Here is a 54224-nt window from a genome sequence, read left to right on the forward strand (position 1 = left end):
GTGCCGGTGCACATCATCTACAGAACTGCCTTTACCGATGCGCGGGGCAATCTCAATTTCCGCCGTGATGTGTACGGCCGAGATGCGCTTATCTGGAACGCACTGCAGAAGGCAGGGGTGGAATTGGGCGGCGTTCAGGGCTAAATCAGCGCTCAACCATCAAGGATGAGCGTTCATGACCCACACAATCCAAGAAATCGCCGTCGCTTTGGGGGCAGACGCGGTTGGTGACACGGACCTCACAATCGCGCGGGCGGCCGAACCCGGCACTGCCGGCCCTGATGATTTGGCCCTTGCGATGAACCCCAAATACGCGGACGGGCTGGCCGAGGGCAAGGCACGCGCTGCGATGGTTTGGGAGGGCGCGGATTGGCAGGCGCTAGGCCTCAAGGCGGCAATCATTGCGCCGCGTCCGCGCTATGCGATGTCGGGCCTGACAAAGATGCTCGACACGGGGCAAGGCTACGACCGCGGCATTCACCCGACCGCCTTTGTGCATCCAGACGCGATTTTGGGCGATGGGGTAAGCGTCGGCCCGCTGGCCGTGATCTCGAAAGGGGCGCGGATCGGTGCTGGTAGTGTTATCGGGCCGCAGTGCTTTGTCGGCTGGGACGTGATCATCGGGGCTGGTGCCTATTTGCGCGAAGCGGTCAGCATCGGCGCGCGTGTTTCTATCGGGAAACGCTTTATCGGCCAGCCCGGCGCGCGGATTGGCGGCGATGGTTTCAGTTTTGTGACCGCGGAACCCAGCACTGCAGAGACTGCCCGCAAGTCCTTGGGCAAGGAGATTGATACCAAGGCGCAGGAGTGGACCCGTATTCATTCGCTGGGATCTGTCACGATCGGCGATGACGTGGAGATCGGGATGAACGCCACGGTAGACTGCGGCACGATCCGCAATACGCAAATCGGCAACGGCAGCAAGCTCGATAACCTCGTACATCTGGGGCACAACGTTGTCGTCGGACAGAACAGCCTGCTGTGTGGCCAGGTTGGTATCGCAGGCAGCGCTGTTATCGGCGACAACGTCGTGTTGGGCGGACAATGTGGCGTGAGCGACAACATTTTCATCGGCAACAATGTCGTCGCCGGTGGCGGGACCAAGATGCTGTCGAACGTTCCGGCGGGACGGATGGTCCTTGGGTATCCCGCGACGCAGATGGAAAAACAGGTAGAAACGTATAAGGCGTTGCGCCGCCTGCCGCGTCTTATTAGGGACATGGCGAAACTGCAAAAGGCGGTATTCAAGGATGAAGCCGGGTCCTGACACCCGGCGCTGCAAAAGAGGCGAAGGATGAATATCCAGCAACAAGTCATTGCAATCATTGCCGAACAGGCGGTTCTTGAGCCCGATGATGTGCAGATGGACAGCACGCTCGAAAGTCTGGGTATCGACAGTCTCGGTCTGGTCGAAAGCATTTTCGCGATCGAGGAGGCATTCGACATCTCGGTGCCCTTCAACGCCAATGCGCCGCAGGAATCCGATTTCGACATCTCCACAGTCGCCAGCATCGTGGATGGAATAAAGCGGTTGAAAGCCGAACAGGGGTAGCATCGGGTGAAACGGGTCGTCATCACCGGCGCAGGTACGATCAATGCGTTGGGCCACAGTGTGCCCGACACCTACGCGGCCATGCGCGAAGGTCGGTGCGGGATCGGGCCGCTGGATTTTCGCGATGTGGACAGATTGTCTATCCAGATCGGCGGGCAGGTCACCGGTTTCGAGGCGGAGGGCCGCTATAACCGTCAGCAGATGTCGCTCTACGACCGGTTTACGCAGTTCACACTCGCCGCGGCCAAAGAGGCCATCGAGCAATCGGGGATCGTCTTTTCCGGCGATACCTCGGCGCGCTCCGGTGTGGTTCTGGGCACGGCGGGGGGCGGGGTCAGCACTTGGGACGACAATTACCGCGCGGTGTACGAAGAAGGGAAAAACAGGGTCCATCCCTTCGTTGTCCCCAAACTGATGAACAACGCCGCGGCGAGCCACGTCAGCATGGAATGGAACCTTAAGGGGCCGTCCTTCACGGTCTCGACGGCCTGTGCGTCATCTAACCATGCCATGGCGCAGGCCTTTGCGATGGTGCGGTCGGGCATAGCGCCGGCCATGGTGACCGGCGGTTCTGAATCCATGCTGTGTTTCGGCGGGGTGAAGGCCTGGGAAGGGCTGCGCGTGATGTCCAAGGATGCGTGCCGCCCGTTTTCGGCCAACCGGAACGGCATGGTGCAAGGTGAGGGTGCCGGTGTCTTCGTATTCGAAGAGTATGAACACGCGCGGGCGCGGGGTGCCGAAATCCTGTGCGAAGTCGCGGGATTTGCGATGTCGTCGGATGCGGCGGATATCGTGATGCCCTCCAAGAACGGTGCGGCGCGCGCGATGGCGGGGGCACTGGCGGATGCGCGGATTGACGCGTCTGAGGTGGGCTACATCAACGCTCACGGTACCGGCACGGCAGCAAACGACAAAACCGAGTGCGCGGCAGTTGCGGATGTATTCGGTCCCCACGCGGACCAATTGATGATCAGTTCGACAAAATCTATGCACGGCCACTTGATCGGAGGCACGGGAGCGGTCGAGCTGCTTGCCTGTATCATGGCGCTGCGGGAAGGTGTGATCGCGCCGACAATCGGCTACGAAGAACCGGACCCAGAATGTGCGCTTGACGTTGTCCCCAATACCGCGCGGGAGGCCAAGGTGACCGTCGCGATCAGCAACGCGTTTGCCTTCGGTGGCATGAATGCGGTCCTTGCTCTGCGGGCGATGTGATGGGCCAGCGGATCGCGCATGTTGCCCTCATCGTGGCGGATTACGACGACGCGATAGCGTTTTACGTGGGCACCCTCGGCTTTGATCTGGTGGCGGATGAGTATCAGCCAGAGCAGGACAAGCGGTGGGTGGTCGTCCGGCCGAGCGCAAGTTCGGACAGCACGAGTATCCTGCTCGCTAAAGCCAGTTCTCCGAGACAGTCGGCGTATGTTGGTGATCAAACCGGTGGACGGGTGTTCCTGTTTCTTCAAACGGATACCTTCGAAACCGATCACGCCCGGTACCGCGCAGCGGGCGTGAGGTTTTTTGAAGCGCCGCGGCATGAGCCTTATGGAACGGTGGCCGTGTTCGAAGACCTTTACGGAAACAGGTGGGACCTGATCCAGTTCACCTGACCAAAGAAAAAGCCGCTCTCCGAGGAAAGCGGCTCTTGTCCGGTCGATGGTCTGTCCAGATCTACTGATCGACGACCGACACCTTGTCGAAAGAGGCTGTGAACCCGTCCAGCGACATGGTCACTTTTACCGTCTGATCGGGTGCCAAGGCGGGCGTGATCGATAGTTCGGCTTTCGCGCCGCGTTTGAACGCACTGATATCGGCTTCGGTCAGACCCATGCGGACGTAGCAACCGATCTGGTTACAGAATGCGAATGGATAGCGGCGGGCGTTGGCACCGTCGACCGTCACTGTAAGCTGCTTTTGCAGCGATGTCTCGAGTGGAACGATTACGGTCGCACCGGCGACAGCCTTGCCACCCGCAGGCAGCCGGAAAAGCGAGACTTCGGCAACCGGCACGTCTTGCTCGTCTTTCATCAACTGGTACATCTGGCAGGGCTCTTCAGCGTCAGAGCCTTCTTCGGCGCGGATGCACCGCATGTCCCAACCGCCGATAACTTCGCGGGTATAGGGCTGTCCGACCTGCGGCGTGGCGTTGGGATCTTCGCCAAGGCTCAACTGATCCTCGATCGTGATACCTTCATCTGCGCCCGCATCTTCGGACTGATCCGTTTCTGTCGCCGCCGCGGGTGCATCTGCGTCTGCGTCGGTCGACTGGGCAAAACCTGTCATCGGGGTCATAAAGGCCACTGCGGCACACAGGGGCAGGGCGGTCATGATCTTGAACATTGTGAAATCCACTCTTGTTTCTTTGGGCTCGTTTAACATCTGCCGCTGCGGATGTCAGTGTCAAAGCCGGTTCGCTTCGCGGCAATGTAGCGGGTTTGCGCTGATGGAAAACCCTGATTTTGAAGGCGACACGTGAATTGGCAAACTCCGCTGTCCTGCAGGCACTTGGCCATAAAAAAAGAGGGCGGAAAACGCCCTCTTTTACATTTTATTATAACTCCCCGTCGGACTGGGCCGACTTATTGCGCATACGTTAGTAAAGCGCCAACGGGGGGTCAACCGGAAAAATGGTGATTTTTATCAATAAAATCAGTGACGGACAAAAAAATGCCGTGCCCGAAGGCACGGCCAGTCTGACAGGGAGGAAGTGTCACCGGCCCAAGGACATATGAACCGGAGACAAATTCACTATGGCGCCTAAAGGTTAAGTTAGTATGCTCACGCTGAACTTAGCCGCTTGTTAAGGCCTGCGGCACCGAAGGCGTTTAAAGGGGCATGGTATGAGCAACGGTATTTTTATCGGGGGCGGTGGTCCAGATTATGGCACGCAGCAGCATCTGTCGCTCAAATACGCCAACCGGCACGGGCTAATCGCCGGTGCGACCGGTACGGGCAAGACGGTCACGCTGCAGATCCTCGCCGAAGGCTTTGCCAATGCCGGTGTTCCGGTCTTTCTGTCCGACGTAAAAGGCGATCTTTCGGGGCTCGCCATGGCTGGGGACCCGGGCCACAAACTGCATGCGCCCTTTACGGAGCGTGCCGAGCGGATCGGTTTTGACGATTACCGGTATCAGGCATTCCCGGTCACATTCTGGGATCTCTTCGGTGAAAAAGGGCATCCTGTCCGTACCACCGTGTCTGAAATGGGACCGCTGCTTCTGGGCCAGCTGCTTGATCTGACAGAGGCCCAGGAAGGCATTCTGAACATCGCTTTCCGCGTCGCTGACGAAGACGGGCTGCCCCTGCTTGACCTCAAAGACCTGCAGGCCCTGCTGGTCTGGATCGGTGAGCACGCCAAGGATCTTTCGCTTCGGTACGGCAATGTGTCATCCGCATCTGTGGGCGCAATTCAGCGGCGTCTTCTGGTTCTTGAAAATCAGGGCGGCACAAAGCTGTTCGGCGAACCGGCTCTGGCGTTGTCGGATCTGATGCGGCTGGATGCAGACGGGCGGGGCATGATCAACATCCTTGCCTCCGACCAGCTGATGGGCGCCCCAAAACTCTATGCCACATTCCTGTTGTGGCTCTTGTCGGAGCTCTTTGAAGAACTCCCCGAGGTCGGTGACCCCGACAAACCGAAACTGGTGTTCTTCTTTGACGAAGCGCATCTGTTGTTCGACGACGCCCCAAAGGCACTCGTCGATAAGGTAGAGCAGGTGGCGCGCTTGATCCGCTCCAAGGGCGTTGGCGTTTACTTTATCACCCAAAACCCCGCCGATGTGCCAGATGATATCCTGGGCCAGCTGGGCAACCGCATCCAGCACGCCCTGCGGGCTTTCACAGCCAAGGACCAGAAGGAATTGCGCATGGCCGCGCAGACCTACCGGCCGAACCCGGACTTCAGCACCGAAGAGGCCATACGCGAAGTCGGTGTCGGCGAAGCGGTCACATCGATGCTTCAGCCCAAGGGGGTGCCGGGCATTGTCGAACGTACGCTGATCCGTCCGCCGTCCTCGCAACTCGGCCCTATCGACAATGCGACGCGTGCCGCGTTGATGGCCCGGTCGGACATGGCCGGAAAATACGATGAGTCCCTTGACCGCGAGAGTGCGTTCGAGATGTTGCGCGCGCGGGCTGCGAAGGCTGCCGCCGAGGCGGAAGCAGCCGAAGCCGCCGTTGCCAAAGCCGAAGAAGATGCCAAGAAAGCCAAGCAACTGGAAGCGCAGACGCCCAGCTTGCGCGAGTTCAAGAAAGCCCGCCGCTATGCAGGCAAGGCATCCGGTACGTCGCGCAAAACATCGTCCACGCGCAGTATCGGTAGCGGTGTCGGCGGGGCCATCGCGGATGTTGTGATCAAAGAACTGAAAGGCACCACGGGGCGGCGCATCGTGCGCGGCATTCTGGGTGGACTTTTCAAAGGTCGCTGAGCCCCGGCGGGCGAGGCACCGAGCAGGTGTCTGGCCGCAGCTGGTTAAGCTGCGACCAGCGAGTGTTACTTCTCCGGGATCAGCCCACGCGGGCTGAAACGCAGGACGAGGATCATAATCAACCCCATTGTCATCAGGCGCATCTGGGCTGCACTCTCGATCAGATGCGCCTTCAGCGCGCTGTCCTCGGCCATGCCCGCGGTGATGATATCCATCAGGAACAGGCCCATCGGTTCGACCTGAACCCACAGGAACCAAATCAGGAAACCGCCCAAAATCGCGCCGAGATTGTTACCCGAACCGCCGACGATCACCATGACCCATATGAGGAAGGTAAAACGCAAAGGCTGATATGTGCCGGGCGTCAGCTGGCTGTCCAGCGTCGTCATCATGGCACCCGCGATGCCACAGATTGCCGACCCGATAATGAACACCTGCAAGTGACGTTTGGTGACGTCCTTGCCCATCGCTTCTGCGGCTACTTCGTTGTCACGGATCGCCCGCAACATCCGGCCCCACGGCGAATTGAGCGCACGCTGGCTCATCCAGAAGATGATGAGCAGAACGCTTGCAAACAGGAGCGCGTAAAGGATTTTCACCCACAGAGTGCTCGCCTCGACGGAATCGAGACCAAGACTTGCCGCGCGTTCAACAAAGGCGGGGCTGTCCTGCAGGTCGGTCTCATAGGGCACGGGACGGGGCAGGCCGATCACGTTTTTCACGCCACGGCTGAGCCAGTCTTCGTTCTTGAGCACCGAAATAATGATTTCAGCGATACCGAGTGTGGCAATCGCCAGATAATCGGAGCGCAGACCAAGTGCCGCTTTGCCGATGAGCCACGCAGCGCCAGCCGCAAACAAGCCGCCCACTGGCCAGGCAAACAGCATGATCCAGCCATTGTCGCGGTACGTTGCATCCGTGCCGGGGTTCAAACCGCCCAGATAGCCGGTGAGTGCCGGATTGACGCCTTCGATGCGGGCCACGTTGGGGTCAAGAAGCCCCCTGAAGACGAAGAACCCGACAATCAAGATTGCGGCAATTACGATCGTCCGCATACGTCCGGGCGCCATACGTCCGTAGGTCCAGACGGCGGCGGCGATCGTCGCCGCGCCGAGCGCCAGTGACATCAGCACGCCGGGGCCGCCTTGGGAAAACGCACCGGGCGTGGCGGGCATGCCGACCAACACGGCGGCCAGCCCGCCGAGCGCCACGAACCCCATAACGCCGACGTTGAACAAACCCGCAAATCCCCATTGCAGGTTCACGCCCAATGACATGATCGCCGAAATCAGGCCCATGTTGAGAATGAAAAGCGCGTTGTTCCACCCCTGAAGAAAGCCGGACCCGATGATCAGAGCGAAAAGCCCGACGAAAAGCAGTGTGTTTTTGCCGGTATCAGTCATGTTGTCGATTGCCCTTTGAAGAGGCCCGTAGGCTTGAACAGTAGCACAATCAGCAAGATCACGAAGCTGACGGCAAATTTGTAGTCTGTGGACATCAATTGCACGAGGCCCGATGGCTCCAACCCTTCGGGCATCAGATAGCCCAATACCTTCTTCCAGGCGTAGGTGATGATGACTTCGGAGAAGGCGATGACAAACCCCCCGGCGATCGCACCCAAGGGGTTCCCGATGCCTCCGACGACGGCAGAGGCGAAGATGGGCAACAAAAGCTGGAAGTAAGTGAACGGCTTGAACGACTTATCCAACCCGTAAAGGATGCCCGCAATGGTGGCGAGTGCGGCGACGATGATCCATGTGATCATAACAACCCGTTCTGGATCAATCCCCGAGAGCAGCGCCAGATCTTCGTTGTCCGAATACGCCCGCATCGATTTTCCGGCGCGCGTCTTGTTGAGGAACCAAAAGAGCAGCGCCACAACGATCACGGCCGTCACCACAGTCAGGGCCTGTGTAGTGCGGATGCCGAGCCCTTCTGCCAGACCTGTCATCGCCTTGAAATCGCGCGCCGAAATCAGAAAACGCTCACCATCGCGGAACGCCTGATCGTCCGGCCCGATGATAAAGCGGACGACACCGTTCATCACGAACATCACGCCCATCGACACGATAACGAGGATAACCGGCTTTGCCTTTTGTTCGCGGTAGAATTTATACACCATCCGGTCGGTTAGCAGCACCAGAAGGATGCATCCCAGAATGCCGAAAGGAAGCGCCAGCAAAGCGGTTGGCAGGGGGCCAAGATTGAGACCCATGCTCTGCATGCTCCATGTGATGAGGATCACCACCATGGTGCCGAAAGCCATTGTGTCGCCGTGGGCAAAATTGGAGAACCGCAAGATGCCGTAGACCAAGGTCACACCCAGCGCCCCGATGGCCAGTTGACTGCCGTAGGCAATGCCGGGGATCAGCACATAGTTCGCGAGTGCTACGATAGCGTTGAGAAAATCCATCAATCCGGTCCCGCGCAAAAGTTAATTTGGCTCAATTTCATCTGTTAGCCCCCCAGGAACGATTTGCGGACTTCAGGATCGGCCAGCAGTTCCTTGCCCGTGCCGGTATAGGCATTGCGCCCTTGCACCAGAACGTAACCTTTGTCGGCGATTTCCAGCGCTTGCCGTGCGTTCTGTTCGACCATCAGGATCGGAATGCCGGTGCGGGCAACTTCGATGATACGATCGAAAAGTTCATCCATCACGATGGGCGATACGCCCGCCGTCGGCTCATCGAGCATCAGCACTTTGGGCTGCGTCATCAACGCACGCCCCACGGCCACTTGTTGGCGTTGGCCGCCCGAAAGCTCCCCTGCCGCTTGCAGCCGCTTTTCCTTGAGGATGGGGAAAAGATCATAGACCTGTGCCATCGTATCCCTGAAATCGTCGCGCCGGATGAAGGCGCCCATTTCAAGATTTTCCTCGACGGTCATGGACGTAAAGATATTGGACGTTTGCGGCACGAAGCCCATGCCCTTGGCCACACGCGCCTGCGGGCTCAGTCCGGTGATATCCTCTCCGTCCAACTTCACGTGGCCCGAACGTACATCCAGCATCCCAAAGACCGCTTTCATCGCCGTCGATTTGCCCGCGCCGTTCGGCCCGACGATCACCGCGATTTCGCCTTGGTCGACCGCGATGGTGCAATCGTGCAGGATATCAGGGCCTTTGCCATAGCCACCTGTCATCTGATTGCCAATCAGGAAGGGGCCGCCGGGCGAAGGGTGGCTTTGGCCGCTGCTGCGCGGCAGCACGCTTCCTTGGCCTTTCGGGTTGGCGATTGAACGGTCTTTGTTACCGCGGTCGCCATAAGGGTCGCTCATTTAACTATCTCCAACGGGCCCGGATCAGGGCCGATCAATTTCGATGCTAGCGACCGAAGCCGCATGCATGTCGTCCAGTTGGGCATCGGTCGCCGCGTGTCCCATCCGGAAGGTGTAGACCAACAGAACGGCACCGCGCATCGGCAGCGCCTCCATCCGGTAATGGCCGAAATCCGTTCCGTCCGCGTGTAAACCGACTGCCGAAAGCCGAAGCGATTGCACGCCGTCGACGTTACCTTTGGTCGCTGCAATGTCCCGAAGTTTCGCCGCGGGGGCGGTGCCTTTGACCATGAGCTGGTTCAGCGCCAACTTGCCTACAGCAGTCCAGTTTTCGGGGGGTGTTTCCACCGGCATCAGTGCCACGGCAGAGGTCGTGAAGTTTCCGCTGTCCCGTGGGCTAACTGTATAAGATGCGATCAGGTCGGGAAAAATGGCCCGTGCCGTGCCGGAATTGCGCGGTGCAATATCGGAACAATAGCGCATTTTGGGCGTAATTTCCGTGCATACGGGCTCTTGCGCGCTGGCCGGCAGAGCCAGCGCCGCGACACACATCGCAAACAGGATACCGCGCGGGTTCATGCGCCCACCTGCGCCTTGTTCTTCAGGCCGGTGCCAAGATAAGCCTCGATGACTTGCTCGTTCGCCTTGATCTCGTCCAGCGTGCCGGTCGCCAGCACGGTGCCTTCCGCCATGCAGATGACCGGATCACACAGCCGGCCAATGAAATCCATGTCGTGTTCGATCACCACAAAAGTGTATCCGCGTTCGCGGTTCAAACGCTGGATCGCATCACCGATGGTGTTCAGCAGGGTGCGGTTTACACCCGCTCCCACCTCGTCGAGAAAGACGATCTTGGCATCGACCATCATCGTGCGGCCCAGTTCGAGCAATTTCTTTTGCCCGCCGGAAATCTGTCCCGCTTTTTGATCGGCGAGATGCTCGATAGTCAGAAATTCCAGCACTTCGTCGGCCTTGGCACGCAGGGCACGTTCTTCGTCGGCGATGCGTTTGCGTCCAAACCAGGTGTTCCACAGCGTTTCGCCCGATTGTCCGCCGGGTACCATCATCAGGTTCTCGCGACAGGTCATCGAATGGAATTCATGTGCGATCTGAAAGGTGCGCAGCAACCCTTTGTGAAACAACGTGTGTGGCGGCAGGCCGCTGATATCTTCGCCCGCCATTGTGACGCGCCCGGATGTTGGTTGAAGAACGCCTGCGATCACGTTGAAAAGAGTTGTTTTTCCAGCGCCATTCGGGCCGATCAAACCGGTGATCGAGCCTTGCTCGATCGTAAGGCTTGCGCCGTCGACAGCGTGAAAGCCGCCAAAATGCTTGTGTAGGTCGTCAACGACGATCATATCCCCGGTCCCCGTATGCCCCGCTTTTGCGGGTGCGATTTGTGAAAACAGCCCGGAGCGATCCGGGCTGCTTTACGTCTGTTGGTGGGCCTATAACCCAGCGGTCGACTTATTTGAAGCCAACAGTTTCGAACTTGCCGTCCTGTACTTCCACGATGCGGTATGTACCTGCGGATTCACCGGGGCCGATCAGTTCGACCGAAGATGCGCCGACATAGTCGATGTCTGTACCGGCCTTGAGAAGTTCGAGACCTTTAGCCAATTCGCCGGGATAGATTTTCTCGCCCGGTGCGTTGGCCACTTCGAGGATCTTGGAGCCGTAGTCCGCAGGATCGGAAGACCCGGCTGCCTGCATGGCCAACAAGAAAAGCGCCGCAGCGTCGTAGCTTTCTGGTGTGTAAGGCGATGTGCCGTCGAAGCCAGCTTCTTCGGACATCTTGGCAAAAGTGTCGATGCCTTCACCTTGGCTGCCTGCGATCTGGCCGTAGGATCCATTCAGGTCGGGACCGACGTTCTTGGGCAGGTTTTCACCGACCATACCGCCGGGCAGGCCGAAAGTATCCCACGCACCCGCGTCCAATGCGCCTTTGATGATGCCGGGACCGCCTTGATCAAGGTAGCCCGCAACGACCAGAAGGTCGCCACCAGCCGCGGCAAGCGCGCCGACTTCGGCGGAGTAGTCCGCTTTGCCGTCTTCGTGCGCAGCCACGATCGTCACTTCACCGCCCAATGCTTCGTAGGAAGACTGGATCGCGTCGGCGAGACCCTTGCCATAGTCGTTGTTGGTGTATGTCAGCGCGATGGATTTCACGCCACGCTCCATCAGCAACTCGGCCATGACTTCACCTTCGCGCGCGTCGGATGGGGACGTGCGGAAAAACAGGTCTTTGTCGTCCATCGTGGTCAGGCCGGGCGACGTGGCGGAGGGCGAAATCATCACCATCCCGTTCGGGATAGCCACGTTTTGCAGCACCGCACCCGTCACACCGGAACAGTCAGCGCCGATCAGGCCGTTGATGCCGTCCGCAATCAGACGTTCGGCGTTCGATACGGCCAGACCATTGTCGATGCAGCCACTGTCCGCGCGCAGGGGCGTGACAGTCGCACCATCCAGCAGCATGCCGCTGTCTGTGACTTCCTGCATTGCCATCTCTGCGCCAGCAGCCATTGGCCCCGTCAGCGATTCAATCGGGCCGGTGAAGCCGAATTCGATACCGATTTTCACTTCCTTCGCGTGGCCATCGGCCATCGCTCCGGTTGCGACAAGTGCTGCAGCCGTTGTGGCCATAAGCATCTTTTTCATGTGGTTCTCCCTTGTTGGAACATGATGTTCGCCCGAAAGCCTATGCGCGGCGTTCTGAAAAGAGAAGCAGATTCTTGCCGGTCGATTGGTGCGTTTCGTGGCCCGAATACCGCTAAAATGACGGTTTCCATTACCAATATCGGTCAAATAGTCCGCGAGGTGCCGTTTCTTTGACCCAAGGGCAACAAGGGGCGTGGGTCTGTACGCGATGCGGAGATTCGGTCAGATCGACAGCCGCGCCGCTTGGCTGCCCCGCTCGCGGTAGGGTGTGGTGTTATAATGGGCACGGTAGCATTTCGAGAAATGCGACGGCGAAGCAAAGCCACATGCCAGAGCGACGTTGATCACGCTCATATCGGTTTGCATCAGCAGGTTGCGCGCCTTTTGCAGCCGCAATTCCATGTAATATCGCTTCGGCGAGCGATTGAGATAGCGCCGGAACAGCCGTTCGAGCTGGCGCGTAGACATGCCCACATCCTGCGCGAGTATCGAGGGGCTTATCGGATCCTCGATGTTGGTCTCCATCATCTGGATCACAAGGCTGAGTTTGGGATGGCGCACACCGATACGCGTTGGCACTGACAGACGCTGCGTGTCCTGATCTGTGCGGATCGAGCTGTAGATAAGCTGGTCCGCCACGGCATTTGCCAGATCTTCGCCTTGCTGATCGGCGATGATTTTCAACATCAGATCGATAGAAGAGGTGCCGCCCGCGGTGGTCAACCGGTTGTTGTCGACGACAAATACCGATTTGGTGAGCTCGACATCCTCGAATTCCTCGGCAAAGCTGTCCTGATTTTCCCAGTGGATCGTGGCGCGTCGACCGTCCAGCAGACCTGCTTTTGCCAACGTGTAGGCACCGGTGCAAAGCCCCCCCACGACGAGCCCTTTGCGCGCCTCGCGGCGCAGCCAGTTCAACACCTTCTTCGTGGTGCTTTCCTGAACATCGATGCCCGCGCAGACCATCAGCATGTCATCACGGTTCAACTCGCCCAGATCACCGTCCAGATTGAATTCGGTACCCGCAGAGCAGACGGCGGTTTCTCCGCCTTCTCCGATCATCGTCCATTCAAATACGGTCCGCCCGGCCATACGGTTCGCGATCCGAAGGCTTTCGATCGCGGTGGCAAAGCACAGCAGACTGAAGTTTTCCAAAAGCACGAAGACAAACCGCTGCGGCTTGTCTGGGTCCTGCGGAATGCGGGTCGCGGGTTGGGGTGCTGCCATGGGAAGACTCGGTGCTGATGCGCATGTGTGCTGCGAAAAGTCTGACCACGACAAACGGCCATCGGTCAAGCGCACAAATTGAGTTGTGGTCTCCGCTTGCGAGGTTTTGTATAGGGGGCACCTGATACGTGGTTCAGTCTGGCAAGCGAGGCTGCACCACGCCACACCGGAGAGACGAAAATGACCGATTGGAACAAATCAAGCTGGCGCACGAAACCGCGGATCCAGATGCCCGACTATCCTGATCAGGCAGCCCTGAACGCTGTCGAGGCTCGGCTGGGTCGATATCCGGTTCTCGTCTTTGCCGGTGAAGCACGCCGTTTGCGTAAACATCTGGCGGCGGCAGGGCGTGGCGATGCGTTTTTGCTGCAGGGTGGCGATTGCGCAGAAAGCTTCGAGCAGTTTTCATCGGACATGATCCGCGACACGTTCAAGGTCATGTTGCAGATGGCGATCGTTTTGACCCATGGGGCGAAAGTGCCGGTGGTCAAGGTCGGTCGCATGGCGGGACAGTTCGCCAAACCGCGCTCCGCGCCGACCGAAACGGTTGATGGTGTGGAGCTGCCAAGCTACCGGGGCGATATCATCAACGATCTCGCGTTTACGCCTGAATCGCGCATCCCTAATCCGGAAAACATGATGCGGGCCTATACGCAGGCCGCTGCCACGTTGAATTTGCTGCGCGCATTCTCGACAGGGGGCTATGCCGATGTGCACAAGGTGCACGGCTGGACGCTCGGGTTCACGGACGGCGAGCGGGCGGCGAAATACCGTGAAGTTGCCGAGCGCATTTCCGACACGCTCGATTTCATGTCCGCCGCGGGCGTGACTACAGACACCGCGCATACGCTGCAGTCTGTCGAATTCTACACCAGCCACGAGTCGCTGTTGCTGGAGTACGAAGAAGCGTTGTGCCGGCAGGAAGCGGCGACCGGGCAATGGTTGGCCGGATCGGGCCACATGATCTGGATCGGGGACCGCACGCGTCAGCCTGACGGCGCGCATGTGGAATACGCCAGTGGGGTGATCAACCCGATCGGATTGAAATGCGGCCCCAGCATGGAAGCCGATGATCTGAAAAAGCTGATGGCCAAACTGAACCCCGATAACGAGGAGGGGCGTTTGACCCTCATCGCCCGTTTCGGTGCAGGCAGCGTCAACGATCATCTCCCCCGCCTTATCCAGACCGTGAAAGAAGAGGGAGCGAACGTGACCTGGACGTGCGATCCGATGCACGGCAACACGATCAAATCGACATCCGGCTACAAGACGCGGCCCTTTGACAGCGTTCTGCGCGAAGTGCGCGAATTCTTCGGTGTCCATGCAGGCGAAGGGACCGTGCCCGGTGGTGTCCATTTCGAGATGACCGGACAGGATGTGACAGAGTGTACCGGTGGTGTCCGTGCCGTCAGCGACGAGGATCTGTCGGATCGCTATCACACCGCATGCGACCCGCGTCTCAACGCGAGCCAGTCGCTCGAGCTGGCGTTTCTGGTGGCCGAAGAGCTTTCATCGCGCCGTACGAAAACAGCGGCACAGGCGGCGGGCTAAGGCGGCTCACCAACAGATTGACAATGGGAAAGGCAACGTAGTGCGTTGCCTTTTTCCGTTTCTGTCATGGCGGGATCAGCTTTTGGTGTTGTCTTGGACCAGCCGCAGGTAGGGGGGCCGCTCCTTGCCGGTTTGTTGGGGCGCCGCGGCAAACGGGGTAGATGGTTCCGCAAAGCCGGGCTGCGCAGGAGCCGCGTGATCTGCCGCATGCTCCGGGCCGGCTGCCGTCAGAGTGACCCTGTCGACATGTTCGATCTTGAACTGGCTTGGCACGACGCGGTCGTCGCCTTTGGCGACAAGGCATCCTAAAATCCGGCTGACATCGCCCATATCGCTCTTGAGTGGCAAAAGGATCATGCGCGCCTCGGCCTGTGTGTCGATCAGCGTCGGGCAAGACAGCGTGAGATCGACCCTGCACGGCGTCTGAAACACCTCTTCGAGCAGCCCCCCCACATCGCGCCTGACCGTGGTGTCGAACAGGGATGTGAGTGGCATGCCGCGCACCTCCATACCCATCAGATCGGCCAGATGACTGCCCGCGATCCGCATCCGTGCAACGCCTATGGTGATCCGCTCGAGAATGAAGGCGTGCTCGAGTGCGGTCTCGATGCCACGGGGATCGATTTCAGAGCGTTTCGGCATCAAACGGCCCGCCCGCAGCGTGTCCCAATAGGCTTCGACCTGCGAAATTGCGGCATAACCGGTATGGGGCAAGTAATCTGACATGGCGACAATACTCTGGGTGTTTTTTCGAAAATTGTCCATCAAACTGAAACTCTGACACTCAAATTGCGGTTGAAAAGCGGAAACCCGCGTAAGCTTGGTGCGGTATGGTCCACCATTGGCAATCGCGAGCCACGCACCTTGCCCAATTATTAACACAATTATTACGATTTGTGGCGCATTTTGGCCAATTTGGTTAACGTCGCCTGAGACCGAAGACAGCCTTTGTCCTTGCGGATGTGGGGCGTAAAGCCTTATTCCACGCAAATAGACAGCTGCGCGGAGGGCTCTCAATGATCAGATCGATGACAGGTTTTGCTACCGCCAGTGGCGCACTTGGTCCGCACAGCTGGACTTGGGAAATGCGCGCGGTAAACGGTAAGGGACTGGATTTGCGCATCCGCGTGCCGGATTGGGTGCCGGGGCTCGAGGCTGCATTGCGCAAACTGCTCGGGGCAGGGGTCGCACGGGGCAATGTGGCGCTGGGGTTGCGCATCACGCGCGAAGAGGGCTGCGGGTCCCTGGCCGTGAACGCCCAACAGTTGCGGATCGTACTCGAAGCGCTGGGGCAGATTGAAACTGCCGCGATGGACGCGGGCGTTTCGCTGGCACCCTCAAAGGCAAGCGATATCGTTACCATGCGTGGTGTGCTCGACCATGCAGTCACCGATGATGACAATGACGCGTTGGCCGCCGCGCTGCTTGCCGAATTTCCCACTCTTCTCGCGGATTTCAACGCCATGCGCGCGTCCGAGGGCGCATCATTGCTGATCGTCATGTCCGATCAGCTGGACAAGATCGAGGCGCTGACCGCACAGGCCTCAGAGAGCGCGCATGCCCGCGCAAGCGAAATGGCTACGAACCTGCGCCGCAATCTGGCCCGCGTACTGGAGAACACCGACGCGGTGGAGGAAGACCGCATTGCGCAGGAACTGGCGCTGATCGCGGTGAAGGCGGATGTCACGGAAGAAATCGACCGGCTTGGTGCCCATGTCGGTGCCGCGCGCGACCTGCTTGCGCAAGATGAGCCGGTCGGGCGCAAGCTCGATTTCCTGATGCAGGAATTCAACCGCGAAGCCAACACGCTCTGCGCCAAGGCACAGAGTACCGAATTGACGCAGATCGGTCTTGCCCTGAAGGCGGTGATCGATCAGCTGCGTGAACAAGTCCAAAACGTGGAGTAACCCATGAGCACCGCCGAACGACGTGGTCTTTTGATCATTCTTTCCTCACCTTCCGGTGCGGGAAAAAGCACCTTGGCCAAACGGCTGATGGCTTGGGATGAAACGCTCACGTTTTCGGTGTCTGCCACGACCCGCCGCCCGCGCGCGGGCGAGACGGACGGCAAGGATTATTTCTTCGTCACCGAGGAAGCTTTTCGCAAGTCGGTCGCCGATGGTGAGATGCTGGAGCACGCACATGTTTTCGGCAATTTCTACGGCTCGCCGAAACCCCCGGTCGAGACCGCAATCAATGCGGGGCGCGACGTGCTGTTCGACATTGACTGGCAAGGCGCACAACAGATCCGCAATTCCGCATTGGGGCCCTACACGCTGTCGATTTTTATTCTGCCGCCATCAATCCCGGAACTGCACCGCCGGCTGGTGTCTCGCGGGCAGGATGATGCGGAAACAATTGCCAAGCGCATGCAAAAAAGCTGGGATGAAATCAGCCATTGGGACGGTTATGATTACGTCCTGATCAACGATGATCTGGACACGACCGAAGCAAAACTGAAAACGATAATAGCTGCGGAAAGGCTCAAGTTCGCGCAGCAGCCCCGACTGAGCGATCACGTGCGCAGCCTCCAGACCGAATTTGAGGAATTGCCATGACCTTATACGCGCTCGGTGATCTCAATCCCGATATTGCGACGTCCGCGTGGGTTGCGCCCGATGCCAATGTGATCGGCAATGTCCGCATCGGCGCGCGTGGGTCCGTCTGGTTCGGCAGCACCCTGCGCGGGGACAATGAGCTGATCGATGTAGGCGCCGGGACGAACGTGCAGGAAAACTGTGTTTTCCACACCGATATCGGTTTCGCGCTGACCATTGGCGTGAATTGCACAATTGGCCACAAGGTAATGCTGCACGGCTGCACGATCGGGGACAATTCGCTGATTGGCATGGGGGCTACCGTTCTGAATGGTGCGGTAATCGGGCGCAATTGCCTGATCGGTGCGGGTGCCCTGATTACCGAAGGCAAGAAAATCCCCGACGGAAGCCTCGTGATGGGCGTGCCGGGTAAAGTGGTCCGCGACCTCGATGAGCAAGCGATCAAGGGCCTCGAACTGAGTGCCTTGCATTATCAGGAAAACGCACGGCGGTTTGCCGAAACCCTGCGCGTGCTTTGACCTATGGCGGGCAATCCGGCGGTCAGCGATGTCGTCGCGGCGTTACCTCTTCCTGCTCTGGCAATTGACACCTCCGAGCAGATCATCGCCATCAATGATGCGGCACAAAAGCTGCTGACCCTTCCGGCATTGGGCCGCCACTTTATCACAGCGCTCCGTCAGCCCGCAGTTGTCGAGGCGGTGGAGCGGTGCCTGGGCACAGGGAAAAGCGCGAACGCGCAGTTTCTGTCGCGCGAAAACGCGACCGACACGACTTATGATGTAGCCGTGCGCTCCGTTCCGCCAGCGGATGTAGCGCTGGTGACATTCACGGACATTACCCATGTTGCGGCAGCGGGACAGATGCGGCGCGATTTCGTTGCAAACGTCAGCCATGAACTGCGTACACCATTGACCGCCCTGACCGGCTTTATCGAGACACTGCAGGGTCCGGCGCGGGACGATCCGGCCGCGCGCGACAGGTTTCTTGATATCATGATGAAGGAGGCGGGTCGGATGAACCGGCTGGTCGGCGATTTGCTATCGCTCAGCCGGGTGGAGGCGGACGAGCGGGTCAGGCCGACCGCGCAGATCGACCTGATGGTCATCCTCAACACTGTGGTACGTAACATCGCACCCTTGGCCACCGAAGCGCATATCGACCTTAACGCTGATCTGCCAGAAAGCCCGATCATCCTTGAAGGGGACGCAGACCAGCTGACGCAGGTGTTCACCAACCTGATCGAGAACGCGATCAAATACGGCGGGCGAGATAAAGCGGTCCACATCGACGTGATTGAAAGTGACCATGACACGGCGCTTAGGGCTCCTTCGGTGCGGGTATGTGTGAGGGATGAGGGGCCGGGCATTGCTGCAGTACATCTGCCGCGCCTGACGGAGCGATTCTACCGGGCCGACAGCCATCGCAGCCGCGTTCTGGGTGGAACCGGTTTGGGTTTGGCCATCGTAAAGCACATACTCAACCGGCATCGCGGACGCCTGAAAGTCACCTCGCAAATCGGCCAAGGATCTGAATTTACTGTGGTATTGCCGCAATCCCTGTCGGGTGGTGGTTGACCGTCTTTCAGGTGTGCAATGGTCGGCGGAAATTCAAGCGTCGCGCTGTCATGAAACTGTAACACAGGTGTCACAAAAGCATCGTAACGCCGCCGTAAACGGGCGCAGACATCACCATTGGGGTGGTGCACGTGACTGCTGACAGGAGACACTGATGTCTTTCGTAAATCTCACAACTTCCGCGCTGGCGATCGCCGCGGTATCCGCAACTGCCGCCGCCGCACGGGATCAGGTGCAAATCGCCGGCTCGTCGACAGTTCTGCCCTACGCTTCCATTGTAGCCGAAGCTTTCGGCGAGAACTTTGATTACCCCACACCGATCGTCGAATCCGGTGGTTCATCCGCAGGGCTCAAGCGTTTTTGTGAAGGCGTCGGCGAAAACACGATCGACATCGCCAACGCCTCGCGCCAGATCAAACCGTCCGAGCTTGAAGTCTGTGCGGCAAACGGGGTGAGCGATATCATCGAGGTGCGCGTAGGGTACGACGGTATCGTCTTTGCCTCGGACATAGATGGCGCGTCCTTCGCATTCACCCCCGAAGACTGGTACAAGGCGCTGGCCGCCGAACACTTTATCGACGGGGCGCTGGTCGAAAACACCTATGCCACCTGGGATCAGGTAAACCCTGACTTCCCCGCGCAACCCATTCAGGCCTTCATTCCCGGCACCAAGCACGGCACGCGCGAAGTCTTCGAAGAGAAGGTTATTCTCGCCGGGTGCGAAGAGGGCGGATATCTGCAGGCGATGCTGGATGCCGGTATGGACGAGGACACCGCCGAGGGTAACTGCATGGCGATCCGTACCGATGGCACATCGGTCGATATCGACGGTGACTACACCGAAACGCTCGCCCGTATCGAAAGCAACAAGGACGGCGTGGGCGTTTTCGGTCTCGCGTTCTATGAGAACAACACCGACAAGCTTCAAGTGGCGACCATGTCGGATGTTGTCCCCTCGACCGAGAGCATCTCGACCGGTGATTACCCCGTGTCGCGGCCTTTGTTCTTCTACATCAAGAAGGCCCATATCGGTGTCATTCCAGGGCTCAAGGAATTCGCTGAATTCTTTGTCGCCGATGAGATCGCAGGCCCCGACGGACCATTGGCCGAGTATGGCTTGGTCGCGGACCCGGAGCTCGCAGATACCCAAGCAGCCGTTGCCGATGAGGCCGTAATCAACTAAGTCGCGACTTGCAACTGAACCAACTGGCCCGGGTCCGTCTTGGTTAAGGCGGACCCGGTAGTCCTAAAAGAAGTGTCATCGGCGCCATGTCTCAATCCTACTTGATCAGCCCGGTCGTCACGGTCCTCATCCTGCTGGGGCTCGGGGGCGTTGGCTATGTCCTCGCCCGCGGCAGGGCGATGGCACGCGCAGGGGGCGATGCGCGTGTGCTGCATTCGCTTCCCAACTATTACGGGATGACCGCCGCGATCTTTGCCACCATCCCTGCGTTGGGGGTGATGGTGATCTGGCTTCTGGCGCAGCCCGTGCTCGTTCAGAATGCACTGGTTCCGATGCTGCCCGCGCAAATCACAGCTGACACTGGGGCGACGAACCTTGCGCTGTCGGATATCGGTCGGGTGGCGACAGGCCTGGATGCCGCCGTGGCGCAAGGAGTGTTATCCGATCAAAGCATTGCCGCCTTTCGGACAGACACGACCGGCCTGCGCGATACGCTCGGGGGTGTTGGCGTGGCGCTCGGATCCGATGTCGAGCCTTTCGTGCTGGAGGCGGCACAGGTCAAACGCACTTTGGACGTCCGCGGTGATCTTCTGCGCTTTGCAGTCGTAATTGCAATCGGATTGGCCGGTTTGGCAATCGCCGTGCGCGCGGCCGATCCCGCGTTTCGCGCCCGTAACGTGGTTGAGCGGGGAATGCTCACGGTGCTGGTCATCGCAGCCTCGCTGGCCGTGCTGACGACCGTTGGCATCGTGTTGTCCATGGTGTTCGAAACAATAAACTTTTTCCGACTGCACCCGTGGCAGGATTTCTTTCTTGGCGGCACATGGGCGCCGAATTTTCGCGGTGACAGCGCATTGTCTTTCCTCCCGCTGCTGTGGGGCACGCTGTATATTTCGGTGATCGCGCTGCTGGTCGCTGTTCCGATCGGCCTTTTTGCAGCGATCTACCTGAGCGAATATGCAAGCGCGCGGCTGCGGGCGGTGGCCAAGCCCCTGCTGGAAATCCTCGCGGGTATCCCGACCATCGTCTACGGGCTTTTTGCCCTGCTGACTGTCGGCCCATTCCTTGTCGATGTGTTCGGTGCAGGGGGGCCACTGAGCATGGAAGGCGTGCGCGACGGCGACCCGCTCATGTCGGGGGCGACGGCGGTGATGACTGCGGGTCTCGTCATGGGGATCATGCTCATTCCGTTCGTCTCTTCATTGAGCGACGATATCATCAACGCGGTGCCGCAATCCTTGCGCGACGGGTCTTACGGGCTTGGTGCGACACCGTCGGAAACCATCCGGCAGGTCGTGCTGCCAGCGGCCCTTCCGGGCATTGTGGGGGCCATACTGCTGGCCGCATCGCGGGCCATCGGGGAAACGATGATCGTGGTTCTGGGGGCAGGGGCCATCGCCCGCTTCTCCGGCAACCCGTTCGAGGCAATGACCACCATCACGACCCGTATTGTCAGCCAGCTGACAGGCGATACCGATTTCGCCAGCCCCGAAACACTCGTCGCATTTGCGCTCGGGCTCACGCTCTTCGTGCTTACGCTGGGTCTGAACATCATCGCGCTCTACATCGTGCGCACCTACAGGGAGCAGTACGAATGACCAAAGCATCCCACACATCCTTGCTTGCGCTTGATGAGCGTACCAAGCGCCGCAACCGTGCCGAGCGTCGTTTCAAGGCCTACGGATTGGCCGCCATTGGCGTCGGTGTGTTGATGGTGTTGATCTTGCTGACGACCATCATCGGGCGGGGTACAGGGGCGTTTCAACAGACGTATGTCACGCTGGCCGTTGAATTGAGCGCGGCGAAGCTGGACAAGAACGGCAACCGTGACATCGAAGAGATCAAGAAGGTCTCGACGTTTGGCTACAAGCCTTTGCTCACTGCCGCGTTCGAAAAACGCGTGGCCGAAAGTGGCCTGTCCACCGATCTTAGCCCCAAGGAAATGGCCGGCATCCTTTCCAAGGGAGCCGAGGCGCAGATGCGTGATGCCGTGATCGCTAATCCGTCCCTGATCGGTCAGACGGTGTCCTTCGACTTTCTCGCGTCGGGCCGGGTCGATGGATATCTGAAAGGCCGTGTGACGCGCGACAGTATTGCCAATGACAAGAACATCAGTCCCGCCCAGCTAGATCTGGTCGATGCCTTGCGGGCCGAGGGCGCGTTGGAGAAAAAGTTCAACCTTGCCTTTATCACCGGGGCGGATGCGTCAGACGCCCGTCCCGAGGCCGCCGGCATGGGCGTGTCCATGGTCGGCTCGCTTTTCATGATGCTTGTTGTGCTGGTGCTGGCCCTGCCAATCGGGGTGGCGGCGTCAATCTATCTCGAAGAGTTCGCGCCGAAAAACTGGATCACGGACATCATCGAAGTGAACATTTCGAACCTCGCCGCGGTGCCGTCCATTGTTTTCGGTATTCTGGGCTTGGCTGTCTTCATCAACTACATGCACCTTCCAAATTCGGCGCCGCTGGTCGGGGGATTGGTGCTGACCCTGATGACTTTGCCGACGATCATCATATCCACGCGCGCCTCGTTGAAGTCGGTGCCACCCTCCATCCGCGATGCGGCACTGGGCGTCGGTGCGTCGAAGATGCAGTCGGTATTTCACCATGTTCTGCCCCTTGCCGCACCGGGTATCCTGACCGGCACGATCATTGGTCTTGCGCAGGCACTGGGCGAAACGGCACCCCTGCTGCTGATCGGAATGGTCGGATTTATTGCCTCCAATGGTCCCGAAAGCATCAGCGAAGGCCTGCTGTCGCCCAACTCGGCCATGCCCGCACAAATTTACGAATGGGCGAAACGCGCCGATCCGGCATTTTACGAACGTGCATGGGGCGGCATTATCATCTTGCTGGTGTTCCTCATCACCATGAACGCAATCGCAGTTTTGCTGCGCCGCCGCTTTGAGCGGCGCTGGTAGCCGGAGAGACGGATGCGAGACGAGACACAAAAACCGGAGGCTACTGTGGCCCAGAAATCGAAAATTTCAGCGCGTGACGTTCAGGTCTATTACGCAGACAACCACGCGATCAAGGATGTCAGCATCGAGATCGAGGACAATACGGTCACGGCTTTCATCGGTCCGTCGGGCTGCGGGAAATCGACCTTCCTGCGCTGTATCAACCGGATGAACGACACGATCGATATTGCCCGCATCGAAGGTGATATCCTGATCGATGGCGAGGATATCTATGATCCCAAAGTCGATCCGGTACAGCTGCGCGCCAAGGTCGGAATGGTTTTCCAAAAGCCGAACCCGTTTCCCAAGTCAATCTATGATAATGTCGCCTACGGGCCGCGTATCCACGGGCTTGCCCGGAACAAGGCCGATCTTGACGAGATTGTCGAACGGGCCCTGCGCCGTGGGGCGATCTGGGACGAGGTGAAGGACAGGCTTCATGCCCCCGGCACGGGGCTTTCAGGCGGACAACAACAACGCCTGTGTATTGCACGCGCCGTCGCGACGGAACCTGAGGTCTTGTTGATGGACGAGCCCTGTTCGGCATTGGACCCGATCGCATCTGCGCAGGTGGAGGAACTGATCGACGAACTGCGCCAGAACTATTCGGTGGTGATCGTGACACATTCGATGCAGCAGGCCGCGCGTGTCAGCCAGCGCACCGCCTTTTTCCATCTGGGTCACCTTGTGGAATTTGGCGATACCGATCAGATCTTCACAACCCCCGAAGATCCGCGCACAGAAAGCTATATTACCGGAAGGATCGGTTAATATCATGGAAAAACAACATCATATCGCTTCGGCCTTTGACCGCGATCTGGAACAGGTTCAAGCCCAGATCATGAAGATGGGCGGCCTGGTCGAAGATGCGATCCGTCAATCCGCCCAAAGTCTCGAGACACGCGATGAGCCTTTGGCCGAAAAGGTGCGCGCGGCGGACAAGCAGATCGACGCTTTGGAAGCGCAGATCAACGAACAGGCCGCGCGGGTCATTGCCCTGCGCGCCCCCACGGCGGTTGATCTGCGGGTCATTCTCAGCGTGATGAAAATTTCTGCAAACCTTGAGCGGATCGGCGATTACGCCAAGAACATGGCGAAACGGACAGGTGTATTGGCAAGCCTGCCGCCGGTAAACGACGGCGCGGGCAGCATTCGCCGCATGGCCCGACTTGCCGAAGAGATGCTCAAGGACGCGCTGGACGCCTATATCCGCCGCGATGCGGACCTTGCCGCGGATGTGATCGCGCGGGATGAAGACCTCGACCAGATGTATAACGCCCTGTTCCGGGAGTTCCTGACGTTCATGATGGAAGACCCCCGAAACATCACCGCCTGTATGCATTTGCATTTCATCGCAAAGAATGTCGAGCGTATGGGCGATCATTGTACGTCCATGGCTGAACAGGTCGTATATCTTGTCACAGGTCAGCATCCCGACGAAGCGCGGCCCAAGGCGGATCAGACCTCCGTGACACCGCAGGTCTGATCGACGTGTCGGTGCCGCAGCTGCAGGTCTTGCTGGTCGAGGACGAGCCCGCGCAACGCGAGGTTCTGGCCTATAATCTCGAGGCGGAAGGGTACGCCGTGCGCCGCGCCGAGAACGGCGAAGAAGCGATGATGTTGATCAAGGAAGCATTGCCCGATCTCGTAATTCTGGACTGGATGATGCCGTTGATGTCGGGGATAGAGGTCTGCCGACAGATCAAAACGCGCAGTGAAACCCGCAATATCCCCGTGATCATGCTGAGTGCGCGTTCCGAAGAGGTGGACGCCGTGCGTGGATTGGATACGGGCGCGGATGACTACGTCGTCAAACCCTATAATCTGCGTGAACTGATGGCACGGGTCAGGACACAATTGCGGCGGGCGCGTCCCGCGGCATCGGGCGAAACACTTCAATTTGCGGATATCGTTCTCAACCCCGAAACACATCGCGTCACGCGCGGCACGTCAGAGCTTAAACTCGGGCCGACCGAATACCGGCTTTTGTTGACGTTTCTGGAAAAGCCGGGGCGGGTTTTCAGCCGTGACCAGCTGCTGGATCGGGTTTGGGGGCAGGATATCTACGTCGACACCCGCACGGTTGACGTACATATCGCACGCCTGCGCAAGGCGCTCGCGGGGCAGGGTGGGGATGACCCCATCCGCACCGTTAGAGGTGCGGGATATGCGCTTGGCTGACGTGCCTGCGCCTAGTGGTTGTCTTTCCCGGCCTGCCGAATTTGCGACAATGTCGCGCGTGGCGTGAGCGCTTCGGCCGAGATATTGAGATCGAGCACGGCGCCCGTGTCCGACGCAAGCGCACGGGCAAAGGCCGCCTCGAAGTCCTCTGTGTTTTCAACATGTTCCGCGTAAAACCCATAGGCCCGTGCAAGCGCTGGAAAATCAGGACTGGTCATCGTTGTTCCGGAAACCCGATCCGGAAAATGGCGTTCCTGATGGGCTCGGATGGTTCCGTAGATGCCATTGTTCAGGATCAACACGATCGGCTGTGCGCCCGCTTGTGTGGCCGTCGCCAGTTCCTGGCAATTCATCTGGAAATCTCCGTCACCCGCAAAACAGATCACGGTGCGACCGGGATCTGCTACCTTTGCCGCAATGGCCGCCGGCACGCCGTATCCCATCGCACCGGACTGCGGTGCAAGCAGCCGCGCGTCTGGGCCGTATTCAAAGAATTTATTGGGCCAGGCGGTGAAATTTCCGGCCCCGTTGGTGACAATAACGTCCGATGGCAGCACGGCGCGCAAATGGGCCATCACCTTTCCCATGTCGACGGGCGAAGGCAGGTCGGGCAGGTCAAAGCCATCAAGAAACGCGCGGCGGGCGTTTTCACGCCACGTGCCGCGCTCTTCCTTGGCCGCTTCTTGCGCCAGAGCGGTGGCAAAGGCGTTGGGGCCCGATTGAATGGCGATCTCCGGTTGGTAGATCTTGCCCAGTTCCAGATCGGATGCATGCACGTGGATAAGGCGCTGTTTCGGTACCGGCACATCCAGCAGCGTATATCCTTCGGTCGAGTTTTCCCCGAACCGGTTGTTGATGGCCAGGATAACATCTGCGTCGCGTATCAAGGCACGGACGGACGGGATCATGCCGACACCCGCTTCACCGCAGAAAGTCTCAGATGTATTGTCGTATTGATCCTGATATCGGAACACGCATACGACCGGGATGTCGGAGTTTTCGGCGAATGTTTGCAAGGCGTTGCTGCCCTCGGTGCTCCAATTGCAACCGCCGTAAAGGATCACGGGCCGTTTGGCCGTGCGCAGGATGTCGCGGGTTCGGTTCACCGCTTGAAAATCGGGCGTTGCCTCGGCGTATTGCGCAGGACCGGGCAGGGGCTGCACATCGGTCAGTCCGCTCAGCACGTTTTCAGGCAGCGCAATCACGACAGGTCCGGGGCGGCCCGTGATAGCGGTTTTCCAAGCACGCGCAATGATTTCCGGAATGCGGTCGGTGCTGTCGATCTCGCAGGCCCATTTGGCGACCGTCCCGAACATCGCGGGATAGTCAATCTCCTGAAACGCTTCACGACCCTTCATGTCCGCGCCGACTTGGCCGACAAAAACCAACATTGGCGCGCTGTCCTGCTGCGCGGTGTGGATGCCGATGGACGCGTTGGTCGCGCCGGGGCCGCGGGTCACAAAACAGATGCCCGGTGTCCCGGTCAGCTTGCCGTAGGCCGCGGCCATAAACGACGCACCACCTTCGTTGCGGCACAAAACAAAGTCAAAGGTACCGCCGGTGTCATGCAGCGCATCGAGCACGGGTAGATAGCTTTCACCCGGCACGCCAAAGCTCTTGCGTGCGCCAAGCGCAATAAGACAATCCACAAGAAGCTGTCCGCCATTCCGTGCCATGTTCTGTTCCTCGATTTCTTTTGAGGCAAGATCACTCGGGTGTCGAAGGACTGCAACGGCTAAGTTGATCGGAGGGCACCGACTTTCTGATAAACGTAAAAGGTATAATCCATATTATGTAAATATTAGATATGGCGAGGAACTGTTACCGTTACCACCGACCGCACAGGCTGGTCTTGCTGAAAAATTGAGCGATTTCCGAATGCAACGTGATGCAGCTATGACGCGAATAAGTGCGAATAAAGCGGCTTTTCCACTGCGCACTGGACAGAATTGATCGCAACTGTCAAATTTTGGGCAATGCTGCCGGAGCTTCCATGACATCGATACTGATCCTTAACGGCCCCAATCTGAATTTGCTTGGCACACGTCAGCCTGAAGTCTATGGGCACACGACGTTGAGCGAAGTCGAAAAGGCTTGCATCGCGCACGGCAAGCAGCTTGGCGTGACGGTCTCCTGTCTTCAATCCAATCACGAAGGTGCGTTGATCGACGCTGTCCATGCCGCCCGTGAAACCCACAACGGTCTGATCATCAACGCCGGCGCCTATACACATACCTCGGTCGCGTTGATGGATGCAGTTGCGTCGGTTGCCGTGCCAACGGTTGAGGTTCATCTGAGCAACATTCATGCCCGTGAGGACTTCCGACACCGCTCCTATCTCGCGAAGGTCGCGCTGGGTCAGATCTGTGGGTTTGGCGTTCAGGGGTACCTGCTCGCGATTGATGCCCTTAACAAACATCTGGAGAGCTGATGAGCCTGCGCATGTACCTCAGGAATGTCTCTGACAGCCAGCGCATCGAAGCGCTCTGGGAAGCGCATTGCAACCAGATGGCGGATTTCGGCTTTGACCGTTTGCTCTACGGGTTCACGCGATATCGCACGGACACATCGCTTGGTGATCCTGAGGATTTCGTGATCCTGACAAACCATCCGCGCGAATATACCGATGTGTTCCTGAGCGACAGTCACTATTTTCATGCACCCATGGTGCAATGGGCGCTCCAGAACGAAGGCGCGAAGAGCTGGCAGCACATTGCCGAGGTCATGCGATCAGAAGGTCTCTCACCGCAGGCACGCGCGATCTATGAGTTCAATCAGAAGATGAACGTCACGGCCGGCTATACAGTCAGCTTCAAATCGGTTTCCGCAAGGTCCAAAGGCGCAATCGCGCTGACCGCTGAACCGGGAATGTCGCAAGAAGACATCGACGCCGTTTGGGAAAAGCACGGCAACGACATTACGCTGATGAACAACATCGTTCATCTCAAGATACTTACCCTGCCCTACAATACGCCCAGCCGGTCACTGACGAACCGCCAGCGCGAGGCGCTGGAATGGGTTGGAGACGGGAAAACGACGCAGGACATTGCCATGCTGATGGGCCTGACGTCCGCGACCGTAGAGAAACATCTCAGGCTCGCGCGGGAGAATCTGTCGGTGGAAACCACGGCACAGGCGGTCCTCAAGGCGGCTTTCGCAAACCAGATGTTTATTCTTGATCTATAATTTAACCATTAGGTAAGGTTTTCCGTACTAGGCAAAGTTGACGTAGCGTCGCAGTATTTATTTGTCGGGTTAGACTGCTTGGCAGGCTCGGCGAACGGTACGTGAAACCCTTGGAATATCAAGGCTCTGGCGTATCCCGGACTCCTTGGTTCTATACTCGGATCAAAGGGCCGGACCTATTCTGCGATCGCGCACTCCCCGCGCTTGCGTAGTCTCAAGAAGGACGATCCGTTTACCCGTCGGATCGTCCTTCAGCGTTTTCGGCCCTGTAACCCGCAAGCAAAAAAAACGGGCCCACCTGCATCGGGGGCCCGTTTCAATCATCGCGCTATGGCTAAGAGTTAGCCTTGCGCGGCTTTTGCGACCTCGGCTGCGAAGTCTTCCTTGACCACTTCGATGCCTTCGCCAACTTCCAGACGCACGAAACCGGAAATGGTTGCGCCCGCTTCTTTTGCGGCTTCACCAACGGTGTGATCTGGGTTCACAACGAACGCCTGGTTCAGCAGTGTCACTTCGGACATGTATTTCTTCATCCGACCTACAATCATCTTTTCGATGACCTGTTCCGGCTTGCCGGATTCGCGGGCGATGTCGATCTGGACCTGCTTTTCTTTCTCGACGACGGCTGGGTCAAGGTCGTCTTCCGACAGCGATGCCGGGTTTACAGCTGCGATGTGCATCGCGACCTGCTTGCCGAACGCCTCGTCACCACCGGACATTGCCACCAACACGCCGATCTTGCCCATACCGGGAGCAGCCGCGTTGTGGACGTAGGACACAACAGTGTCGCCCTCGATCGCGGACATCCGGCGGACAGACATGTTTTCGCCGATCACGGCAACGGCGTCGGTCACGGTCTGCTCGACCGATTTGCCGCCCATGTCCGCTGCTTTCAGCGCGTCGATGTCGGATTGCGAAACCGCAACATCGGCAATGTTGCCGACCATTTTCTGGAAATCGGCGTTCTTGCCGACGAAATCGGTCTCGGAGTTGACTTCAACCGCCACACCGCGCCCGCCTTCAACTTTCACGGCCACGAGGCCCTCGGCCGCGGTACGGCCGGATTTTTTGGCCGCTTTGGCCAGGCCCTTGGTGCGCAGCCAATCGACCGCCGCTTCCATATCGCCGTCTGTTTCGGTCAACGCCTTCTTGGCGTCCATCATGCCTGCGCCGGTCGCGTCGCGCAGTTCTTTCACCAAAGATGCAGTAATTGCCATCGCTTGGGTCTCCTAAATTTGGTTTCAGGTCTGGATGTGTCCGGGGCAGGTATCCCCTGCCCCATCCTACATGCCGTCATCGGTTCCCTGCCCGAAGGCAGGGTCACCGGATCAGGATTTCGCCGCTTCGACGGTTTCCTGCTTCGATTCGATATCGAAAGGCGCGCCATCGGCTGTCGATGCGTCAGAAGCGGTCTGATCGGATACGTTACCCGTCTCCACACCGGTGCTTTCTGCGACGACTTCTTCCTCGGGGGCCTGCTCCATCTCGCCGATGTCGACACCTGCGGCGCCCAGCTGTGCGGACATGCCGTCGAGTGCGGCGCGCGATGCCAGATCGCAGTACAGACCGATTGCGCGTGCCGCGTCATCGTTGCCGGGGATGATGTAATCGATACCGTCTGGCGAGCAGTTGGTGTCGACAACAGCCACAACCGGAATGCCCAGTTTGTTGGCTTCTGCGATGGCCAGCTGTTCCTTGCGCACATCGATCACGAACAGCAGGTCAGGACGACCGCCCATTTCGCGGATACCGCCCAGCGACGCCTGCAGTTTGCCTTGGTCACGTTCCATGCCAAGACGCTCTTTCTTGGTCAGACCCTCGAAACCCATCTCGGACTGTTCGTCGATGTTTTTCAAACGGTTGATCGACTGCGAAACAGTCTGCCAGTTGGTCAGCGTACCGCCGAGCCAGCGGTGGTTCATGTAATATTGCGCGCATTTCTCGGCGGCTTCGGCGATGGGCTGTTGTGCCTGACGCTTGGTGCCGACGAAAAGGATGCTGCCGCCCTTGGCGACGGTGTCGCGGATGACCTGAAGCGCCTGGTCCAGCATTGGAACAGTCTGTGTCAGATCCATGATGTGAATGCCGTTGCGCGCGCCGTAGATGAACGGACCCATGCGAGGGTTCCAGCGCTGCGTCTGGTGGCCGAAGTGTACGCCTGCTTCAAGCAATTGGCGCATGGAGAACTCAGGAAGAGCCATGTCTTTATACCTTTCCGGTTTAGCCTCATCGGGGGTATGATCCGCGACATGCGAACCAACCGGCGGAGGTGCGGGGATGTCTCCCCCGTACGCCCCAATCCCCGACTGCGGGATGAAGTGAGGGGCGGATACTGCAGTTTAAACGGAATCGCAAGGCATATAATGGGGTAGCAGGCTTGCTTTCTGAGCCAGAAACGTGTTGTGCTGCACGTGCAGGATCGATTGGTCCGTCATTGCCTCGGAAAGCACCGTGTCCTTGATCACTTATTGATAATCCGAAGCAGCTTGGATCAGTGACCGTGAGAGATACAGAACCCGCATTTTTGGCAAAACCGCAGCTCAAGATCATTGAGGGGCGTTCAGAGCTTGAAGAGCTCGCGCATTTCATGGTCGATGTTTTCGCGCTTCCCGCCCTGCCGGTCAAACAGCGGTTCTCCATCTTGCTGAACCGTGCATGCCGCGTGTTCGGAATGGACTATGGCTATATCACGTTGCCACAGGAACCGGTCTCGGCCGTGCCCTTCATTTCGGCGCGCATGGTTGTGCCGCCTGCCGGGCCCAGCAAAATCACACTGACACACATGCTGACCAGCAACCGCAAAACGCTTCACTACGATAATCCCGAAATGGCGCCCAGTGCGGATTGCCCGGACCAGACGGGCTTTGTGCCGTCGCGTTTCATGGGCGCACCGGTTGTTTTCGACGGGCGGGTTTTCGGCACCGTAGAGTTCGGATCCCGCGCTGGTGGTGGGGCTCCGATCAGCGCCGAGCAGTTGATGCTCGTGCGCATGGCCGCCGGTCTGACCGCCGGAACACTCGTTCTTCTGACGGACTAATCACACTTCTTTCAAAAGCTGTTCGTGTGTGGTGCGCACTGTCGTTTCGCACGCTCGCGCAAGCGCTTTGCGGTCGGCAAATGCGCTGACCTTCAGCGGATCACAGTACACAACGCGCACCTTCCCCTGACGTTTCGGCATGAGCGTGGCAAGCAGATGTGCGCCGAACGACATGTCCCCCCACCAACCATAAAAACGAGGATCGGTTCCGTCGGGAGCCGCGTAATGGACGGCCACAGGCTGCACCCAGATTTCGTCCCGCAAATCAGCCGCGAAAAACGATTGGAACAGGGTCGTTTTGAACTCAAGCACTTGCTTCCCATCGGTGCTTGTCCCCTCGGGGAAGAACAGAAGCTTGTGACCGGCAAGCAGACGGGCCTGAAAGACTTCGGTCTGTTCGCGCGCGCGTGCGGGGTTACGTTCAATGAAGACAGTGCCCGTGGCCTTCGCAAGCCAGCCGATCCCGGGCCAGTTTGCCACTTCGGATTTTGACACGAAATAGATCCGTTTGGCGGCATTGAGCGCGAAGATATCGAGCCAACTGCTGTGGTTGGCAACAACCGCACCCCTATGGGCCATCGGGGCACCTTTCACGTCATATGCAATCCCGAGAAGGCGAAAGGCGTTCCGGCAGACAAACTGTGTAATGTGCGGCGTATAGGGGCGATGCAGCCCGAAAAGCGGCCGCTCGATCAGCCGCGCGATAATCAGGATCAACAGGCAGCCAAACACAAGGATCGCCAGTGGCAAGCCCCTGCGCAGGATGCGGAAGATGCTGTGGATCGTGACCGTTTCGGCTGGTGGATAATCGCCTTCGTCCCAAGTGCCGCTCATGCCGGTGCCCCGCGATACCGCCGTGCCTGCCGGTCGTTCATTTGTGCAGTGTCCATGACAAGACAGACGTCTGTGGTGTTAAATGCGTAATCGATATAGGCGCCTTCCCCGACGTATCCGCCAAGGCGCAGATAGGCCTTGATCAGGCTCGGCACTTGCAGCATCGCGGCACGCCGATCGAGGTTCTCCGGCGCGATAAGATCCATTCTCTGGAACGCATCGTCCTGCGCGCGCACCCGCAGACCCGGCGGCGCGAGGTGTCGGTGATGCAGCAAGGAAAGCGGAGCTGCCAGTTTTTCGGGATCCGTGCCGTGAAAACTTGCGACGCCGAAGAGGATTTCGATGCGGTGGCGGGCCACGTAATCCGCAAGCCCTTCCCAAAGCCGGTGCATCGCCATTCCGCCCCTGAAGTCGGGGTGCAAACACGATCGACCGAGTTCGAGCACGGGCCGACCGCAGGACCGCAGCGGGCCCAGATCGTATTCCGCTTCGGAGTAGAACCCCCCTGCCCGCAAGGCCATATCCCCCCGCAGCAGACGGTAGACCCCGATGACCGCCTCCGAACCTGTTTCCGACAGGATCATATGATCAAAAAACGGGTCAAAGCGGTCTCGTTCGAGCCGCGCGTCATGATCGACCATCGCGCCATCGCCGCCCAGCTCGTCCACGAATACATCGTAGCGAAGGCGTTGCGCGGCCCGCAATTCCGCGTCCGTTTCGGCAAGCTTGACCGTGAAGCGGGATGAGGGGGTCATGCGCATGCCACCCGTCGGTCCATCTGCCCTGCGATACGGCGCGGTAGAGTTTGCAATTTTTCAACCACTGGTTATCATTCTGTTAACGTATTGGGGGCGACACTCAGCCATCAAAAACCGGAAGCAAAGCAATGCGGGAGCTGTCTATGACCATCTTGCCCATATCGCGAAAATTTACCGTGACGCGCCCTTGCACGTTGCTTTGTACCTGCCCGGTTCCCCAATCAGGTTGGTCGGGGTGACGCACCAGCATTCCGGGCGTCAGGATCGCGTTTAGATCTTCCATCCATCTTCCTTCCAGACAAGGACACTTCGGCCATGCCCGATACGCAGACCACTCTTGCCGCATTGATCGGTAGCCGCATTTGTCACGACCTCATATCGCCCATTGGCGCCATCAACAACGGAATTGAACTCATTGGAATGAGCGAAACTCCCGGCGATGCCGAGATCGAGCTGATTTCCGAAAGCGTCAACAATGCCAGCGCACGCATCAGGTTCTTCCGGATCGCGTTCGGCGCCGCTGGCGATCAGGAAATCGGCCGCGCTGAAGTCACCGCCGTGCTGCGTGATGTGTACGAAAGCAGCCGACTGACCGTGGCCTGGGGGCCAATGGATCCGCAGCCCCGCAAGCTGGTGCGGCTCTGTTTTCTTGGCCTGATGTGTCTGGAAAGCGGCATGCCCTACGGCGGCAGGATCGAAATCACGCGCATTGGCGCCGAGATGGAGCTGAAAGGCCACGCCGACAAACTGAACGTCGATCCTGACCTGTGGGCCTATCTTGCCCGGCGCGAAGTGCCCGACGGGTTGAAGCCATCACATGTCCAATTTGGCCTGCTGCCCGCAATCGCGGCCGAGGCGGGGCGCCGCATCCTGCTCACGACGGACGCCGCGCACATCACGATGCGTTTTTAGGCCCGTACAGTTCCGTCACCGGTCACCAAATACTTGAAACTGGTCAGCTGCGTGGCGCCGACGGGGCCGCGGGCGTGCATTTTTCCTGTTGCGATGCCGATTTCCGCACCCATGCCAAACTCACCGCCGTCGGCAAATTGGGTCGATGCGTTGTGCATGATGATTGCACTATCGAGGCTGTTCATAAATTTGGCCGCCGTCTGCTCGTCTTCGGTCAGGATACAATCGGTATGGTTCGAGCCGAACTGCCGGATATGAGTGATGGCGCCGTCGATATCATCGACCGTTCTTGCCGCGATGATCATGTCGAGGTATTCGCGGCCCCAATCATCCTCACCCGCTGCGCTGGTACCCGTTATTTTCGAGAGCGTTGCATCAGCGCGTACATCTACGCCTGCATCAATCAGCGCACGGATTACGCCCTGTCCGATGGTCTGTGCGACATCGCGGTGAATCAACAGACATTCGGCCGCCCCACAGATTCCGGTTCGGCGTGTCTTGGCGTTCAGAACCACTTTCAGCACTTTTTCAGGGTCGGCGGCCTTGTCGATATAGATATGAACGATGCCTTCAAGATGTGCAAAAACCGGAACACGCGCTTCACGCTGGACCAGACCGACGAGCCCTTTGCCGCCTCGCGGAACGATCACGTCAATTGTATCGGTCATGGTCAGCATTTCTTGAACCGCTGCACGGTCGCGCACCGGAACCAGCTGGATCGCGTCTTCCGGAAGGTTTGCGTCCCGCAATCCCTTTTGCAGGAAATTATGCAAGGCGCGGCTGCTGTGAAAACTCTCCGAGCCCCCGCGCAGGATTACGGCGTTACCCGCTTTGAGGCAAAGCGCACCAGCGTCTGCCGTGACATTGGGCCGGGATTCATAGATAACCCCGATCACCCCCAGCGGGGTACGCACGCGGCGGATGTTCAGGCCGCTGGGTTGGTCCCAATCGTCCATTACCTCGCCGACCGGATCGGGTTGCTCCGCGATGGCGCGCAGCCCGTCGACGATGCCGCGCACGCGGTCCTCGTCCAACTTGAGCCGGTCCAGCATGGCGTTTGACAGGCCTTTTTCACGGCCAAATTTCATGTCCTCTGCATTGGCCGCGTAAATATACTCGCGTCCCGCCCACACTGCATCTGCTGCCGAAATCAGCGCCGCATGTTTGCGTTCTGCATCGGCCACCGCCATTTGAGCGGAAGCAGCTTTGGCACGGGCCCCCATATCAGCCATCATTCTTGGGATATCTTCGTTATCTGTCATGTGCTTACAGTCACTTCTTCTGGCAGGCGCCCGAGCGCCATATCGTCACGGTGGATGAGTGCGGCGCGGCCGGGATAGCCGAGCAATGGCTCGATGTCGCGGCTGTGGTGGCCTTGGATCGCGCGCGCCTCTGCCGCGGCATAGCGGACCAGACCGCTGCCGATGACAGCGCCGTCCGGCCCGATCAGGGATACCGCGTCCCCTCGGGCAAAATCTCCGGTCACCTGCACAACACCCGCCGGCAGGAGGCTCTTGCCGCGGGCCAGTGCCGTTACAGCACCTGCGTCGAGAGTAACGCTGCCTTGCGGTTTCATGGCGGTGATCCAGCCTTTGCGCGCGGCTTGCGGGTCTGTCTGGGCGGCGAACCACGTGGCGTTTGCCCCCTCCTCAAGCGCCGAGAGCGGCCGCATGATCGATCCTTCCGTGATTGCCATCGCACATCCCGCAGCCGTCGCGGTCTTGGCAGCCATGAGCTTGGTTTTCATACCGCCCTTGCTCAATCCTGACCCCGCGTCGCCCGCCATCGCCTCGATTTCCGGCGTGATGCGATCAACGATGTCAAAACGCTGCGCAGTCGGGTCATCCGCTGGGTTGGCAGTATAGAACCCGTCAACGTCCGACAGCAGGACAAGCTGATCGGCCCCGACAGTGACCGCAATCTGCGCGGCAAGCCTGTCGTTGTCGCCGAACCTGATCTCGTCTGTGGCAACCGTGTCGTTTTCATTGACGATCGGCACGGTTCCCAATGCCAGCAGGGTCTCTAAAGTAGCGCGGCTGTTGAGATAGCGGCGGCGATCAGCGGAATCTTCAAGTGTGACAAGCACTTGGGCGGTGATGATGCCATGCGGTTCAAGCGCTTCTTCGTAGGCGCGTGCAAGGCGGATCTGACCGACCGCGGCGGCTGCTTGGGATTGTTCCAGCGCGAGAGTGCCAAGGCCAAGGTCCAACGCGCCGCGTCCCATCGCAATGGACCCGGACGATACAATGACAACGTCGGTGCCAAGGGCCTTGAGCCATGCCACATCTGCCGCCAGAGCGGTCAGCCACTCGGTCCGCAATTTGCCGGTGACCCGGTCGACCAACAGTGCCGAACCGATCTTGATGACAACACGTTTGGCCGCGGTCAGGGTTGCCACGGTGTGGCCTCCTCCGCTGGTTTTTGCCGAATACGATCATCGTCTATCTCGGCCCGCAAGGCGCGCAGCACTTCGGTCGTATTCGTCTTGGCGACGCCGGACATCAACATCACCTCACCGCTACAGGCATTTTCTAATTCTTTCTTGGCGGTTGCGGTCTGTTCTTCATCCAGTGCATCAACCTTGTTGAGCACCGTAATGCGCGGTTTTTCGGCCAATTCGCCGCCATATGCCTCAAGCTCTGTAATGATGGTGCGGTAATCATCGGCAATCGTTTCCGAGGTCCCGTCAACCAGATGCAAGAGCACGGCGCAGCGCTCCACGTGCCCCAGAAACCGGTCCCCGATGCCGCGGCCTTCGTGCGCACCCTCGATCAATCCGGGTATGTCCGCGACGACGAACTCAGTGTTATCCACACCGACCACACCCAAATTCGGGTGAAGGGTTGTGAAGGGATAGTCCGCGATCTTGGGCCGCGCATTGGATGTTGCCGCAAGGAAGGTCGATTTTCCCGCGTTGGGTAGGCCCAGCAAACCGACATCTGCGATGAGTTTGAGCCGCAGCCAAAGGGTCCGCTCTACACCGTCCTGCCCCGGATTGGAGCGCCGTGGTGCTTGGTTGGTGGACGACTTGAAGTGCAAATTGCCCCAACCGCCATTGCCTCCGCGTGCCAGCTCGACCCGTTGGCCCAGCTCGGTCATGTCCGCGATGACGGTCTCCTGATCCTCGTCAAGAATTTCGGTCCCCACGGGGACACGCAGAACGATGTCATCGCCATCCTTGCCGGTGCGCTGTTTTCCCATTCCGGGCTGACCGTTTTTCGCAAAAAAGTGCTGCTGATAACGGAAGTCGATCAGGGTGTTCAGACCGTCCACCGCTTCTGCCCAGACTGTACCTCCACCGCCGCCGTCGCCCCCGTCCGGGCCACCGAATTCGATGTATTTTTCGCGTCTGAACGATACGCACCCACCCCCGCCAGCGCCGGAACGGATGTAGACTTTGGCAAGGTCGAGAAACTTCATGGTGTATCCTAAATCAGGTCTTGAGCCGCAGACTGTATGTCCAGGTCGGCACGGCCGCGTCACGTGCCAGGCTGAATATCTCCGCATCGCCGAGATATTGAAAGCCTGCATTTGTAAGCACCTTGGCGGAAGCGGGATTATCGTGAAAAACGCTTGCGAACATCGTGTCGTTATCCAGCGGATTGGCGGCCACCAGCGCGGTCACGGCGTCAGAGGCGAGATGCGTGTTCCAGAATGGGGGCGCCACCCAATATCCGACCTCGGACTGGTTGCGATCCAGATGGGTCAGGCTGATGACCCCCATGACTTCGGTACCATCCGGTGCGCCGCCATCCATGACCCAGACGTCTTCCTCGCGCTCGGGCTTCATCGCTCTTTCGATGAATGCGTCAATCACACCGGGCGGCAACGGATGCGGAATACGCGACGTGCTCATGGCAACGCGCTTGTCCGCGGCATACATTTCGATGCGGCCCAAATCGGAGGGCCGTACGGGACGTAGCGCAAAACGCTCTGTGACAATGGTGGGCTGTTCCACGACAGGTGCATCCATGGGTCAGGCTCCTCCGGCAAATAGGACAAACAGGACGGACGCGACGGTCAGCCCTGCAAGGGTGTACATCAGATAAGGTTCAAGCTTCGTTCCCGCCACAGATTTCGCAATCGCTTCGCCGCCCAAGGTCCAGAGCGGATGCATGAGCAGCTGACACGCCAAGAGCACGGCGGCAATCGTGGCGGTGGCAACAAGTGCCGACGTTCCATCCGCCACAAAAGCGGTAAAACTGCCGACGATCATCGCCCATGCCTTTGGGTTGAGGGGGTGTACTATAAGGCCCGCCGCAAAGCCGGGCGCCCGGGCGCCCGCATCGGACACACCCAGCCGAAGGTTCGCGACCTTCCAGGCCAGCCAGATAATATAGGCGGCAGAGGCGTATTTGAGCGCAGTGAACAGGCCGGGCGCGCTTTCGGCCAGCTGCATCAACCCGAAACCGATCGGCCAGATGATGAGTTGTTTGCCAAGCGCCACGCCTGCAACAAACGGCAAGGCCGCACGAAACCCGAAGCGCGCGCCGGTCGCCAGCAACGCCATGTTCGCGGGGCCCGGTGTGCCCACTTGACTGGCCGCGAAAATGGCCAGCGGCAGAACGGCGACAGTCATGTCAGTACCGCCATAAGAGCGTTGCAATGGGTCAAGGAAAGATTCCTTTGCTGCAAGCCGCGGCGCGCGCGGCTTCAAACGAAAAAGGGACCGGCGGTTTGCGCCGATCCCTGAATGTGTCGTGTCTTCCGGGTACGGCTTACTCAGCGGCTTCCGCGGCCGGGACGATCGAAATGAACGTGCGCTTTTTCAGGCCCTTGTGGAACTGAACATTGCCGTCGACGGTTGCAAAGATCGTGTGATCCTTGCCCATACCGACGCCTTCACCGGGCCAGAACTTTGTGCCGCGCTGACGCACGATGATGTTACCGGGAACGACAACTTCGCCGCCGTATTTCTTGACGCCAAGGCGACGACCAGCTGAGTCGCGCCCGTTACGGGATGAACCGCCTGCTTTTTTATGTGCCATTAGGTCTCTCCTTAGCCTTTAGCCAGTTCTTTGGCTTGTGCGATCCAGTCTTCACGACCCACACGCCCTTTGAACGACAGTTTCTCTTCGATCTCTTCCACGTCCGTATCGGTCCATGCTGCGATCTGGGCAAACGTCGTGATGCCTGCATCGTTCAGCTTGCCTACGATAACCGGACCAACGCCAGAGATCTTGCTCAGGTCGTCACCGTCGGATTTTGCGGCCTTCTTCGCCTTGGCAGGCTTTTCGGCAGCGGCCTTGGCTTTGGGGGCCTTGGCGGACTTTTCCTTGGCTTCACCCTCTTCGACGCGTTTGGCCATCTCGGCCTGATCGGTCTTGTTGTGGGTGTAACGCTCTTCCATCGCGGCCACGGCGGATGCGCTGACCGAACCGGTGCCGATCGCGGCTGCAACGCCGGACTTGCCCGCACCTTTTTCAAGGATGTCAGTGATCTTCAGCAGGGTCAGCTTCTGACGGTGACCCTTGGTGCGCTTGGAAGAGTGCTTCCGACGACGCTTGACGAAGTGGATGACTTTCTCGCCTTTGATCTGGTCGACGACTTCAGCTTGCACGCCGGCGTCTTCGATCAAAGGTGCGCCAACGGTGACTTCGTCGCCACCGAGCATCAGCACTTCGTTGAATTGTACTTTCTCACCGGCAGATGCCGCAATACGTTCCACGCGCAGCATATCGCCCGCTTGTACTTTATATTGCTTACCGCCTGTCTTCAGGACCGCAAACATAGGTCTTCCTTCGTGTTTTCCGCGTTCTGTGGCCCCCGGGGTCCGGGCGTTCGCGAGGAAATCCTCACCGTCGAACAGCGCGCCTGTCGGCGTCATTGATAAAAGCCCCGCACGCAGAAACGCGGCAGAGATGCGGGCTTATGATCGGATCAGGCGGCCAAGTCAAGGCGCTTTGGCCCATAAAACGCAAGGGCGAACGCTAAAGTTCTTCGGCCGTCATATTCAGCGCCAGCGCGCGACCCAAAGCATAGGAAATGTCGGCGTAAAGCGGATCGAAACCCGCAAATATGCCAGCATTGAGCGCCATGCCGGCATCGCTTTGGGCGAATTCGGCATATCGCGTCAGATCCTCTAAGCTCAGAGGGCTGTAGGCAAGCAGTAGAAAAGCCCCAAGCCAGTTCGCGGTGTCTGCCGTTATCTCGTCGCGCTCCGACTGCACATCCTCGAGAATTTCCGCATCCGACAGCGCATAGACATCTCCGTCGACCAAGGCGCGCAAGAATTGGTAGTTGGAGTTCAAAGCGGAGGTCACATTTCGGTTCACCAGATCACCCGCAGCAATCATGCGGTCGATCTGCACGATGCGCGGATCATCCGTTCCCGCGACCGAAGTGTAGGCATCGCGTGCTGCAGCTTCTATGTCAGGATCGGCCATCGCCGCACGGGCGGAGTTTTCGAGGCTGATGACCTGCTGGCCGAGGTCGGTGGCGTAAAAGGCAATGGCCTCTTCCACCGCTGCCCCCTCGAGCGCCGGTTCAATGCCTGCGCGGATCCCTTCCGCGATCTTGGCGGGGTCGTAGATGTCATCGACGAATTGTTGCCAGCCTGCCCCACCCTGCCCGGCCAGCCAGTCCGTGTTCAGGTTGTCCGCGAATACCTGTCCTTCGCCGCTCAGGATCACAGACAACTCGTCGATGCGCATCACGTCCATCAATACCGTGTGACGCGCGTCGGCAAATGCAGCGACGCCCATCGTGAGCAAAAAGCACAGTGCCGAAATGAACCGCATCAAAGGTCCTGACTGGGCTGCATCGCTTGCAGGCGGGCCGCGACCGCTTCGAACCGGTTCGCCATGATCTCGTACTGCACGGCATTCATTAGTTCATAGACTTTCTGCATTTTCGGGTGCTCGAGCGCTTCGGCATAGGCGATCATCTCGTCATCGGAGAAGGCCTGGTAGGTATATGCGGCCCCCTCCATAGCACTTTGTTGCAGGCTTTCGCGCATGACGTCGGACTGGCTTTGCATCGCTTCGCGCAAATCGGGTTCGTCCATCTGCAATTCGACGACACCGGCACCCGCAGCTGCCATCAGGAAGCGGATCTGCACTTCCTGAATGGCCTGCACAGAACTGTCGATGCTGCCGCTGGCATCGTTCATCCGCGCCAGTATGTCCACGCGGGGGCTTTCAATGCGCTTCAATCCTTCGAGAATCGCGCCGCCGCTTTCGGACTTGAGCCCGTCTTCCTCGATCATATGGGACCGGTTTTCAGCCTCGACAAGCCGCATGCCCAAGTCGGATGCGTAGAAGTCCGCGGCGTGGTCCAGTTCGTCATCGTCGAGCGTTTCGCCCAAGATGTCGATTGCCATGCCGTGCATCAGGTCCGTCTCGAATACTTCCGTGACCAACCGCTTCCACTCAGAACCGAAATCATCGGCCTGAAGGCCCAGCATCTGCGGGGCGCTGTCGGCGGACAGTCGGATACTCTCAAGCGCTACGTCGAAACCGGTCGTTTTAAGAAAAGCCTCAAGATTCGCACGATCGGCCGCCTTTGCCGGACCGACAAGTACGGAAGCACTCAACGCGATGAACAGGGCGGGGATCAGAAATAGATGTCGAAGCGGCTGCATTGTGTCTCCTTCGTACGGTTGGCTTGCAAAGTAAGGGTTCCGGGCGGGGCTTCAATGAAAATTGGCAATCTTTGGAAAAGATAGGCAATGCCCCTCTTGTCTGTCGGGAAAAAGCCGACTAAACGGGCCATCCAGACCCCCGCGGAGAGGTGCCGGAGTGGTCGAACGGGGCGGTCTCGAAAACCGTTGTGGGTGCAAGCCTACCCAGGGTTCGAATCCCTGTCTCTCCGCCATTTTCTTTCAGAAGCAGTATTGTTTCCCCGCTTCGGGGCGACGCGCCACCGGTGGCGATGGCGCGCGTTCTTCAATCTTCTGTATCGCCTTGGGCCTTGAACCCCGTCGCCACAACGAATTTCTCGGAACTGTCAGACCGGCTTGCCGGTGGCTTGATGTTGGCGACCTTGGTGAAACGCCGCTTCAGGAGCTTTTGCAATTCGCCCTCGGCGCCGCCCGCCAGTACTTTGGCCACGAATGTGCCGCCCTCGTCCAGCACATCGAAAGCGAAATAGGCAGCTGCTTCGCACAGGGCGATAATGCGCAGGTGGTCGGTTTGCTTATGGCCCGAAGATGACGCCGCCATATCCGACATCACCACGTCCGCCTTGCCGCCAAGCCATTCCTTCACCTTGATATCGGCGTCATCCTCCATGAAATCCAGCTGATGCAATTCACAGCCCGCGATCGGTTCCATTTCCTGCAAATCGATGCCCAGAATGGTGCCTTGTGCCTTCCCGGATTTTTCGCCCAGCACATTGCAGCGTTTGACGGCAACCTGGCACCAGCCCCCCGGCGCGGCGCCCAGATCGACGATCCGGGCACCCGGCACAAGAAAGCGGTACTTGTCGTCAAGTTCCATGATCTTATAGGCCGCGCGCCCGCGATATCCTTCGGTGCGGGCGCGTTTGACGTAGGGATCGTTGAGCTGACGCTGCAACCACCGCGTCGAGCTGAGCTTGCGCCCGCGGGCCGATTTGACCTTGACCTTCAGCTCGCGCTGGCCGCGGCCGGATGTGTTTTTTCCTGTCGGCGTCTTGCCCATCAGAATGTTCCTTCCTCAAGCACGCCATCGGCGCTCATCTGTGCATAAAGCAGGCCCTCGCGCAGGCCCCGGTCCGCCACGCTCAGCCTGTCGGTCGGCCAGCAGCGCATCAGGGCCTGCAAAATTGCGGCGCCCGACATGATAAGCGCCGACCTGTCGTGCCCGATGCACGGATCGACGCGGCGCCCTGCGGGGCCCATCGCGAGATAGTTGTGAATGACCTTGTCGATCTGCTCGGACGTCATGCGCAGCCCGTCTACCTTGGTACGGTCATAGCGGCGTAAGCCCAGATGCGATGCCGCAACTGTCGTAACGGTACCAGACGTGCCAACGATCTGAAACCGTTCCTGCGGTTGCGCTGATTGATAAGGCGTAAAATCCGTCAGGTTTTCCTCGAAAAACCAGCTCATCAGCGCAAAGCGTGCGGCGTCGTCTTCGACATCAGAAAACTGGTCGCGCAGGGTGGCAACCCCCAGGGGAACGCTGATCCAGTCAACGACCTTGGCGGCGGGAACGTCGGTGATTGCCTGCCTGAACCCGTCGTGCAGACGCATGATCGACTGCGCCCGCTCGGTCGGTGCGACGCCGGAAATGTCGATCCAGACAAGTTCGGTCGATCCGCCGCCGATATCGACGACGAGCAGGTTTTCCGTTTTCGGGCTGACCAGCGGCGCGCATGAAATCACGGCCAACTGCGCTTCCTGCTCCGGTTCGATGATATCGAGCCGCAGACCGGTTTCGCGGGTGACGCGGCGCATGAAGTCCGCGCCGTTGAGCGCACGGCGGCAGGCTTCGGTGGCCACGAGCCGCATCCGGCTGACCTTGTTGCGTCTGAGTTTTTGCTGGCAAATGCGCAGTGCCTGAATGGTACGTGACATCGATCCGCGCGACAATCGCCCGGTTTTCTCGAGCCCCGCGCCAAGCTGCACGGACTTCGAGAAACTATCCACCACATGAAACCCCCCGCCTTTCGGCTGGGCGATCAACATGCGACAGCTATTTGTGCCCAGATCCAGGGCCGCATATAGGTCGTTAGATCTGGACGAAACTGGCGCGGGGCTCAGAGCCGTCTTTTTCCGTTCGAGCGCGCCCGCACCTTTGGAGCGCTTTGGCGCCATCGGTCGCGCCTTTCAATTTGAGTTGGCATAAGAGTATATTTTGCGCCCGCGCAGCGCAAGGGTCGTTGGAACGCAATCGCGCCGTTCCGCCGTGGGGTGACGTTGCGATCCGGCTCACCACGATGATGAATATTATGACACCAAGCGCCCCTCGCTTCCGCGCCCGCAGTTGGCTATCCCAAAGGTCGCGGATGGGGTCGTTTCTGTCGAAATTGACGTTTGGCAGGCTCAGGCCATCCGCTACGAAGAGCGCAAGACATCCCAATGGGAGAGGGAGATTCGATCATGGCTGACGTTGTCGTCGTTTACTGGCGTGACATTCCCGCACAAGTCATCGTGGGCAAAGGCCGTCGCGGCCAGAAGCGCCCCCTGCCCGAGCGGTTCGAGCAGGCGATTGACCGGGTGGCGATGAAGGTTGGCGCAGGCGATACCGATGCCTATCTTGCCGAGTGGCGCAAGGCGGCCCCCTATGCCGTCGAAGGTGACGATGCAGAAGTCGCAGACGCAGAAGCCGCTCGGCTGGACGCCGAATATGACCGTGACCGTATCAAGAAGTTAATCGCCAACGATGGTTGGGCCTGAACGCCCTGCCGCTCTTTACCGACATAACAAGGAGCCTGCGCATGGCTTTGCTTAACTTCCGCAAAAAAGATGACGCCGCCGGTCAGACACCGGTCAATCCGCACGTCGAAGCGTTCTTGCGCAATTACTCTATCGAAGTGATGCCGCGTACCGCCGAGAAGGTCGATGATTTCGCGGATCTGCTTCCTGCCGGAACACGCGTCTACATCGCGCATATCGAGGGCACGCCCATCGACGATATGGTGGCAACGGCGGCCCGTCTGAATGCGGGCGGGTTTGCCGTCATGCCTCACTTCCCCGCGCGCATCATCAAGGATCGGGCGACGCTTGCCGACTGGATCGCGCGGTATCAAGGCGAAGCGGACGTCAAGCAGGCGCTGCTGCTGGCGGGCGGTGTCACGGCGCCGCACGGTGATTTCAGCGACAGTATGCAGCTGATGGAGACCGGTTTGTTCGATCAGGCGGGCTTTGAACGCCTCCATGTTGCGGGCCATCCCGAAGGAAATCGCGATATTGACGCGAGTGGAACCGCAAATGTCGATGCCGCGTTGCGCTGGAAAAACGAGTTCCAGACGCGCACGGATGCCAAGATGGCAATTGCGACCCAATTCGCTTTCGAAGCACAGCCGATCATCGACTGGGCCAATGGCCTGCAGGAGGCCGGGATCACCCTGCCCGTCCACATCGGCATCGCAGGTCCGGCAAAATTGCAGACGCTGATCAAATTCGCGATTGCCTGTGGCGTCGGGCCCTCCCTGAAGGTGCTGCAAAAGCGGGCGATGGACGTCACCAAGCTGCTGCTGCCATACGAGCCTACGGATGTCGTGACCGAACTGGCCGCGCACAAGGCGTCAAATCCGGATTTCAACATCAGCCACGTTCATTTTTTCCCGCTCGGTGGCATCAAGACGAACGCCAAATGGGCACAGGACAATGGCGGCCAATCGGCCGTTCCCGCAAACGCCTCTTAAGGACCGCACCATGACCAGAACTGTCGTCGAATCCAAAACGAAAACCACCGTCATTGGCTTTGACGAGCCTTTCAGCGTCATCGGAGAGCGGATCAATCCGACCGGCCGCAAAATCCTCAACGAAGAGCTCGAGCGTCGCGATTTCAGTCGGGTAGAGGCAGATGCGGTGGCGCAGGTCGCGGCAGGTGCCACCATTCTCGACGTCAACTCGGGTGCGGTCTTCTCGAACAAGATGGCCGAGGATCCGCGCTACGCCGACAACAACTTTCTCGAACCCACGCTGATGCCAGAGCTCATCAACCGCGTTCAGGCCGTTACCGATTGCCCGATCTGCATCGACAGCTCTGTGCCGGGCGCTTTGGAAAACGGGCTTGCCGCGGCCGAGGGCCGCCCTCTTCTCAACTCAGTTACGGGCGAGGAAGAACGGCTCGAACTGGTCTTGCCGCTGGTCAAGAAATACAATGTGCCGGTCGTGGCGATTTCGAATGATGACACGGGCATTTCCGAAGATCCCGAAGTGCGCTTTGCCGTGGCCAAGAAAATCGTCGAACGCGCGGCAGACTTCGGCATTCCGGCGCATGACATCGTGGTGGACCCGTTGGTCATGCCCATCGGTGCAATGGCGACGGCGGGGCATCAGGTTTTCACACTCGTACGGCGCTTGCGTGAAGAACTTGGCGTGAACACCACGTGCGGCGCATCGAACATCAGCTTCGGGCTGCCTAATCGCCACGGAATCAACAATGCGTTTTTGCCGATGGCGATGGGCGCGGGCATGACCTCTGCGATCATGAATCCGGTCGCCCTACCCGTCGGCCCCAAGAAGATTGCGGAGAAGAAAGCAGAGCTGGACGCGCTTGGCGTCGTGCTGCCCGAAGGTATGGACGACGAAGTTTTCGTCCAACTCTTCGGCATGGGATCGACAAAACCGCGCGCGGGCAAGGAAATGGAAGCGATCAGAGCCGCAAATTTCCTGTTTGATCGTGATCCGCACGGCGGCGACTGGATCAAATTCAACAAGGTTGCGCCGAAGGCGGGCGAAGAAGGCCGCGGGCGCGCCGGACGTACAGGGGGCCGTCGCCGCCGGGCATAACTCTGCCTATAGGAGAGTGATTGCGGCGCCTTTCGTGGGGCGCCGTTTTGTATTTAAAGAGTATTATAAGGAACTTACCCGACCGTCCGCTCAAGAATTACGCAGTTTGCTCAACTAAAGATTGCAAGCGCGTCAGGCAATACTATATGGTTGATACAAGGTAGCAAAATGCAACCTAAAGTAATGTGCCGTTACCACGACGTCTTAGTGACCGATTGGATGGATACCGAAAATGCGTGTTCTTGCAGTAAACGACGATGCGGCAGGCCTTGAATGGGTCCGGGAGCTTTTGGCGCATATGCCGGACTGCGAGCCGGTTACTGCGGTGTCCGCCCATCAGGCGGTGGCGCTGGTTCAGTCGGCAAAGCGCCCGTTCGACTGTATTCTCATTGATCACGATCTGCCTGATATGCCGGGCACCGGTCTGATCCCGCTGATCCAGCAATTCCCGCATTACATCGATGTGCCGATTATCATGATGATTGACCGCCTTGATCACCGGCACATCATTGACGCTTTCGTGGCAGGTGCTTTTGACTATGTCACGAAGCCATTTGCGGTTGATGATCTTGACGCCGCCATCCGTGGTGCCGAACTTTGTCTGCGTGCACCGCGTGAATTGCGCGCCTCATCTGCGCCTCTGTCGGTGCAAGACCGCGATCCGGTCATGAGTTTCGGGTCATTGTCCGGAGCCAGCGTCCAGCAGGATGAAAAGCACTGCGGATTTGTCTCTCCCCTCGCTCTGGAAAACTGCATCACGCATGTGCCCGCCGACATACGCCGGGGTGCGGGATTTGCGCTTCTGCAAATCGATAAGGTGCCCGGCAACGATGGATCGCCCCGCACAGAGGCGGCCTTCATCAACGAACTGTCCCTGCATCTGGTCGCTGAGCTTGCGGATACGAGCAGCATACTTGCTTATCTCGGGGCCAATAGTTTCGCCATCCTCTCGTTTTCAAAGTTGCAAATTTCACCGCCTCCGGTGGCACAGCGGATCGAACGCGCCGTGTCGGAAACTCGGCAGTCGTTCCAGATGCTCACAAATGCGGAGGCGACGTTCCGGATCAGCACAGTCAACTGCGCAGATCTGCCCTCCGACGTGGAGCCGCTCTACGTGATGCAACATGCCCGTTTGCAAACCCAGAACGCGGGCCACCGCGCACGTTAAACTCACCTACCGTCGACAAATTCGCGCAGAGGCGGCACTATCAATGACGTTTGAGGAGTGGCGGACCATAGAGGATTCGAACCTCTGGCCTCTGCCTTCGGAGGGCAGCGCTCTATCCAGCTGAGCTAATGGTCCACGTGGGCTGGTATAGTCGCCCTACATTGCTCCTGCAATTGCAAAATGCGCGTCAGGCAAACAACTCGTGGGCAAGCTCCAGCGCTTCGATCCACGTGTCGATTTCGTCCTTGGTATTATACATCCCAAAAGATGCACGGCAGGTTGCATTGAGACCGAGGTGCTCCATCAGCGGACCTGTACAATGTTGGCCCGCGCGCACTGCCACGCCTTTCTTGTCGAGAATGGTCGAGACGTCATGGGCGTGCGCCGCGCCGTCGAGCGTGAAGCTGAAAATTGCGCCTTTGTCGGGGGTTGTTCCCTGCACCTGCACCCAGTTCAGACCCGAGAGCCGATCCACAGCATAGTCGCGCAGCGTGTTTTCGTAGTCGTGGATCTGCTGCATTCCGACGCCGGTCATATAATCGAGCGCCACACCCAATCCGATTGTCTGCACGATGCCCGGTGTACCCGCTTCGAACTTCATCGGGGGGTCATTGTAGACAACCCCGTCCTTCGTGACTTCGCGGATCATGTCGCCACCACCGATAAACGGGCGCATTTCGGCTTGCCGCTCGGCCTTGGCGTAGATTGCACCTGACCCGGACGGCCCGTACAATTTGTGACCCGTTATGCAGTAGAAATCGCACCCGATATCGGAGACATCAACCGGCATGTGAACCGCGCTCTGGCTGCCGTCCACAAGGACCGCAACGCCCTGTTCATGTGCCGCAGAGGTAATTGATTTCACATCAACAACCGTTCCCAACACATTGGAAAGGTGGGTAATTGCGATCAATTTGGTGCGGGGGGTCATCGCGTCGATCACCGCTTGCGGGTCCAGCGCGCCTGTACTGTCCACATCCACCCAGACGAGCTTCACGCCCATGCGTTCGCGCAGGAAATGCCACGGCACGATGTTGGCGTGATGCTCCATCACACTCAGAATGATTTCATCGCCCGCCTGCATGCGCGGCATCGCCCAACCGTAGGCAACCATGTTGATGGCTTCGGTGGTGCCTGAATTGAAGATGATCTCGTCTTCGGAGCCGGCGCCGAGGAAATTTGCGACCTTGCCGCGCACGGCTTCGTATTTGTCGGTCGCCAGGTTCGACAGATAATGCAATCCACGGTGCACATTGGCGTATTCATGCGAATAGGCCTGATTGATAGCGTCGATCACGACCTGCGGCTTTTGCGCAGAAGCGCCGTTATCGAGGTAAACGAGCGGCTTGCCGTTGACTTCGCGGCTGAGGATCGGGAAATCGGCGCGGATCGCGGCAACATCATACATTTGCGGGAACTCCGAGGGTCGCGAGGCCAACGACCCCGCCCAGAATAATTATACCAAAAAACAGACCGACAATCGCCAGCACAAGCACGCCGAGACTGTGGAAATTGGACGGAAGGCGCATCGAGACCGTGATGAAATTAAGCATGATCCAGAAGCCGATCACACCTGCGGCGGCGGAAAACAGCAGCGCAAGTATCGGGGATACAAGGGCGAGAACGGTCAGGATCACCTGCGCGGCCACACGCATGGCCTGCAACCATGTCATGACGGCAAGAAGATCACCGAAATCGCCCTCTCCGCCCATCGTGCGCGCGGTCCAGTAAAGTGCGTGGACCGCCAGAACCAGCAACCCGGTCCACAAGAAGAAGAAGATCAAAGGCTCGTAGAAAAACTGCGGCAGCTCTGCGACTCGTGGCCCTTGAAGGGTCGTCAGCGCGATCGACAGAATGTACAGCACGCTGCAGAGCGCCAGCGCGGTCCAAAGCGTCGTCCGGTCGAGATAAAGACCGATGATACGCTCCGCCGCACTGCGTGGTGCGCGCAGGGTTTCCATGGCCAAATCGGTGAGAAAAGCAAGATCCATCATGCGGTTCCATCCGCGGCCAGAAGGCCCTTTGCCCAGAACCATCCGAATACCGCCAGCCAGATCAATCCGACCATTTGCAATTGCACGCCCTGCCCGATGAAACCGGCCACGAGGCCCAGCAGCAAAAAGACCGGAGCGGTGGCCAACAACGACCAGATCAGCGTAAACCTGATCTGAAACCCACTGATGTTGCGGCGCGCGATGCGCGACAGCAGCCAAATCAGCGCTGCGAATGCGTACACGAGCAACGGCATGATAAAGATATACAGGAACGCGCTCCAATACAGCCGCGCAATCAAAGGCACGTCCGGTCGCAGCTCAGCCTCGCGCGCCTGATAAGGGGTTGCCGCGACAAACATCAACACGCCCGCGATCAGCAAAAACAAAAGCGCACGGACCTCGTTGCGCCCCTGGGCAAGAAACCGGGACTGAATGCGCCCCGGTGCCCTGTAAGTCCCCATGATATCCGACGTCAGCGACATCAGCTGCGGTGCCGCGTCAGCCAAGCCGCCATGCGGTCGTTTATGTCATCGCGCAGTTCTTCTTGGGCGATTTCCTCAACCGCCTCGGCCAGAAAGGCCAGCGTGAGCAGATCGGTTGCTTCGGCCGCCGGAACACCACGCGAGCGCAGATAAAACAGCGCTGTCTCGTCAATCGCGCCCGATGTCGAACCGTGTGAACACGCGACATCATCGGCGTAGATTTCCAGTTCGGGCTTGGCGAGGAACTGGCTGTCCTCATCGAGCAGCAAAGATTGGCTGATCTGATACCCGTCGGTTTTCTGTGCGCCTGCCTTTACCAGGATCTTGCCCTGGAAAACGCCGGTTGCACCGTTGCGCAGCACCTTCTTGAACACCTGGCGGCTCTCGCAGTTTACCGCATCGTGGGTGATAAAAACCGTGTCGTCATGGTGAAAGTCGCCATCACCGACGCAGGCTCCGGCGACATGCGCGAGCGCGTCGTCGCCCGTAAATTCGATCACGCAATCATTGCGCGTCAGCACACCATTGACCGTGAGCGTAAAGCTGCGGAAGGCGCTCTGATGGCCGAGACGGGCAAAGATATGCGTTGCGGCGCGGCGCTCGTGATCGCGCCCCTGTGCGCGGACATGGTGGAATGATGCGTCATCGGCCACGTCCACTTCCATGACCTTGTTGAAGCGTGCCGCCGCGGGCCCGTTCTCAAGCAAAGTCATCTCGGCGCCCGCGTCCAGTTTGATGCAGTGGTGTAGAATCGCGTCAGAAGTATCTGAATTGTGTCGATAAATCAGATTTACCGGCTTGCTGACCTTGCCCGTCACATGGATCAGTACACCGTCCGTGGCGAAGGCGGTATTAAGAGCGGCCAAGGGGCGTTCTACCGGTATCTGACCGCGTGTTTCCAGAACGCCGTACAGATTGGTCGCCCAATGCAGATCACTGTCCGCAGCTGCGAGCCTTTCGATGCTGATGCCCTCGAGGCTCAGGTCGTCGGACGCCTCTGCGTCAAAAACACCGTCCACGAAAACGACCTTTAACCGGTCGACTGCATCGAACATCGGCGCTTCATCGTTGTGAAAAACCGCGGCTGGTTCGGGCGTCGCTTGCGTCAGCGTATCGGGGCGCGTGTATTTCCAGTATTCGTCACGGCGAAGCGGCAAGCCCATGGCGCGCACCCGCGCCAACGCATCGTCGCGTGCGGGTTTTGCCCACGTTGCATCCGGCATCGACAATGTGCCGATCATCGCCTCCGTCGCATCCATTTTCGCAGCAGGTATCGCCATTACACCACCTCGCTCAGGATGTCTGCATAGCCGTTGTTTTCGACTTCCAATGCCAGTTCGGGACCACCGGTTTTGACGATGCGCCCGTCCGCCATGATATGGACGACATCGGGTTTTATGTGGTCGAGCAGGCGCTGGTAGTGCGTGATGACCAGAAAGCCACGCCCCTCCGAGCGCAGCGCATTGACGCCTTCCGCCACCAGTTTCATCGCGTCCACATCGAGACCTGAGTCTGTTTCATCCAGAATGCACATCTTTGGCTCGAGCATCGCCATCTGCAAAATCTCGTTGCGTTTCTTTTCCCCGCCGGAAAAGCCCATGTTGACCGGACGCTTCAGCATATCGGCATCGATCTTCAGCTCTTTCGCCTTGGCGCGCACAACTTTCAGGAAGTCGGCGGCAGACATCTCATCTTCGCCGCGGGCTTTGCGTTGGGCATTCACAGCCGTGCGCAGAAACGTCATGTTGCCGACACCGGGAATTTCGACCGGATACTGGAAAGCCAGAAACAGGCCCGCCGCGGCGCGCTCTTCGGGTTCCATCTCCAGTATGTCTTCGCCTTCCAAAGACGCCTCACCACCGGTGACCTCATAGCCGTCCTTGCCTGAAAGAACGTATGACAGGGTCGATTTACCTGACCCGTTCGGGCCCATAATTGCGTGCACCTTGCCCGCCTCTACCTCAAGGTTCACGCCTTTGAGAATTTGCTTGTCTTCGTCTTCCAGTTTGACCGCGAGGTCCTTGATACTCAGCATGGTGCTAGTCCTTTTTCGTTAGGCGCGCAGGGCGCTTGATTTCAGATGTGCGGGAAAGCTCGACCGCAGCGCAGCACGCGCGGCCTCGATCCCGTCGGTGTAGGCAATCTCTCCGGGACGCGCGTCACGCGCCTCGTCCAGAGTGATCGGGTGTGTCATATCGCGCCGCCCGATGGAGGCAGCGTAGTCGTGATACTTGAGCCAGCTTTGCCCTTGCGGGTAAAGCCATGTGTTAGGCACGCCGTAGGCATCGGCGATGATAAGGCCATGCAGTGATGCCGATACGATCTGCGCACATGATGCGATTTGCAGGCAGACATCCGCTGCGTCCCCACGCGGATCGATCAGCGTAAGTGCCGGGTCAGACGCCAGCATCGTCTCCAGCGCCAGTGTGCCCATCATCGAAATATGCGGCACAACACCGATCCGGTCGGTGCTGGGACGGTCGCAGGGCAGAACGGTGTCGATCAGCAGACCCGGATCGCCAAATTGCGTCATTTCGCGCTTGAGCAAGGCGGCGGTGATCGGTCCGCGCACGAGGGCGAGGTCAACGTGGTCGAGAAAATCGTGACCGAAGACAGGGTTGAGCAACCCACTGCCCCATACGGTGATTTTGCTGCCATCATCGCGCGGCGTCTTGTGTGTGCGCTTCACGACCTGGATCATCGATCCGATCGCCAGCATGTCGGCTTTGCGCGGGCCCGCATGAACCACAGGTCTGCTGGCGATATGACCGACAACCAGCGGATTGATCGCATCACCAAAATTCGGCTTTTCGCGCCACCAGTGAAGGCGGAGCGGCTCAAGTCCTGTCAAATCCTTCATTCCAGTGTCACCGAAGTGCCAGAGACGGAAACCATCATCATGCTGTCTGAAATGATCTCGTAATCGATATCGATGCCGACCACCGCGTCACCGCCCACCCGCGCGCATTCTTCGCGCATCTCCTGCATTGCGGCCTCACGGGCGTCACGTAGTTTGTTCTCGTACTGACCCGACCGGCCACCGACAATATCGGTGACGCGGGCGAACAGATCGCGCACGATATTGGCACCCATGATCGCCTCGCCCACGACAATACCGTTGTAGGAGGTGATGGTCTTACCCTCGATAGTGTTGGTTGTGGTGAGGATCATTTACGCACCTTCTTGAAGTAATCGATCGCCAGCCCGATGACCGTATAGATCACGCCGAACAGCAACGCGCCGGTCACTTTTTCCGTCATCGTTTCACCGCTGATGTTGACCACCAGCGACAGCAGGAAAAACAGGACCGTTGCGATTGCTGCCGACTTGATCGCCGTCATCAGCCCACAGAGCCTTCGAGCGAGATTGCCACCAGCGCTTGCGCTTCCATCGCGAACTCCATCGGCAGCGCCTGCAGCACATCCTTGCAGAAACCGTTGACGACCAGCGCCACCGCTTCCTCCTCGTCCATCCCGCGCGAACGGCAGTAGAACAGCTGATCGTCGTCCACCTTGGACGTCGTCGCCTCATGCTCTACCCGGCTCGAGTTGTTCTTCACCTCGATGTAGGGCACCGTGTGTGCCCCGCATTTGTCACCGATCAGCAGGCTGTCACACTGCGTATAGTTGCGGCTTTCCTTGGCCTTGGGGTGCATCGAGACCAGCCCGCGATAGGTGTTCTGCGCCTTGCCCGCGCTGATCCCCTTGGACACGATGCGCGACTTGGTGTTTTTGCCCAGATGCACCATTTTCGTGCCGGTGTCGGCCTGCTGCATGTTGTTGGCGATGGCAATGGAGTAAAACTCGCCCTGGCTATCATCGCCGCGAAGGATGCAAGACGGGTACTTCCAAGTCACGGCAGAGCCGGTTTCCACCTGCGTCCACATCACCTTGGCCCGGTCACCCCGGCAATCGGCCCGTTTGGTCACGAAGTTGTAGATCCCGCCTTTTCCGTTTTCATCGCCGGGATACCAGTTCTGAACCGTGGAATATTTCACCTCGGCGTCTTCCTCGATGACAATCTCGACAACCGCGGCATGCAGCTGGCTTTCATCACGCTGCGGGGCTGTGCATCCTTCTAGATAGCTGACGTAGGAACCCTTGTCGGCGATGATCAGCGTCCGCTCGAATTGGCCAGTGTTTTCAGCGTTGATGCGGAAATATGTCGACAGTTCCATCGGACAGCGCACGCCCGGCGGCACATAAACGAACGACCCATCGGAGAAGACCGCCGAGTTAAGCGTTGCATAGAAATTGTCCTGAACCGGAACGACAGATCCGAGGTATTTCTTGACCAGTTCGGGGTGCTCCTTGATCGCT

General features: G+C 58.8%; 60 protein-coding genes and 2 tRNA genes (2 of these 62 running past the window's edge). 26 read left to right on the plus strand and 36 right to left on the minus strand.

Going from position 1 to position 54224, the window contains the following annotated elements:
* The 5 genes in view from K3756_RS08255 to K3756_RS08275 are tightly spaced (at most 31 nt apart) and all read left to right on the plus strand, a layout consistent with a single transcriptional unit that may run on beyond the window.
* Positions 1 to 144, plus strand: the 3' end of a protein-coding gene (locus tag K3756_RS08255; RefSeq protein WP_259993190.1) for a murein L,D-transpeptidase. The gene continues 1470 nt to the left of window position 1, outside the view; only the last 144 of its 1614 coding nucleotides appear in the window; its start codon lies off the left edge, out of view; its stop codon occupies positions 142 to 144.
* Between the two features lie 31 nt (positions 145 to 175).
* Positions 176 to 1267, plus strand: coding sequence for a UDP-3-O-(3-hydroxymyristoyl)glucosamine N-acyltransferase (gene lpxD, locus K3756_RS08260; RefSeq protein WP_259993199.1), 1092 nt, complete (start codon positions 176 to 178; stop codon positions 1265 to 1267).
* A gap of 27 nt (positions 1268 to 1294) precedes the next feature.
* Complete coding sequence (locus K3756_RS08265) at positions 1295 to 1552, plus strand: acyl carrier protein (protein WP_259993201.1); 258 nt, start codon at positions 1295 to 1297, stop codon at positions 1550 to 1552.
* Between the two features lie 6 nt (positions 1553 to 1558).
* Positions 1559 to 2767, plus strand: a complete 1209-nt coding sequence (locus tag K3756_RS08270; protein WP_259993203.1) for a beta-ketoacyl synthase — start codon at positions 1559 to 1561, stop codon at positions 2765 to 2767.
* Complete coding sequence (locus K3756_RS08275) at positions 2767 to 3162, plus strand: VOC family protein (RefSeq protein ID WP_259993205.1); 396 nt, start codon at positions 2767 to 2769, stop codon at positions 3160 to 3162. Before K3756_RS08270 ends, K3756_RS08275 begins: the two co-directional genes overlap by 1 nt.
* 61 nt (positions 3163 to 3223) lie before the next feature.
* Here K3756_RS08275 and K3756_RS08280 read toward each other — a convergent pair whose 3' ends face one another.
* Positions 3224 to 3904, minus strand: coding sequence for an invasion associated locus B family protein (locus K3756_RS08280; RefSeq protein ID WP_259993207.1), 681 nt, complete (start codon positions 3902 to 3904; stop codon positions 3224 to 3226).
* A 488-nt stretch (positions 3905 to 4392) separates the two neighbouring features.
* Between K3756_RS08280 and K3756_RS08285 the strand changes: the two genes are divergently transcribed.
* The gene (locus tag K3756_RS08285; RefSeq protein WP_259993215.1) at positions 4393 to 5979 is read left to right on the plus strand and encodes a DUF853 domain-containing protein; all 1587 of its coding nucleotides are present in this window, start codon (positions 4393 to 4395) and stop codon (positions 5977 to 5979) included.
* 65 nt (positions 5980 to 6044) lie between these two features.
* Here K3756_RS08285 and K3756_RS08290 read toward each other — a convergent pair whose 3' ends face one another.
* The 7 genes from K3756_RS08290 to K3756_RS08320 all read right to left on the minus strand — a co-directional run bounded on the left by K3756_RS08290 (position 6045) and on the right by K3756_RS08320 (position 13143).
* A complete protein-coding gene (locus K3756_RS08290) occupies positions 6045 to 7382 on the minus strand; it encodes a branched-chain amino acid ABC transporter permease (RefSeq protein ID WP_259993217.1) in 1338 nt (445 codons plus the stop codon).
* Positions 7379 to 8392, minus strand: coding sequence for a branched-chain amino acid ABC transporter permease (locus K3756_RS08295; RefSeq protein ID WP_259993219.1), 1014 nt, complete (start codon positions 8390 to 8392; stop codon positions 7379 to 7381). The genes K3756_RS08290 and K3756_RS08295 overlap by 4 nt, the downstream gene beginning before the upstream one ends.
* A 44-nt stretch (positions 8393 to 8436) precedes the next feature.
* Complete coding sequence (locus tag K3756_RS08300) at positions 8437 to 9255, minus strand: ABC transporter ATP-binding protein (protein WP_259993221.1); 819 nt, start codon at positions 9253 to 9255, stop codon at positions 8437 to 8439.
* Between the two features lie 24 nt (positions 9256 to 9279).
* Positions 9280 to 9834, minus strand: a complete 555-nt coding sequence (locus K3756_RS08305) for a hypothetical protein (protein ID WP_259993223.1) — start codon at positions 9832 to 9834, stop codon at positions 9280 to 9282.
* Positions 9831 to 10613 carry an ABC transporter ATP-binding protein gene (locus K3756_RS08310; protein WP_259993225.1) on the minus strand — a complete coding sequence of 261 codons (783 nt, stop codon included), beginning with the start codon at positions 10611 to 10613 and terminating at the stop codon, positions 9831 to 9833. Before K3756_RS08310 ends, K3756_RS08305 begins: the two co-directional genes overlap by 4 nt.
* A 109-nt stretch (positions 10614 to 10722) precedes the next feature.
* Positions 10723 to 11916, minus strand: a complete 1194-nt coding sequence (locus K3756_RS08315) for an ABC transporter substrate-binding protein (protein WP_259993227.1) — start codon at positions 11914 to 11916, stop codon at positions 10723 to 10725.
* Positions 11917 to 12138: 222 nt separating this feature from the next.
* Entirely contained in the window at positions 12139 to 13143 is a 1005-nt protein-coding gene (locus K3756_RS08320) for a GlxA family transcriptional regulator (protein WP_259993229.1), read from the minus strand.
* 180 nt (positions 13144 to 13323) lie between these two features.
* Here K3756_RS08320 and K3756_RS08325 point away from each other — a divergent pair, with 180 nt between their 5' ends.
* The gene (locus K3756_RS08325; RefSeq protein WP_259993239.1) at positions 13324 to 14694 is read left to right on the plus strand and encodes a class II 3-deoxy-7-phosphoheptulonate synthase; all 1371 of its coding nucleotides are present in this window, start codon (positions 13324 to 13326) and stop codon (positions 14692 to 14694) included.
* A gap of 75 nt (positions 14695 to 14769) precedes the next feature.
* Here the strand turns inward: K3756_RS08325 and K3756_RS08330 are convergent, their stop codons facing one another.
* Positions 14770 to 15420: a PAS domain-containing protein gene (locus K3756_RS08330; RefSeq protein WP_259993255.1), complete on the minus strand. Its 651-nt coding sequence runs from the start codon at positions 15418 to 15420 to the stop codon at positions 14770 to 14772.
* Positions 15421 to 15722: 302 nt separating this feature from the next.
* Here K3756_RS08330 and K3756_RS08335 point away from each other — a divergent pair, with 302 nt between their 5' ends.
* The 10 genes from K3756_RS08335 (at position 15723) to phoB (ending at position 25149) form a co-directional block, all read left to right on the plus strand.
* Positions 15723 to 16601 (plus strand): YicC/YloC family endoribonuclease, encoded by an 879-nt coding sequence (locus K3756_RS08335; protein ID WP_259993257.1) that lies wholly within the window; start codon positions 15723 to 15725, stop codon positions 16599 to 16601.
* 3 nt (positions 16602 to 16604) lie between these two features.
* Positions 16605 to 17252 carry a guanylate kinase gene (gmk, locus tag K3756_RS08340; RefSeq protein ID WP_259993270.1) on the plus strand — a complete coding sequence of 216 codons (648 nt, stop codon included), beginning with the start codon at positions 16605 to 16607 and terminating at the stop codon, positions 17250 to 17252.
* Positions 17249 to 17770: a gamma carbonic anhydrase family protein gene (locus tag K3756_RS08345; RefSeq protein ID WP_259993272.1), complete on the plus strand. Its 522-nt coding sequence runs from the start codon at positions 17249 to 17251 to the stop codon at positions 17768 to 17770. Before gmk ends, K3756_RS08345 begins: the two co-directional genes overlap by 4 nt.
* 3 nt (positions 17771 to 17773) lie before the next feature.
* Positions 17774 to 18826 carry a cell wall metabolism sensor histidine kinase WalK gene (locus tag K3756_RS08350; RefSeq protein ID WP_259993281.1) on the plus strand — a complete coding sequence of 351 codons (1053 nt, stop codon included), beginning with the start codon at positions 17774 to 17776 and terminating at the stop codon, positions 18824 to 18826.
* 154 nt (positions 18827 to 18980) lie between these two features.
* Positions 18981 to 20009, plus strand: a complete 1029-nt coding sequence (locus K3756_RS08355) for a substrate-binding domain-containing protein (RefSeq protein WP_259993283.1) — start codon at positions 18981 to 18983, stop codon at positions 20007 to 20009.
* 86 nt (positions 20010 to 20095) lie between these two features.
* Positions 20096 to 21607 (plus strand): phosphate ABC transporter permease subunit PstC, encoded by a 1512-nt coding sequence (gene pstC / locus K3756_RS08360; protein WP_259993293.1) that lies wholly within the window; start codon positions 20096 to 20098, stop codon positions 21605 to 21607.
* Positions 21604 to 22929: a phosphate ABC transporter permease PstA gene (gene pstA, locus K3756_RS08365; RefSeq protein ID WP_259993302.1), complete on the plus strand. Its 1326-nt coding sequence runs from the start codon at positions 21604 to 21606 to the stop codon at positions 22927 to 22929. Before pstC ends, pstA begins: the two co-directional genes overlap by 4 nt.
* Positions 22930 to 22941: 12 nt before the next feature.
* Positions 22942 to 23739, plus strand: coding sequence for a phosphate ABC transporter ATP-binding protein PstB (gene pstB, locus K3756_RS08370; protein ID WP_259993314.1), 798 nt, complete (start codon positions 22942 to 22944; stop codon positions 23737 to 23739).
* Between the two features lie 4 nt (positions 23740 to 23743).
* Positions 23744 to 24454, plus strand: coding sequence for a phosphate signaling complex protein PhoU (phoU, locus tag K3756_RS08375; RefSeq protein WP_259993324.1), 711 nt, complete (start codon positions 23744 to 23746; stop codon positions 24452 to 24454).
* 5 nt (positions 24455 to 24459) lie between these two features.
* Positions 24460 to 25149, plus strand: coding sequence for a phosphate regulon transcriptional regulator PhoB (phoB, locus tag K3756_RS08380; RefSeq protein WP_259993334.1), 690 nt, complete (start codon positions 24460 to 24462; stop codon positions 25147 to 25149).
* 11 nt (positions 25150 to 25160) lie between these two features.
* On the opposite strand, the gene K3756_RS08385 is transcribed toward phoB, so the two are convergent.
* Positions 25161 to 26825 carry a thiamine pyrophosphate-dependent enzyme gene (locus K3756_RS08385; RefSeq protein WP_259993341.1) on the minus strand — a complete coding sequence of 555 codons (1665 nt, stop codon included), beginning with the start codon at positions 26823 to 26825 and terminating at the stop codon, positions 25161 to 25163.
* Positions 26826 to 27142: 317 nt separating this feature from the next.
* On the opposite strand from K3756_RS08385, the gene aroQ reads away from it, so the two are divergent.
* Both aroQ and K3756_RS08395 read left to right on the plus strand, forming a co-directional pair.
* Positions 27143 to 27580: a type II 3-dehydroquinate dehydratase gene (aroQ, locus tag K3756_RS08390; RefSeq protein ID WP_259993343.1), complete on the plus strand. Its 438-nt coding sequence runs from the start codon at positions 27143 to 27145 to the stop codon at positions 27578 to 27580.
* The gene (locus K3756_RS08395; RefSeq protein ID WP_259993344.1) at positions 27580 to 28335 is read left to right on the plus strand and encodes a LuxR family transcriptional regulator; all 756 of its coding nucleotides are present in this window, start codon (positions 27580 to 27582) and stop codon (positions 28333 to 28335) included. Before aroQ ends, K3756_RS08395 begins: the two co-directional genes overlap by 1 nt.
* A 341-nt stretch (positions 28336 to 28676) precedes the next feature.
* Here K3756_RS08395 and tsf read toward each other — a convergent pair whose 3' ends face one another.
* Positions 28677 to 29552 carry a translation elongation factor Ts gene (gene tsf / locus K3756_RS08400; RefSeq protein ID WP_259993346.1) on the minus strand — a complete coding sequence of 292 codons (876 nt, stop codon included), beginning with the start codon at positions 29550 to 29552 and terminating at the stop codon, positions 28677 to 28679.
* A gap of 111 nt (positions 29553 to 29663) precedes the next feature.
* Positions 29664 to 30536 (minus strand): 30S ribosomal protein S2, encoded by an 873-nt coding sequence (gene rpsB, locus K3756_RS08405; protein ID WP_259993347.1) that lies wholly within the window; start codon positions 30534 to 30536, stop codon positions 29664 to 29666.
* Between the two features lie 299 nt (positions 30537 to 30835).
* On the opposite strand from rpsB, the gene K3756_RS08410 reads away from it, so the two are divergent.
* On the plus strand, positions 30836 to 31372 hold the full coding sequence (locus tag K3756_RS08410; RefSeq protein ID WP_259993348.1) for a GAF domain-containing protein: 537 nt from the start codon (positions 30836 to 30838) through the stop codon (positions 31370 to 31372).
* Here the strand turns inward: K3756_RS08410 and K3756_RS08415 are convergent, their stop codons facing one another.
* The 3 genes from K3756_RS08415 to K3756_RS08425 all read right to left on the minus strand — a co-directional run bounded on the left by K3756_RS08415 (position 31373) and on the right by K3756_RS08425 (position 33247).
* Entirely contained in the window at positions 31373 to 32206 is an 834-nt protein-coding gene (locus K3756_RS08415; protein ID WP_259993349.1) for a 1-acyl-sn-glycerol-3-phosphate acyltransferase, read from the minus strand.
* On the minus strand, positions 32203 to 32961 hold the full coding sequence (locus K3756_RS08420; RefSeq protein WP_409202429.1) for a GNAT family N-acetyltransferase: 759 nt from the start codon (positions 32959 to 32961) through the stop codon (positions 32203 to 32205). The genes K3756_RS08415 and K3756_RS08420 overlap by 4 nt, the downstream gene beginning before the upstream one ends.
* A gap of 103 nt (positions 32962 to 33064) precedes the next feature.
* Positions 33065 to 33247: a DUF3553 domain-containing protein gene (locus K3756_RS08425; RefSeq protein ID WP_259993351.1), complete on the minus strand. Its 183-nt coding sequence runs from the start codon at positions 33245 to 33247 to the stop codon at positions 33065 to 33067.
* Between the two features lie 32 nt (positions 33248 to 33279).
* Here K3756_RS08425 and K3756_RS08430 point away from each other — a divergent pair, with 32 nt between their 5' ends.
* Positions 33280 to 33876, plus strand: coding sequence for a histidine phosphotransferase family protein (locus K3756_RS08430; protein ID WP_259993352.1), 597 nt, complete (start codon positions 33280 to 33282; stop codon positions 33874 to 33876).
* Here K3756_RS08430 and K3756_RS08435 read toward each other — a convergent pair.
* The 9 genes from K3756_RS08435 to K3756_RS08475 form a co-directional block, all read right to left on the minus strand.
* Positions 33873 to 35138 (minus strand): glutamate-5-semialdehyde dehydrogenase, encoded by a 1266-nt coding sequence (locus K3756_RS08435; protein ID WP_259993353.1) that lies wholly within the window; start codon positions 35136 to 35138, stop codon positions 33873 to 33875. The genes K3756_RS08430 and K3756_RS08435 overlap by 4 nt on opposite strands.
* Complete coding sequence (proB, locus tag K3756_RS08440) at positions 35135 to 36274, minus strand: glutamate 5-kinase (protein ID WP_259993354.1); 1140 nt, start codon at positions 36272 to 36274, stop codon at positions 35135 to 35137. Before proB ends, K3756_RS08435 begins: the two co-directional genes overlap by 4 nt.
* The gene (gene obgE, locus K3756_RS08445) at positions 36262 to 37296 is read right to left on the minus strand and encodes a GTPase ObgE (RefSeq protein WP_259993355.1); all 1035 of its coding nucleotides are present in this window, start codon (positions 37294 to 37296) and stop codon (positions 36262 to 36264) included. Before obgE ends, proB begins: the two co-directional genes overlap by 13 nt.
* Before the next feature lie 13 nt (positions 37297 to 37309).
* Positions 37310 to 37849: a GNAT family N-acetyltransferase gene (locus tag K3756_RS08450; RefSeq protein WP_259993357.1), complete on the minus strand. Its 540-nt coding sequence runs from the start codon at positions 37847 to 37849 to the stop codon at positions 37310 to 37312.
* A gap of 3 nt (positions 37850 to 37852) precedes the next feature.
* Positions 37853 to 38455, minus strand: a complete 603-nt coding sequence (locus tag K3756_RS08455) for a LysE family translocator (protein ID WP_259993359.1) — start codon at positions 38453 to 38455, stop codon at positions 37853 to 37855.
* A gap of 139 nt (positions 38456 to 38594) precedes the next feature.
* Positions 38595 to 38864: a 50S ribosomal protein L27 gene (gene rpmA / locus K3756_RS08460; protein ID WP_259993360.1), complete on the minus strand. Its 270-nt coding sequence runs from the start codon at positions 38862 to 38864 to the stop codon at positions 38595 to 38597.
* A gap of 11 nt (positions 38865 to 38875) precedes the next feature.
* Positions 38876 to 39607: a 50S ribosomal protein L21 gene (locus K3756_RS08465; protein ID WP_259993361.1), complete on the minus strand. Its 732-nt coding sequence runs from the start codon at positions 39605 to 39607 to the stop codon at positions 38876 to 38878.
* A gap of 199 nt (positions 39608 to 39806) precedes the next feature.
* Entirely contained in the window at positions 39807 to 40616 is an 810-nt protein-coding gene (locus K3756_RS08470; protein WP_259993362.1) for a DUF2059 domain-containing protein, read from the minus strand.
* Positions 40616 to 41458 carry a DUF2059 domain-containing protein gene (locus K3756_RS08475; protein ID WP_259993363.1) on the minus strand — a complete coding sequence of 281 codons (843 nt, stop codon included), beginning with the start codon at positions 41456 to 41458 and terminating at the stop codon, positions 40616 to 40618. The genes K3756_RS08470 and K3756_RS08475 overlap by 1 nt, the downstream gene beginning before the upstream one ends.
* Positions 41459 to 41601: 143 nt before the next feature.
* On the opposite strand from K3756_RS08475, the gene K3756_RS08480 reads away from it, so the two are divergent.
* Positions 41602 to 41691: transfer RNA gene (locus K3756_RS08480), tRNA-Ser, on the plus strand.
* Between the two features lie 71 nt (positions 41692 to 41762).
* Here K3756_RS08480 and K3756_RS08485 read toward each other — a convergent pair.
* The gene (locus K3756_RS08485) at positions 41763 to 42497 is read right to left on the minus strand and encodes an RlmE family RNA methyltransferase (protein WP_259993364.1); all 735 of its coding nucleotides are present in this window, start codon (positions 42495 to 42497) and stop codon (positions 41763 to 41765) included.
* Complete coding sequence (locus tag K3756_RS08490) at positions 42497 to 43615, minus strand: Ppx/GppA phosphatase family protein (protein ID WP_259993365.1); 1119 nt, start codon at positions 43613 to 43615, stop codon at positions 42497 to 42499. The genes K3756_RS08485 and K3756_RS08490 overlap by 1 nt, the downstream gene beginning before the upstream one ends.
* A gap of 285 nt (positions 43616 to 43900) precedes the next feature.
* Here K3756_RS08490 and K3756_RS08495 point away from each other — a divergent pair, with 285 nt between their 5' ends.
* The 4 genes from K3756_RS08495 (at position 43901) to K3756_RS08510 (ending at position 47429) form a co-directional block, all read left to right on the plus strand.
* Entirely contained in the window at positions 43901 to 44197 is a 297-nt protein-coding gene (locus K3756_RS08495) for a virulence factor (protein WP_259993366.1), read from the plus strand.
* A 41-nt stretch (positions 44198 to 44238) separates the two neighbouring features.
* Positions 44239 to 45168 carry a methylenetetrahydrofolate reductase gene (locus tag K3756_RS08500; protein WP_259993367.1) on the plus strand — a complete coding sequence of 310 codons (930 nt, stop codon included), beginning with the start codon at positions 44239 to 44241 and terminating at the stop codon, positions 45166 to 45168.
* Positions 45169 to 45178: 10 nt separating this feature from the next.
* Entirely contained in the window at positions 45179 to 46261 is a 1083-nt protein-coding gene (locus tag K3756_RS08505) for a methyltetrahydrofolate cobalamin methyltransferase (RefSeq protein WP_259993368.1), read from the plus strand.
* A 232-nt stretch (positions 46262 to 46493) separates the two neighbouring features.
* On the plus strand, positions 46494 to 47429 hold the full coding sequence (locus tag K3756_RS08510; protein WP_259993370.1) for a response regulator: 936 nt from the start codon (positions 46494 to 46496) through the stop codon (positions 47427 to 47429).
* Positions 47430 to 47487: 58 nt separating this feature from the next.
* Here K3756_RS08510 and K3756_RS08515 read toward each other — a convergent pair.
* The 10 genes from K3756_RS08515 to sufB all read right to left on the minus strand — a co-directional run.
* Positions 47488 to 47564 (minus strand) — tRNA-Arg (locus K3756_RS08515).
* 52 nt (positions 47565 to 47616) lie between these two features.
* A complete protein-coding gene (locus K3756_RS08520; RefSeq protein ID WP_259993371.1) occupies positions 47617 to 48837 on the minus strand; it encodes a cysteine desulfurase in 1221 nt (406 codons plus the stop codon).
* On the minus strand, positions 48830 to 49423 hold the full coding sequence (locus tag K3756_RS08525; protein ID WP_259993372.1) for a Yip1 family protein: 594 nt from the start codon (positions 49421 to 49423) through the stop codon (positions 48830 to 48832). The genes K3756_RS08520 and K3756_RS08525 overlap by 8 nt, the downstream gene beginning before the upstream one ends.
* A complete protein-coding gene (locus K3756_RS08530; protein ID WP_259993373.1) occupies positions 49420 to 49929 on the minus strand; it encodes a YIP1 family protein in 510 nt (169 codons plus the stop codon). The genes K3756_RS08525 and K3756_RS08530 overlap by 4 nt, the downstream gene beginning before the upstream one ends.
* Entirely contained in the window at positions 49905 to 51185 is a 1281-nt protein-coding gene (gene sufD, locus K3756_RS08535) for a Fe-S cluster assembly protein SufD (RefSeq protein ID WP_259993376.1), read from the minus strand. The genes K3756_RS08530 and sufD overlap by 25 nt, the downstream gene beginning before the upstream one ends.
* Positions 51185 to 51940, minus strand: a complete 756-nt coding sequence (gene sufC / locus K3756_RS08540) for a Fe-S cluster assembly ATPase SufC (RefSeq protein WP_259993377.1) — start codon at positions 51938 to 51940, stop codon at positions 51185 to 51187. Before sufC ends, sufD begins: the two co-directional genes overlap by 1 nt.
* 18 nt (positions 51941 to 51958) lie before the next feature.
* Positions 51959 to 52765, minus strand: coding sequence for a polysaccharide pyruvyl transferase family protein (locus tag K3756_RS08545; protein WP_259993378.1), 807 nt, complete (start codon positions 52763 to 52765; stop codon positions 51959 to 51961).
* Entirely contained in the window at positions 52762 to 53076 is a 315-nt protein-coding gene (locus K3756_RS08550; protein WP_259993379.1) for a heavy metal-binding domain-containing protein, read from the minus strand. The genes K3756_RS08545 and K3756_RS08550 overlap by 4 nt, the downstream gene beginning before the upstream one ends.
* Entirely contained in the window at positions 53073 to 53246 is a 174-nt protein-coding gene (locus K3756_RS08555; protein ID WP_259993380.1) for a hypothetical protein, read from the minus strand. Before K3756_RS08555 ends, K3756_RS08550 begins: the two co-directional genes overlap by 4 nt.
* On the minus strand, positions 53246 to 54224 hold the 3' portion of the coding sequence (sufB, locus tag K3756_RS08560) for a Fe-S cluster assembly protein SufB (RefSeq protein ID WP_259993381.1). It continues 539 nt past the right edge of the window; the window shows 979 of its 1518 coding nt (coding positions 540-1518); its start codon lies beyond the right edge, outside the window; the stop codon is at positions 53246 to 53248. The genes K3756_RS08555 and sufB overlap by 1 nt, the downstream gene beginning before the upstream one ends.

Origin of the sequence: Sulfitobacter sp. S190 (assembly GCF_025141935.1) — a bacterium.
GTDB lineage: Bacteria > Pseudomonadota > Alphaproteobacteria > Rhodobacterales > Rhodobacteraceae > Sulfitobacter.

What these genes read in the sequence shown, in the direction of transcription:
- K3756_RS08395 (WP_259993344.1), top strand. Translation starts at nt 27,580, where the DNA reads ATGAGCCTGCGCATGTACCTCAGGAATGTCTCTGACAGCCAGCGCATC.
- K3756_RS08545 (WP_259993378.1), bottom strand. Translation starts at nt 52,765, where the DNA reads ATGAAGGATTTGACAGGACTTGAGCCGCTCCGCCTTCACTGGTGGCGC.
- K3756_RS08350 (WP_259993281.1), top strand. Translation starts at nt 17,774, where the DNA reads ATGGCGGGCAATCCGGCGGTCAGCGATGTCGTCGCGGCGTTACCTCTT.
- K3756_RS08300 (WP_259993221.1), bottom strand. Translation starts at nt 9,255, where the DNA reads ATGAGCGACCCTTATGGCGACCGCGGTAACAAAGACCGTTCAATCGCC.
- K3756_RS08475 (WP_259993363.1), bottom strand. Translation starts at nt 41,458, where the DNA reads ATGCAGCCGCTTCGACATCTATTTCTGATCCCCGCCCTGTTCATCGCG.
- K3756_RS08435 (WP_259993353.1), bottom strand. Translation starts at nt 35,138, where the DNA reads ATGACAGATAACGAAGATATCCCAAGAATGATGGCTGATATGGGGGCC.
- lpxD (WP_259993199.1), top strand. Translation starts at nt 176, where the DNA reads ATGACCCACACAATCCAAGAAATCGCCGTCGCTTTGGGGGCAGACGCG.
- K3756_RS08470 (WP_259993362.1), bottom strand. Translation starts at nt 40,616, where the DNA reads ATGCGGTTCATTTCGGCACTGTGCTTTTTGCTCACGATGGGCGTCGCT.
- obgE (WP_259993355.1), bottom strand. Translation starts at nt 37,296, where the DNA reads ATGAAGTTTCTCGACCTTGCCAAAGTCTACATCCGTTCCGGCGCTGGC.
- K3756_RS08315 (WP_259993227.1), bottom strand. Translation starts at nt 11,916, where the DNA reads ATGAAAAAGATGCTTATGGCCACAACGGCTGCAGCACTTGTCGCAACC.
- aroQ (WP_259993343.1), top strand. Translation starts at nt 27,143, where the DNA reads ATGACATCGATACTGATCCTTAACGGCCCCAATCTGAATTTGCTTGGC.
- K3756_RS08420 (WP_409202429.1), bottom strand. Translation starts at nt 32,961, where the DNA reads ATGACCCCCTCATCCCGCTTCACGGTCAAGCTTGCCGAAACGGACGCG.
- K3756_RS08275 (WP_259993205.1), top strand. Translation starts at nt 2,767, where the DNA reads ATGGGCCAGCGGATCGCGCATGTTGCCCTCATCGTGGCGGATTACGAC.
- K3756_RS08320 (WP_259993229.1), bottom strand. Translation starts at nt 13,143, where the DNA reads ATGGCAGCACCCCAACCCGCGACCCGCATTCCGCAGGACCCAGACAAG.
- K3756_RS08485 (WP_259993364.1), bottom strand. Translation starts at nt 42,497, where the DNA reads ATGGGCAAGACGCCGACAGGAAAAAACACATCCGGCCGCGGCCAGCGC.
- K3756_RS08525 (WP_259993372.1), bottom strand. Translation starts at nt 49,423, where the DNA reads ATGATGGATCTTGCTTTTCTCACCGATTTGGCCATGGAAACCCTGCGC.
- K3756_RS08355 (WP_259993283.1), top strand. Translation starts at nt 18,981, where the DNA reads ATGTCTTTCGTAAATCTCACAACTTCCGCGCTGGCGATCGCCGCGGTA.
- K3756_RS08265 (WP_259993201.1), top strand. Translation starts at nt 1,295, where the DNA reads ATGAATATCCAGCAACAAGTCATTGCAATCATTGCCGAACAGGCGGTT.
- K3756_RS08455 (WP_259993359.1), bottom strand. Translation starts at nt 38,455, where the DNA reads ATGACTGTCGCCGTTCTGCCGCTGGCCATTTTCGCGGCCAGTCAAGTG.
- K3756_RS08510 (WP_259993370.1), top strand. Translation starts at nt 46,494, where the DNA reads ATGCGTGTTCTTGCAGTAAACGACGATGCGGCAGGCCTTGAATGGGTC.
- K3756_RS08430 (WP_259993352.1), top strand. Translation starts at nt 33,280, where the DNA reads ATGCCCGATACGCAGACCACTCTTGCCGCATTGATCGGTAGCCGCATT.
- K3756_RS08505 (WP_259993368.1), top strand. Translation starts at nt 45,179, where the DNA reads ATGACCAGAACTGTCGTCGAATCCAAAACGAAAACCACCGTCATTGGC.
- K3756_RS08550 (WP_259993379.1), bottom strand. Translation starts at nt 53,076, where the DNA reads ATGATCCTCACCACAACCAACACTATCGAGGGTAAGACCATCACCTCC.
- K3756_RS08555 (WP_259993380.1), bottom strand. Translation starts at nt 53,246, where the DNA reads ATGACGGCGATCAAGTCGGCAGCAATCGCAACGGTCCTGTTTTTCCTG.
- K3756_RS08425 (WP_259993351.1), bottom strand. Translation starts at nt 33,247, where the DNA reads ATGGAAGATCTAAACGCGATCCTGACGCCCGGAATGCTGGTGCGTCAC.
- pstA (WP_259993302.1), top strand. Translation starts at nt 21,604, where the DNA reads ATGACCAAAGCATCCCACACATCCTTGCTTGCGCTTGATGAGCGTACC.
- gmk (WP_259993270.1), top strand. Translation starts at nt 16,605, where the DNA reads ATGAGCACCGCCGAACGACGTGGTCTTTTGATCATTCTTTCCTCACCT.
- K3756_RS08345 (WP_259993272.1), top strand. Translation starts at nt 17,249, where the DNA reads ATGACCTTATACGCGCTCGGTGATCTCAATCCCGATATTGCGACGTCC.
- sufD (WP_259993376.1), bottom strand. Translation starts at nt 51,185, where the DNA reads ATGGCGATACCTGCTGCGAAAATGGATGCGACGGAGGCGATGATCGGC.
- K3756_RS08295 (WP_259993219.1), bottom strand. Translation starts at nt 8,392, where the DNA reads ATGGATTTTCTCAACGCTATCGTAGCACTCGCGAACTATGTGCTGATC.
- K3756_RS08495 (WP_259993366.1), top strand. Translation starts at nt 43,901, where the DNA reads ATGGCTGACGTTGTCGTCGTTTACTGGCGTGACATTCCCGCACAAGTC.
- pstB (WP_259993314.1), top strand. Translation starts at nt 22,942, where the DNA reads ATGCGAGACGAGACACAAAAACCGGAGGCTACTGTGGCCCAGAAATCG.
- K3756_RS08500 (WP_259993367.1), top strand. Translation starts at nt 44,239, where the DNA reads ATGGCTTTGCTTAACTTCCGCAAAAAAGATGACGCCGCCGGTCAGACA.
- rpmA (WP_259993360.1), bottom strand. Translation starts at nt 38,864, where the DNA reads ATGGCACATAAAAAAGCAGGCGGTTCATCCCGTAACGGGCGCGACTCA.
- K3756_RS08290 (WP_259993217.1), bottom strand. Translation starts at nt 7,382, where the DNA reads ATGACTGATACCGGCAAAAACACACTGCTTTTCGTCGGGCTTTTCGCT.
- phoU (WP_259993324.1), top strand. Translation starts at nt 23,744, where the DNA reads ATGGAAAAACAACATCATATCGCTTCGGCCTTTGACCGCGATCTGGAA.
- K3756_RS08465 (WP_259993361.1), bottom strand. Translation starts at nt 39,607, where the DNA reads ATGTTTGCGGTCCTGAAGACAGGCGGTAAGCAATATAAAGTACAAGCG.
- K3756_RS08285 (WP_259993215.1), top strand. Translation starts at nt 4,393, where the DNA reads ATGAGCAACGGTATTTTTATCGGGGGCGGTGGTCCAGATTATGGCACG.
- tsf (WP_259993346.1), bottom strand. Translation starts at nt 29,552, where the DNA reads ATGGCAATTACTGCATCTTTGGTGAAAGAACTGCGCGACGCGACCGGC.
- K3756_RS08310 (WP_259993225.1), bottom strand. Translation starts at nt 10,613, where the DNA reads ATGATCGTCGTTGACGACCTACACAAGCATTTTGGCGGCTTTCACGCT.
- K3756_RS08335 (WP_259993257.1), top strand. Translation starts at nt 15,723, where the DNA reads ATGACAGGTTTTGCTACCGCCAGTGGCGCACTTGGTCCGCACAGCTGG.
- K3756_RS08490 (WP_259993365.1), bottom strand. Translation starts at nt 43,615, where the DNA reads ATGGCGCCAAAGCGCTCCAAAGGTGCGGGCGCGCTCGAACGGAAAAAG.
- sufC (WP_259993377.1), bottom strand. Translation starts at nt 51,940, where the DNA reads ATGCTGAGTATCAAGGACCTCGCGGTCAAACTGGAAGACGAAGACAAG.
- K3756_RS08325 (WP_259993239.1), top strand. Translation starts at nt 13,324, where the DNA reads ATGACCGATTGGAACAAATCAAGCTGGCGCACGAAACCGCGGATCCAG.
- rpsB (WP_259993347.1), bottom strand. Translation starts at nt 30,536, where the DNA reads ATGGCTCTTCCTGAGTTCTCCATGCGCCAATTGCTTGAAGCAGGCGTA.
- pstC (WP_259993293.1), top strand. Translation starts at nt 20,096, where the DNA reads ATGTCTCAATCCTACTTGATCAGCCCGGTCGTCACGGTCCTCATCCTG.
- K3756_RS08385 (WP_259993341.1), bottom strand. Translation starts at nt 26,825, where the DNA reads ATGGCACGGAATGGCGGACAGCTTCTTGTGGATTGTCTTATTGCGCTT.
- K3756_RS08520 (WP_259993371.1), bottom strand. Translation starts at nt 48,837, where the DNA reads ATGTATGATGTTGCCGCGATCCGCGCCGATTTCCCGATCCTCAGCCGC.
- K3756_RS08415 (WP_259993349.1), bottom strand. Translation starts at nt 32,206, where the DNA reads ATGAGCGGCACTTGGGACGAAGGCGATTATCCACCAGCCGAAACGGTC.
- K3756_RS08450 (WP_259993357.1), bottom strand. Translation starts at nt 37,849, where the DNA reads ATGGATGCACCTGTCGTGGAACAGCCCACCATTGTCACAGAGCGTTTT.
- K3756_RS08330 (WP_259993255.1), bottom strand. Translation starts at nt 15,420, where the DNA reads ATGTCAGATTACTTGCCCCATACCGGTTATGCCGCAATTTCGCAGGTC.
- K3756_RS08305 (WP_259993223.1), bottom strand. Translation starts at nt 9,834, where the DNA reads ATGAACCCGCGCGGTATCCTGTTTGCGATGTGTGTCGCGGCGCTGGCT.